Source organism: Idiomarina sp. ST10R2A5, from assembly GCF_051842325.1.
Classification (GTDB): domain Bacteria; phylum Pseudomonadota; class Gammaproteobacteria; order Enterobacterales; family Alteromonadaceae; genus Idiomarina; species Idiomarina abyssalis.
In genome coordinates, this window is record NZ_JBNIEX010000011.1 from 1 (window position 1) to 57,671 (window position 57,671).

General features: G+C 47.7%; 55 protein-coding genes and 1 riboswitch (1 of these 56 running past the window's edge). Of the genes, 37 read left to right on the plus strand and 18 right to left on the minus strand.

Features of this window, described 5'->3' with window-relative positions; genetic code table 11:
- Positions 1 to 325: 325 nt before the first annotated feature.
- Positions 326 to 1,504, minus strand: coding sequence for an MFS transporter (locus ACP7FG_RS11825; protein ID WP_439226487.1), 1,179 nt, complete (start codon positions 1,502 to 1,504; stop codon positions 326 to 328).
- Between the two features lie 91 nt (positions 1,505 to 1,595).
- Here ACP7FG_RS11825 and ACP7FG_RS11830 point away from each other — a divergent pair, with 91 nt between their 5' ends.
- Both ACP7FG_RS11830 and ACP7FG_RS11835 read left to right on the plus strand, forming a co-directional pair.
- Entirely contained in the window at positions 1,596 to 2,084 is a 489-nt protein-coding gene (locus ACP7FG_RS11830) for a GNAT family N-acetyltransferase (RefSeq protein ID WP_439226488.1), read from the plus strand.
- A 77-nt stretch (positions 2,085 to 2,161) separates the two neighbouring features.
- Positions 2,162 to 3,052 (plus strand): TIGR00730 family Rossman fold protein, encoded by an 891-nt coding sequence (locus tag ACP7FG_RS11835; RefSeq protein ID WP_439226489.1) that lies wholly within the window; start codon positions 2,162 to 2,164, stop codon positions 3,050 to 3,052.
- A 17-nt stretch (positions 3,053 to 3,069) separates the two neighbouring features.
- On the opposite strand, the gene pgsW is transcribed toward ACP7FG_RS11835, so the two are convergent.
- From pgsW to pgsB, 3 genes are read right to left on the minus strand one after another with little or no spacing between them, the layout of a single operon-like run.
- On the minus strand, positions 3,070 to 4,221 hold the full coding sequence (gene pgsW, locus ACP7FG_RS11840; RefSeq protein WP_439226490.1) for a poly-gamma-glutamate system protein: 1,152 nt from the start codon (positions 4,219 to 4,221) through the stop codon (positions 3,070 to 3,072).
- Positions 4,222 to 4,235: 14 nt separating this feature from the next.
- Positions 4,236 to 4,811 (minus strand): poly-gamma-glutamate biosynthesis protein PgsC, encoded by a 576-nt coding sequence (gene pgsC / locus ACP7FG_RS11845; protein WP_439226491.1) that lies wholly within the window; start codon positions 4,809 to 4,811, stop codon positions 4,236 to 4,238.
- The gene (gene pgsB, locus ACP7FG_RS11850) at positions 4,808 to 6,013 is read right to left on the minus strand and encodes a poly-gamma-glutamate synthase PgsB (RefSeq protein WP_439226492.1); all 1,206 of its coding nucleotides are present in this window, start codon (positions 6,011 to 6,013) and stop codon (positions 4,808 to 4,810) included. Before pgsB ends, pgsC begins: the two co-directional genes overlap by 4 nt.
- A gap of 103 nt (positions 6,014 to 6,116) precedes the next feature.
- Between pgsB and ACP7FG_RS11855 the strand changes: the two genes are divergently transcribed.
- The gene (locus ACP7FG_RS11855) at positions 6,117 to 6,611 is read left to right on the plus strand and encodes a DUF4199 domain-containing protein (RefSeq protein WP_439226493.1); all 495 of its coding nucleotides are present in this window, start codon (positions 6,117 to 6,119) and stop codon (positions 6,609 to 6,611) included.
- Here ACP7FG_RS11855 and ACP7FG_RS11860 read toward each other — a convergent pair.
- From ACP7FG_RS11860 to ACP7FG_RS11870, 3 genes are read right to left on the minus strand one after another with little or no spacing between them, the layout of a single operon-like run.
- A complete protein-coding gene (locus tag ACP7FG_RS11860) occupies positions 6,608 to 7,816 on the minus strand; it encodes an ectonucleotide pyrophosphatase/phosphodiesterase (protein ID WP_439226494.1) in 1,209 nt (402 codons plus the stop codon). The two genes, ACP7FG_RS11855 and ACP7FG_RS11860, sit on opposite strands and share 4 nt — an antisense overlap.
- Before the next feature lie 21 nt (positions 7,817 to 7,837).
- On the minus strand, positions 7,838 to 8,176 hold the full coding sequence (locus ACP7FG_RS11865) for a zinc ribbon domain-containing protein YjdM (RefSeq protein ID WP_054490064.1): 339 nt from the start codon (positions 8,174 to 8,176) through the stop codon (positions 7,838 to 7,840).
- A gap of 60 nt (positions 8,177 to 8,236) precedes the next feature.
- Positions 8,237 to 9,601, minus strand: a complete 1,365-nt coding sequence (locus tag ACP7FG_RS11870; RefSeq protein WP_439226495.1) for an SLC13 family permease — start codon at positions 9,599 to 9,601, stop codon at positions 8,237 to 8,239.
- Between the two features lie 88 nt (positions 9,602 to 9,689).
- Between ACP7FG_RS11870 and ACP7FG_RS11875 the strand changes: the two genes are divergently transcribed.
- Together ACP7FG_RS11875 and ACP7FG_RS11880 are read left to right on the plus strand one after the other, a co-directional pair.
- Positions 9,690 to 10,913, plus strand: coding sequence for an APC family permease (locus ACP7FG_RS11875; RefSeq protein WP_439226496.1), 1,224 nt, complete (start codon positions 9,690 to 9,692; stop codon positions 10,911 to 10,913).
- A gap of 9 nt (positions 10,914 to 10,922) precedes the next feature.
- Positions 10,923 to 11,870 (plus strand): ATP-grasp domain-containing protein, encoded by a 948-nt coding sequence (locus ACP7FG_RS11880; protein ID WP_439226497.1) that lies wholly within the window; start codon positions 10,923 to 10,925, stop codon positions 11,868 to 11,870.
- Positions 11,871 to 11,933: 63 nt separating this feature from the next.
- On the opposite strand, the gene ACP7FG_RS11885 is transcribed toward ACP7FG_RS11880, so the two are convergent.
- Positions 11,934 to 14,066, minus strand: a complete 2,133-nt coding sequence (locus ACP7FG_RS11885; RefSeq protein ID WP_439226498.1) for a TonB-dependent receptor family protein — start codon at positions 14,064 to 14,066, stop codon at positions 11,934 to 11,936.
- A 185-nt stretch (positions 14,067 to 14,251) separates the two neighbouring features.
- On the opposite strand from ACP7FG_RS11885, the gene ACP7FG_RS11890 reads away from it, so the two are divergent.
- From ACP7FG_RS11890 to ACP7FG_RS11905, 4 genes are all read left to right on the plus strand, one after another.
- A complete protein-coding gene (locus ACP7FG_RS11890; RefSeq protein ID WP_439226499.1) occupies positions 14,252 to 16,015 on the plus strand; it encodes a putative bifunctional diguanylate cyclase/phosphodiesterase in 1,764 nt (587 codons plus the stop codon).
- Positions 16,016 to 16,034: 19 nt separating this feature from the next.
- The gene (locus ACP7FG_RS11895; RefSeq protein WP_278356241.1) at positions 16,035 to 16,976 is read left to right on the plus strand and encodes an META domain-containing protein; all 942 of its coding nucleotides are present in this window, start codon (positions 16,035 to 16,037) and stop codon (positions 16,974 to 16,976) included.
- Between the two features lie 10 nt (positions 16,977 to 16,986).
- A complete protein-coding gene (locus ACP7FG_RS11900) occupies positions 16,987 to 17,439 on the plus strand; it encodes an RrF2 family transcriptional regulator (RefSeq protein WP_054490078.1) in 453 nt (150 codons plus the stop codon).
- A gap of 92 nt (positions 17,440 to 17,531) precedes the next feature.
- On the plus strand, positions 17,532 to 18,806 hold the full coding sequence (locus ACP7FG_RS11905) for an amidohydrolase family protein (protein ID WP_439226500.1): 1,275 nt from the start codon (positions 17,532 to 17,534) through the stop codon (positions 18,804 to 18,806).
- A 13-nt stretch (positions 18,807 to 18,819) separates the two neighbouring features.
- Here ACP7FG_RS11905 and ACP7FG_RS11910 read toward each other — a convergent pair whose 3' ends face one another.
- Together ACP7FG_RS11910 and ACP7FG_RS11915 are read right to left on the minus strand one after the other, a co-directional pair.
- Positions 18,820 to 19,719, minus strand: coding sequence for a MaoC family dehydratase (locus ACP7FG_RS11910; protein WP_234972492.1), 900 nt, complete (start codon positions 19,717 to 19,719; stop codon positions 18,820 to 18,822).
- Between the two features lie 102 nt (positions 19,720 to 19,821).
- On the minus strand, positions 19,822 to 21,864 hold the full coding sequence (locus tag ACP7FG_RS11915) for a BCCT family transporter (protein WP_439226501.1): 2,043 nt from the start codon (positions 21,862 to 21,864) through the stop codon (positions 19,822 to 19,824).
- A gap of 152 nt (positions 21,865 to 22,016) precedes the next feature.
- Between ACP7FG_RS11915 and ACP7FG_RS11920 the strand changes: the two genes are divergently transcribed.
- Positions 22,017 to 23,183: a PAS domain-containing protein gene (locus tag ACP7FG_RS11920; protein WP_439226502.1), complete on the plus strand. Its 1,167-nt coding sequence runs from the start codon at positions 22,017 to 22,019 to the stop codon at positions 23,181 to 23,183.
- 9 nt (positions 23,184 to 23,192) lie between these two features.
- On the opposite strand, the gene ACP7FG_RS11925 is transcribed toward ACP7FG_RS11920, so the two are convergent.
- Together ACP7FG_RS11925 and pyp are read right to left on the minus strand one after the other, a co-directional pair.
- Positions 23,193 to 24,440: an AMP-binding protein gene (locus ACP7FG_RS11925; RefSeq protein ID WP_439226503.1), complete on the minus strand. Its 1,248-nt coding sequence runs from the start codon at positions 24,438 to 24,440 to the stop codon at positions 23,193 to 23,195.
- 1 nt (position 24,441) lies between these two features.
- Entirely contained in the window at positions 24,442 to 24,819 is a 378-nt protein-coding gene (gene pyp, locus ACP7FG_RS11930) for a photoactive yellow protein (RefSeq protein WP_054490088.1), read from the minus strand.
- A 140-nt stretch (positions 24,820 to 24,959) separates the two neighbouring features.
- On the opposite strand from pyp, the gene ACP7FG_RS11935 reads away from it, so the two are divergent.
- Positions 24,960 to 25,550, plus strand: coding sequence for a TetR/AcrR family transcriptional regulator (locus ACP7FG_RS11935; RefSeq protein WP_439226504.1), 591 nt, complete (start codon positions 24,960 to 24,962; stop codon positions 25,548 to 25,550).
- Here ACP7FG_RS11935 and ACP7FG_RS11940 read toward each other — a convergent pair.
- On the minus strand, positions 25,534 to 26,721 hold the full coding sequence (locus tag ACP7FG_RS11940; protein WP_244994786.1) for a cyanate transporter: 1,188 nt from the start codon (positions 26,719 to 26,721) through the stop codon (positions 25,534 to 25,536). The genes ACP7FG_RS11935 and ACP7FG_RS11940 overlap by 17 nt on opposite strands.
- A gap of 136 nt (positions 26,722 to 26,857) precedes the next feature.
- On the opposite strand from ACP7FG_RS11940, the gene gmk reads away from it, so the two are divergent.
- The 4 genes from gmk to ACP7FG_RS11960 all read left to right on the plus strand — a co-directional run bounded on the left by gmk (position 26,858) and on the right by ACP7FG_RS11960 (position 30,432).
- Positions 26,858 to 27,493 (plus strand): guanylate kinase, encoded by a 636-nt coding sequence (gene gmk / locus ACP7FG_RS11945; protein ID WP_199493787.1) that lies wholly within the window; start codon positions 26,858 to 26,860, stop codon positions 27,491 to 27,493.
- Positions 27,494 to 27,559: 66 nt separating this feature from the next.
- Positions 27,560 to 27,829: a DNA-directed RNA polymerase subunit omega gene (gene rpoZ, locus ACP7FG_RS11950; protein ID WP_011235607.1), complete on the plus strand. Its 270-nt coding sequence runs from the start codon at positions 27,560 to 27,562 to the stop codon at positions 27,827 to 27,829.
- A gap of 103 nt (positions 27,830 to 27,932) precedes the next feature.
- Positions 27,933 to 30,038, plus strand: coding sequence for a bifunctional GTP diphosphokinase/guanosine-3',5'-bis pyrophosphate 3'-pyrophosphohydrolase (gene spoT / locus ACP7FG_RS11955; RefSeq protein ID WP_199493788.1), 2,106 nt, complete (start codon positions 27,933 to 27,935; stop codon positions 30,036 to 30,038).
- 1 nt (position 30,039) lies between these two features.
- Entirely contained in the window at positions 30,040 to 30,432 is a 393-nt protein-coding gene (locus tag ACP7FG_RS11960) for a RidA family protein (protein ID WP_222235901.1), read from the plus strand.
- 1 nt (position 30,433) lies between these two features.
- On the opposite strand, the gene ACP7FG_RS11965 is transcribed toward ACP7FG_RS11960, so the two are convergent.
- Positions 30,434 to 31,774, minus strand: coding sequence for a Na+/H+ antiporter NhaC family protein (locus ACP7FG_RS11965; RefSeq protein ID WP_439226505.1), 1,341 nt, complete (start codon positions 31,772 to 31,774; stop codon positions 30,434 to 30,436).
- Between the two features lie 121 nt (positions 31,775 to 31,895).
- On the opposite strand from ACP7FG_RS11965, the gene ACP7FG_RS11970 reads away from it, so the two are divergent.
- Positions 31,896 to 33,425 carry a bifunctional GNAT family N-acetyltransferase/carbon-nitrogen hydrolase family protein gene (locus tag ACP7FG_RS11970; protein WP_054490101.1) on the plus strand — a complete coding sequence of 510 codons (1,530 nt, stop codon included), beginning with the start codon at positions 31,896 to 31,898 and terminating at the stop codon, positions 33,423 to 33,425.
- A gap of 3 nt (positions 33,426 to 33,428) precedes the next feature.
- On the opposite strand, the gene ACP7FG_RS11975 is transcribed toward ACP7FG_RS11970, so the two are convergent.
- Positions 33,429 to 34,637, minus strand: coding sequence for an EAL and HDOD domain-containing protein (locus ACP7FG_RS11975; RefSeq protein WP_439226506.1), 1,209 nt, complete (start codon positions 34,635 to 34,637; stop codon positions 33,429 to 33,431).
- A 96-nt stretch (positions 34,638 to 34,733) separates the two neighbouring features.
- On the opposite strand from ACP7FG_RS11975, the gene trmH reads away from it, so the two are divergent.
- Genes trmH through hemB form a run of 11 tightly spaced genes read left to right on the plus strand, consistent with a single transcriptional unit; the run spans position 34,734 to position 45,475 of the window.
- A complete protein-coding gene (trmH, locus tag ACP7FG_RS11980; protein WP_439226507.1) occupies positions 34,734 to 35,414 on the plus strand; it encodes a tRNA (guanosine(18)-2'-O)-methyltransferase TrmH in 681 nt (226 codons plus the stop codon).
- 9 nt (positions 35,415 to 35,423) lie between these two features.
- Positions 35,424 to 37,505 (plus strand): ATP-dependent DNA helicase RecG, encoded by a 2,082-nt coding sequence (gene recG / locus ACP7FG_RS11985; protein WP_439226508.1) that lies wholly within the window; start codon positions 35,424 to 35,426, stop codon positions 37,503 to 37,505.
- 41 nt (positions 37,506 to 37,546) lie between these two features.
- Positions 37,547 to 38,302, plus strand: a complete 756-nt coding sequence (gene ubiE, locus ACP7FG_RS11990; protein WP_439226509.1) for a bifunctional demethylmenaquinone methyltransferase/2-methoxy-6-polyprenyl-1,4-benzoquinol methylase UbiE — start codon at positions 37,547 to 37,549, stop codon at positions 38,300 to 38,302.
- Positions 38,302 to 38,907: a ubiquinone biosynthesis accessory factor UbiJ gene (locus ACP7FG_RS11995; RefSeq protein WP_054490112.1), complete on the plus strand. Its 606-nt coding sequence runs from the start codon at positions 38,302 to 38,304 to the stop codon at positions 38,905 to 38,907. Before ubiE ends, ACP7FG_RS11995 begins: the two co-directional genes overlap by 1 nt.
- Positions 38,908 to 38,909: 2 nt before the next feature.
- Complete coding sequence (ubiB, locus tag ACP7FG_RS12000; RefSeq protein WP_439226538.1) at positions 38,910 to 40,571, plus strand: ubiquinone biosynthesis regulatory protein kinase UbiB; 1,662 nt, start codon at positions 38,910 to 38,912, stop codon at positions 40,569 to 40,571.
- A 20-nt stretch (positions 40,572 to 40,591) separates the two neighbouring features.
- Positions 40,592 to 40,816, plus strand: a complete 225-nt coding sequence (gene tatA / locus ACP7FG_RS12005; protein WP_199493794.1) for a twin-arginine translocase TatA/TatE family subunit — start codon at positions 40,592 to 40,594, stop codon at positions 40,814 to 40,816.
- Positions 40,817 to 41,167 (plus strand): Sec-independent protein translocase protein TatB, encoded by a 351-nt coding sequence (gene tatB / locus ACP7FG_RS12010; RefSeq protein ID WP_054490119.1) that lies wholly within the window; start codon positions 40,817 to 40,819, stop codon positions 41,165 to 41,167. It abuts the gene before it with no gap.
- The gene (tatC, locus tag ACP7FG_RS12015; protein ID WP_054490121.1) at positions 41,164 to 41,898 is read left to right on the plus strand and encodes a twin-arginine translocase subunit TatC; all 735 of its coding nucleotides are present in this window, start codon (positions 41,164 to 41,166) and stop codon (positions 41,896 to 41,898) included. The genes tatB and tatC overlap by 4 nt, the downstream gene beginning before the upstream one ends.
- Positions 41,888 to 42,679 (plus strand): TatD family hydrolase, encoded by a 792-nt coding sequence (locus ACP7FG_RS12020; protein WP_439226510.1) that lies wholly within the window; start codon positions 41,888 to 41,890, stop codon positions 42,677 to 42,679. Before tatC ends, ACP7FG_RS12020 begins: the two co-directional genes overlap by 11 nt.
- On the plus strand, positions 42,672 to 44,450 hold the full coding sequence (locus ACP7FG_RS12025; protein WP_439226511.1) for a sensor domain-containing diguanylate cyclase: 1,779 nt from the start codon (positions 42,672 to 42,674) through the stop codon (positions 44,448 to 44,450). The genes ACP7FG_RS12020 and ACP7FG_RS12025 overlap by 8 nt, the downstream gene beginning before the upstream one ends.
- Positions 44,451 to 44,467: 17 nt before the next feature.
- Positions 44,468 to 45,475 (plus strand): porphobilinogen synthase, encoded by a 1,008-nt coding sequence (gene hemB / locus ACP7FG_RS12030; protein WP_439226512.1) that lies wholly within the window; start codon positions 44,468 to 44,470, stop codon positions 45,473 to 45,475.
- Here hemB and ACP7FG_RS12035 read toward each other — a convergent pair.
- A complete protein-coding gene (locus ACP7FG_RS12035) occupies positions 45,472 to 46,437 on the minus strand; it encodes a Ppx/GppA phosphatase family protein (protein ID WP_439226513.1) in 966 nt (321 codons plus the stop codon). The two genes, hemB and ACP7FG_RS12035, sit on opposite strands and share 4 nt — an antisense overlap.
- Complete coding sequence (rhlB, locus tag ACP7FG_RS12040) at positions 46,400 to 47,680, minus strand: ATP-dependent RNA helicase RhlB (RefSeq protein ID WP_439226514.1); 1,281 nt, start codon at positions 47,678 to 47,680, stop codon at positions 46,400 to 46,402. The genes ACP7FG_RS12035 and rhlB overlap by 38 nt, the downstream gene beginning before the upstream one ends.
- Before the next feature lie 91 nt (positions 47,681 to 47,771).
- Here rhlB and trxA point away from each other — a divergent pair, with 91 nt between their 5' ends.
- The 9 genes from trxA (at position 47,772) to ACP7FG_RS12085 (ending at position 57,086) form a co-directional block, all read left to right on the plus strand.
- Positions 47,772 to 48,098 carry a thioredoxin TrxA gene (gene trxA, locus ACP7FG_RS12045; protein WP_054490132.1) on the plus strand — a complete coding sequence of 109 codons (327 nt, stop codon included), beginning with the start codon at positions 47,772 to 47,774 and terminating at the stop codon, positions 48,096 to 48,098.
- A gap of 249 nt (positions 48,099 to 48,347) precedes the next feature.
- Positions 48,348 to 49,616 (plus strand): transcription termination factor Rho, encoded by a 1,269-nt coding sequence (gene rho / locus ACP7FG_RS12050; RefSeq protein WP_011235587.1) that lies wholly within the window; start codon positions 48,348 to 48,350, stop codon positions 49,614 to 49,616.
- Positions 49,617 to 49,623: 7 nt separating this feature from the next.
- Entirely contained in the window at positions 49,624 to 51,096 is a 1,473-nt protein-coding gene (ubiD, locus tag ACP7FG_RS12055; RefSeq protein WP_439226516.1) for a 4-hydroxy-3-polyprenylbenzoate decarboxylase, read from the plus strand.
- The gene (gene fre, locus ACP7FG_RS12060) at positions 51,097 to 51,798 is read left to right on the plus strand and encodes an NAD(P)H-flavin reductase (protein WP_439226517.1); all 702 of its coding nucleotides are present in this window, start codon (positions 51,097 to 51,099) and stop codon (positions 51,796 to 51,798) included. It abuts the gene before it with no gap.
- A gap of 50 nt (positions 51,799 to 51,848) precedes the next feature.
- Positions 51,849 to 51,947: riboswitch (TPP riboswitch) on the plus strand.
- Positions 51,948 to 51,999: 52 nt separating this feature from the next.
- Positions 52,000 to 54,129 (plus strand): TonB-dependent receptor, encoded by a 2,130-nt coding sequence (locus tag ACP7FG_RS12065; protein ID WP_439226518.1) that lies wholly within the window; start codon positions 52,000 to 52,002, stop codon positions 54,127 to 54,129.
- An 11-nt stretch (positions 54,130 to 54,140) separates the two neighbouring features.
- Positions 54,141 to 54,398 (plus strand): YkoF family thiamine/hydroxymethylpyrimidine-binding protein, encoded by a 258-nt coding sequence (locus ACP7FG_RS12070; RefSeq protein ID WP_054490141.1) that lies wholly within the window; start codon positions 54,141 to 54,143, stop codon positions 54,396 to 54,398.
- Entirely contained in the window at positions 54,391 to 55,017 is a 627-nt protein-coding gene (pnuC, locus tag ACP7FG_RS12075; protein ID WP_054490142.1) for a nicotinamide riboside transporter PnuC, read from the plus strand. The genes ACP7FG_RS12070 and pnuC overlap by 8 nt, the downstream gene beginning before the upstream one ends.
- Entirely contained in the window at positions 55,014 to 55,757 is a 744-nt protein-coding gene (locus tag ACP7FG_RS12080) for a phosphotransferase (protein ID WP_439226519.1), read from the plus strand. The genes pnuC and ACP7FG_RS12080 overlap by 4 nt, the downstream gene beginning before the upstream one ends.
- Before the next feature lie 15 nt (positions 55,758 to 55,772).
- Entirely contained in the window at positions 55,773 to 57,086 is a 1,314-nt protein-coding gene (locus ACP7FG_RS12085; protein ID WP_439226520.1) for an MFS transporter, read from the plus strand.
- Between the two features lie 22 nt (positions 57,087 to 57,108).
- Here the strand turns inward: ACP7FG_RS12085 and ACP7FG_RS12090 are convergent, their stop codons facing one another.
- Complete coding sequence (locus tag ACP7FG_RS12090) at positions 57,109 to 57,306, minus strand: DUF3185 family protein (RefSeq protein WP_054490148.1); 198 nt, start codon at positions 57,304 to 57,306, stop codon at positions 57,109 to 57,111.
- A 179-nt stretch (positions 57,307 to 57,485) separates the two neighbouring features.
- On the opposite strand from ACP7FG_RS12090, the gene ACP7FG_RS12095 reads away from it, so the two are divergent.
- Positions 57,486 to 57,671: the 5' end (the start) of a TonB-dependent receptor plug domain-containing protein gene (locus tag ACP7FG_RS12095; protein ID WP_439226521.1), read on the plus strand. 2,271 nt of this gene lie beyond the right edge of the window; only the first 186 of its 2,457 coding nucleotides appear in the window; its start codon is at positions 57,486 to 57,488; its stop codon lies off the right edge, out of view.

Consider the following 57,671-nt stretch of genomic DNA (forward strand, 5'->3'; position numbering starts at 1 on the left):
AAGCGTTTATTTCCAGTTTCAACTGTAAATATTTGTAACATGTGTTAACGGTGTGCTTAGGGTTTTCCTGGTGTGTTCTTTAATTCTGGAGGAGCATACTTCTATTGCCATCATCCTTTTGATGAACCTAGTGTACTGACGATATGTGTGGAGAACGCACCCTGATTCTTACGCTTCATGGGGAGTAGGAAGTTGGTGGGTACTAACTTTACCCGAAGCGTCCAAGAACAAAAATAAGTGCCAGAGCGGCAGCAACACAAACGATAGCGATAAAGCCGTACTTATAAATACGCTGGTCTTTAATTTTAGTGGTCATGATTTTTCTCTATGTTGATAGCTTGCGCATTGCCCATAAACCAATGATTGGTCCGGGCAGCAAAAGCCAGGTAACCCACTCGTTATGTATAGACCACAAATTACTGGTTAGCCATATAGCCGGTAGTGTTAATGAAAACCCAATAGCATTCATTATGGCCAGTGCAGAACCAACATTTTCTTTGGGTGCAAAATGAGCGGCCAGCGCTGAAAATTGCGGAGAGTCAGCAATAACCGTAAGACCCCAAAACAGCAATAAAGCGAAAAGTATCCAGGCGGGAAGTTGTGTCATTAAAGGGTACAGCAAACAAATGCTGCCGGAGCTGAATAATGCCAGTCTGGCAACGGTTAGCCCTGCCAGGCGTTTGGTCAGTAAGCCGCCGCCAATACAGCCCAGGCTGCCAATAGCAATAATGAAAAAGGCCAGCCAGGGTACTGTGGTTAAAGGAAGGTTAAGGGCGGTTAGAGGTTGCAACACTAGCAACGGTGTTAACATCCAGAACGCGTATAACTCCCAGCAGTGACCAAAGTAACCGACAGCAACGGCTCTGAATTTGGGGCGTGTTAATGCGCGTAAGCCAGAGCGCAACGTATGAGCTGACGCGGTAGCCGGCAGATGAGGACCGCTGCCAAGCCATCCTACTAACAGGCCACCAAGCAATGCCAGTAGCGAAGATACCAGTAGCGGGATCTGCCAGGAAAAGTCCAGGGTTATGCCACGCATGAGGTGGGGCAAAGCCGTACCCAGAGTCAGCATGGCTAGTAGCCAGGCAAGTGCGCTGCCTGCATAGCGGGGCACCCAGGATATCACCAGTTTCATTCCCATTGGGTAAATTCCGGCTAAACAAAGCCCGGTTAAAAAGCGCAGCAACCAGGCGATGCTGGCAATATCAACGGTAAGGATAAACAGTGCATTAACAGCTGCACCAACCATGCTTGAGAACAGGAAAATCTGGCTGGCCCGGTAGCGATCCGCCAGCCCGGTTAGTGCCAGTGTCAGAGTGCCGATAATAAAACCCAGCTGCACGGCCAGAGTTAGAGCGCCTAAGTCTGACTCAGTGAGTTGCTGTTCTGCCGACAAGGGAAGCCAGACACCGTTAATGCTGAACCACAAGGACGTGCCCAGTAACTGAGAGAGAATAATTAAGGACAAGGCGAGTTTCTGGTGCAGTTTGGTATTGCTTAACATGGTGCCGTTAATTGCATCTTATAGAGGGCTATTTTTTATAGTCCTTACATTACCTTAGTTAACGAACTAACGCGACGTTAGGTTTTCTTCTGTGATAATTTACGTTGAAAACCCATTGTTAAGACAAAGAGCGATGTTAAAGAAAGCTGAAATTAACGAGTTAAAAGTGGCGTTGACCTGGCCTGAAAATGCTGCAGAGTTCCGGCTATGGTTTGGCGATAAAGTTCGGTATAGCAGCCCTGCGGACGCTATCTGGCAACAAATTAAAGGCAATGAACGCGGCACTTTTGCGTTTTATCAGAATGAAGAGCTGATTGGTTTTGCTCAGGCTTATGAAAAAGTCGAGAACGGTATTCACATAGCCTGCCTTATTGTTAACCCGAAAGTGAGAGGCAAAGGGCTGGGTCGGTTATTTGTAAAAGCATTAATGGAAAATGCCTGGGCGCAGGAGCAAGTCAGGTTTATTACATTGAATGTATACCCTGAAAATACACCGGCACGGTCACTTTATAAAGACCTGGGGTTTCACGAGGTAGGTGAGAATAATGGTATGGTCTCTATGCAATTGGAGAGAGACTAATTAAAAAGGCTTTGCTCTGTATTTAAGATAAACTAGCCGTTATTGGTTACCATTAACCCCATGCATACGGACTTCCCATGAAAGAAAATGAGTTGCATCGACGTCGTCTAATTTCGGCGAAACAGTCTGAAGAATCTATTGCCAAAATAGAAGGGCAAGGCTCGTATAAGCTGGCATTTGCTGACCCTGATTTTTTACTGCAGGACGACTTGCGCGCGGTACGCCTGCAACTGGAGTATTTAAAGCCTCAGTTAACGCTCGAAAAGCATCAGATAGACGCAACCATTGTTGTGTTTGGCAGCGCCCGTTTTTTATCGCCTGAGCAGGCGCAGCATGATGCCCGTATGGCTGAGCAAGCGTTAGCAGAAGAGCCAGATAATGACAGCTTAAAAGGTAACTTAAAGCGCGCCCAGCGGGCATTAAAAAATAGTGCTTACTATCAGCAGGCAATGGACTTTTCACGTATTGCGACTGAACACAACCTTAAGCACGATGAAGAAAACCTGATGATTGTCAGTGGTGGTGGCCCCGGCATCATGGAAGCTGCGAACCGAGGTGCGATGGAAGCCGGAGGAGAAAGTATTGGTCTGAATATTGTACTGCCTCACGAGCAACGCCCAAACCCATATATAACACCCGAATACTGCTTCCAGTTTCACTATTTTGCCATTCGAAAAATGCACTTTCTACAGCGAGCTAGAGCGTTGGTTGCTTTTCCCGGCGGCTTTGGAACACTGGACGAGTTATTCGAAACCTTAACTTTGGTACAAACCAAAAAGTCTGAGCCAGTGCCTATTGTTTTGGTGGGATCTGAATTTTGGCGTCGTGCAGTCGATTTCGATTTGCTGGTAGAAGAAGGCACTATTGCAGAATACGACTTAGACTTGTTCCAGATTGTGGATAGTGCGGAAGAAGCATGGCAGGCAATTTGCCATTGTTATGACTTAAAAAATGGGAGCAAAGGTTAATTTGCTCCCATTCAGAATTAAACCATCGGCTTCGTGCTTTTACCGCTTTCGCCAGTTCTGCGCCACAAGCTGGTAATGCGAGCAGAGCGAACAATAAGCCAGGTCATGGCAAATAACCCAACACCTAACCCTAACGCTAACCAGCGGTTATAAATAGTGGCTGAATAAACTCCGCCATTACCAACCGGAACAACTTCAGGTGGCATTAACGGAAGGCCGTGTCGTTCAGCCATGGTTTTGATACCAATGAAGTGAATGCCGGGAATGTCTTCCTGCAGGAAGTAACCCATTACGGTATCTACTGCAAAAGCTCGTGGTGGCGCATCTTTTTGCAGGCCGGACTTGAACATGTCATCAATACCCGGAGGACCGACAATGGTTGCGCCTCCCCCCACGTTGACGAACGCTTTGTATTGGCGGTCGGCTGAATACTCTCGAAATATCGCAATACGATCAGCAACTGCTTCCTGGTAGTTCGCGGGCTCAATTAAGTTAATATCTGCGTTTTCAATACTGTTGCGTATTGAACGGATCCCCTCTTCAGGTATCCCAATGCCACGGTCTTCAATACCGCCGATAGACGCATAAACAGGCTTTAAAGAGAGCACACCGGCTTCTCTAAGCTCGCGCTCCATATCAAGCCACAAGAAGTTAGGAACGTTGGCACCCCATTGCGACGATGATGCGGATGCAATGATAACCGCTTCGGCTCCGATAGCTTCAATGGCTGAATAAACAGCGAGGTTTAATGCGGGGAAGGAACCCGATACGGTGACTGCAACTAAATCCCCTTCTTTCACACCGGCATCGGCCATTAATTTAACTGCAACGGCAGCCCAGTTAGGGTTCACTGTTGTTTGTTTCGATTCACGGCCACCATGGTTGGTCGTTACAATGCTATTTTCTAAACCAACGAATCCTGAGCGTTGGGGATCAAACTCAGGGTTAATTGGTGCTAATTGAGCGCGCAGTGGTTTCAGTACCTGCATGCCTTCACGCATTATCTTCGATGCGTTAACCATAGTAGCGTAGTTGTCGTCAACAATAGGATCACGCTGCTTCACGTTTTCCGCCGCCACCATCACAATAACGGATAATACGATAAGAAAAATTAATCCCCAGGTTGGTACGCCCGAAGAACGCCAATAAATCTTTGTAAAACTACTCATGATTCGTCCTCCTGTTACCAGCCGGGCATCTGAAATGCTTGGCTTGCTTCGTACATTTGTAGTGATTCCGGCATAATCACAATCAGTGCTAGCCTGACCAGCACAGCTGTTACTGCCAGCCCGCACAGGGTTTGAAGTACGCCCTGCCGGTCAAACCAAATGGCGATAAGTCCGGGAATAATGTAGCCGATAATGCTGCTTTCCATAATGGACATCATAAAACTGGACTCAAGTGTTGCGATTTGAGCCTGAGCGTCGCCCCCCCCGCCGATCATTTGCAGGTCGACCCAGTTAACCAGGTTACCAAGAAATAAGTCCATTAAGCCGGCAATTAAATAGCCGGTAAGAATCATGATAATAGTCTGGCGACGACCATAGATAATGGCGAAGCTGGCAATAATTCGGACAATCAAATAAGTGATAAGAGCGGCGATAAGCGTAATGGCCAGGCTTAAAGGATCGGTCAACTGCAGTGCGACATACCCAGGTACAACCAAACCGCCAGCGGCAAGGCCTAAAGTTTGAGTGAGTAATAAGGTAAAAAATAAGCCGACCCCAATGGCAACGGCCAGAATGTTTAATGCAATCATAGATCTTCCTCCTTGATTGCCCTGTTCTGGAAGAAGCGAGCGACTTCTTCGCCACCGCCGTGAATATTGCACATTCCAACAACTAATGCGCTGCTGCCGGACTCTTCTAAAATTGTTTCGGTTATTTCGGTCATATGGGCATTTTCCATGACTAATAATTTTTCTGGGTCGAGGCCGTATTTCACCGCATTCCGGACGAAAATAAAGGTGCCTGAACCCATCAGTAGATATTTATCCGCTTCGCTCCACTTAACCGCATCTTCGGCCATTTGTTGAGAGCGGTGTGGGCGGTCCGCCCGGCAATTAATTAACACGATTTTGCGCCGGTCTTTACCATATTTTTCAAGCATGCTTTCCCAAATCCGACCGGTAGACTCAGGGTCGTTGGCTGCAAAGGCGTTGACGAAAACAATCTCTCGCTTGAAGTAATTAACATGAAGAACCTGCATAGCACCGGCTTCCGGCTCAAGGGCAACCATGCCGTCCAGAGCTTTCTCTCTGTCGACGCCCAGGTGTTCGCAGACATTGAGTGCCAGCGCAACATTCTCCGCGTGCTCTGCATAACGAAAGCGTTTCATAGTTTCTTCAGTAATAGCGTTGACTTCGTCCTCTGTTACGCCATGCAGCTCGCTTTTGCGGTCTTGGCACGAGTGCTTGAAAACATCAAGTAAGTCGCGTTCCGCAGTAAACAAGTTACCTTTAACTGGAGTACTACCAGCCAAAGCAAGTGCTACATCGTTTTCTCCCGGCCCCATCACATCTAAATGATCGGCTCGGGCATTGGTAATAACGCCTACTGTTGAACGTACCATCCGCAGTTCGCTTAAGGACTGGTACTGTGGTTGTAGAGCCATACATTCCATAACCACAATCTCGGGCTTTAACGCGGCCATTCTTTTAAGAGTGCGCATTTGTTCGATAATATTCGCGCCGCTAATGCGGTAAATAGGGAATTCTCGCCCCTCTGGGTCAGTAATGGCCGCGGCTGAGCCTGTTGTTTTTGCACAAATACGCTTCCCGCCGCTACGCAGCCCTGCAGCAATTAAACGGGTAACGCTGGTTTTACCGCGAGTGCCGTTAACATGAACCCGAACGGGGATTCTACGCACAAGCGCCCAGTGCCGCACAGCCTCGAAAACGCCGGCGATGACAAGAACAACCCATAGTGCAGCGACAATGGCGAGCATGCTGGGTATTTCCACGGGAACCCTCCTGAAGGAAATTGTTTAAAACGTGACTATAATTACAGATAGTCTACTAATGACGCTATTGTTTTTAGGGATCTTTACAAAAGGTTAGTACAAAATGCTTAAACAACGAAAAACAGAAATAAAGTGGGGCATTATCTTCACCATTGCAGGTTTGTTGTGGATGTTAATGGAAAGATTAGTCGGTCTGCATGACAACTATATTGCTTACCACGCAACCTACACCAACTTCTTTGCTCTCATTGCTATTGCTATTTACGTACTGGCACTGAGAGAAAAACGCGAAAAGGATCTAAATGGATCGATGACTTGGAAGCAGGGTTTTGTGAGCGGTTTGATAATTGCCGTTGTGGTGGCTATTTTGACGCCAATTAGCCAGTGGATCACCCATGTCATTATTTCGCCTGATTACTTTGAAAATGTGAGCAATTTTGCGGTAACTCAAGGCGAAATGAGTGCAGAACAAGCTGAGGTTTATTTTCAGCTTAGTAGTTATATTGTTCAGTCAATGATTTTTGCTTTAGTTATTGGGGCTATTACGGCGGCAATCGTCGCGGTGTTCATGAAAACACCGCAACCTGATGCTGATTAATGAGTTTCGAGAATTGGCCGGAGCACTTCCGGCCGGCCATCAATTTCCGTGAGAGTCTCTAACCCCAGTAATTCTGCCAGCATTGGGTAAATATGAATGTTTTCAAAACGCTCAATGCTTTGTCCCTTATTAAAGGCGTTGCCGGTGGCAACAAATAACCCATCCATATCGCGAGTGCCGTAATACCCGTGAGTACCTCCATCAGAGCGTTCCTCAGCTGGTCGGGTAGCAAAGCTGTTTGGTGCGTCGGTTGCAAGCACGATAGCCGGCACACGAGGGCTATTAACAAAGTGTCGCTGTGCAAGTGCGTTTTCTGTTTCTATATAAAATGGCTGTTCCGTTGTTTGTTTTAAACGTTGACGGAGCGACTCAATGTGTTGATCTGACGTATTTTCTTTGGCATAAATCAGCAAACGGGTTTGTGCGTTAATGACGATAAACCGATCAGAATCAATGTTCAGATCATCAACTTCTATCATTTTGTCGGCTAGTATCGGAGTCATGCCATGATCAGAAACCAGCACTAAATTCACGGAAGCATCCACTTCTGTCTGTAATTTGCGCCACAATTCTCCAATAAGCTCGTCTATGTGCTGAACGGCCCCTTTTACTTGTTTCGAGTCTGGTCCGAAACGATGCCCCATGGTGTCAACAACGGGAAAGTAGCCGGTAACCAGTCGTGGACGAGCTTTTTCCGGTAGCTTGAGCCAGTCGATGATTTGTTCGACCCGCTGGCGGTTAGGAACCGGGTGACTGTAATGATAAAAATAACTGGGTGTCCGGCCATTTATGCGGGCATCGGATTCAGGCCAGAAGAAAGTGGCTGCTTTTACTCCCTGAAACTCGGCAAGGTTCCACAAAGGCAACGCGGTTATCCAACTGCTGTCTTCTAAGCCATCGGCCATACTGTACTTTTGCTGGCGCTCGGTATCGTAAAAGTTATTATCGACCAAACCATGCTTGGTCGGATAACGGCCGGTAATAATAGACAGGTGATTAGGAAAGGTTTTGGACGGATAAACCGGTATTAACCCCTTGCTGCGCACGCCTTCCTGAGCAAGCTTGGCAATATTTTTCGCATCGTGCTTTTCAATATAGTCATGACGAAAGCCGTCTATTGAAATGAGCACCAGGGTTTGTTCGTTACTTTTGCCAAATGTAAATGACGAAAAAAGAACGAGGCAGACAATCAATAGGGTTTTCATAATAAGTTCCGGTATCCGGTTTCAGACCTTTTTAACAAATTCAGATTTCAGTTTCATTGCACCAATGCCGTCAATTTTGCAGTCAATGTCATGATCGCCGTCAATAAGACGAATATTTTTAACTTTGGTGCCTACTTTAACCACCGAAGATGACCCTTTAATTTTAAGATCTTTAATCACTGTGACGGTGTCGCCGTCTTCCAGTGGTGTGCCGTTAGAGTCACGAAAGGATGGCGCATCGTCAGCCGCTTCAGGTTCGTTTTCGGACCATTCGTGTCCGCATTCAGGGCAAATGAGTAAAGTTCCGTCGTGGTAGGTAAAGCTGGAATTACACTCCGGGCAGGCTGGGAAGTCGCTCATATCAAGTCCTTTCTAGGGGATGAAAGCGGGTGATTATAGCCTGTCACCGACTCGGGCGCACTAGACAAAAATTAGTACCACCAGTGTCGTGACAATGGCGAGCAAAATATTAAGCACCACACCCTCTCTGGCCATGGCTTTTATGGTGACCCGATTAGAAGCAAAAACAATGGAGTTTGGTGGTGTGGCTACCGGCATGCAAAACGCGCAACTGCAGGCAATAACCGCAGGTATCATGAGTAACTCAATGGGTAATTCAAGTGCTGTTGCCGTGGCTGCAAGAATGGGCATCAGTAAGGTGGCAGTTGCTGTATTGGAGGTGACTTCTGTTACGAAGGACACGGTCAGCGCTAACACAAAAATAAGTAACCATAACGGCAGCACGCCTAATGCGGTAAGTGACTGGCCAATAATTTCGCCCAAACCACTTTCCATAACGCCACGGGCTAAGCAAATACCGCCGGCAAACAGCAATAAAATGCCCCAGGGAATATCTTTTGCCAGTGGCCAGTTTAATAGCTTCTCGCGTTTAACTTTTCCGGTTGGAATAACGAACATGGCAACTACACCGGCCAGTGCAACGGTCGCGTCATTGAGGCTGCCAATGCCCAGTAAGCCGGTCCAGCCGCCAAAGGGTGCGGTACGTGTTATCCACAAAACGACGACGGTACCGAACACCATGAGCACACGCTTCTCATAGGTTGTCATTTCACTGGTGGTTGGTAACTCAAGTGGCTTTGATAATTTGACGTTGCGGGTTAACCAAAGTGCGATAACTGGCAACCCGAGCAGAACCATGGGTAAGCCAATGCCCAGCCAACGGGTAAAGCTGAATTCAGTGCCAGTAATATTCTGGTAAATAGACGCAAAAATCAGGTTAGGTGGTGTTCCTACTAAAGTAGCGATACCGCCAAGTGAGCCGGCGTAGGCCAGGCCTAACAGCAGAGCCCGTTGGAAGTTTTCATCGTCGCTGGCATCGGCCAATGCTAACGCGACAGGCAAAAGTGCCAGCACACCTGCCGTGTTCGATATCCACATGGACAGAAAGGCGGTCGCCGCCATAAAGGAAATAACCACTTTGCGGCCATTGTCAGCACCAATGCGTGCAACCAAAGAAAGAGCCATGCGCTTATGAACACCACTGGCTTCAACGGCTTTGGCCAACATAAAGGCGCCCATGAACAAGAGGATAATATTGTCGCCTAAAGCGCCTGCGGCTGTTTGTGTGTCGATAACCCCGAAGGCCGGAAGCAAGACGAAAGGGAGTAATGAGGTGACAGGTAAGGGGATGCACTCGGTTACCCACCACCAGGCTACCCAGACCACAGTGCTTAAAGTAAGCGCGGCAGGTAATGGCATGTTCGCCAATTGCGTCGTGAGCAATACGATAAGTGCTGTAATCGGGCCCAGTGCTAAATGTTTCATTAATAGGTTGTCACATCCATTTCATCTTTTACCCTGTAAGATAATAGAGAAGTGACTGAATCAGCAACGAAAGATTAAAGGGGATAGCATGAATCAGCAGTTGGTTCGCTCTACCTCGCTCGCGGGTGCCATTGTTTTGGGGCTTGGTTCCATTTTAGGTACCGGTGCGTTCGTGAGTGTGGGTATTGGTGCGGATATTGCCGGTGGTGCCGTTTTATGGGCAATTCTCATTGCGGCGGTGACGGCCTTATGTAATGGCTTGTCTTCCGCGCAGTTGGCTTCCGCACACTCGGTAAGCGGCGGTACTTATGAATACGGTTACCGTTTCCTGACACCAGCTTATGGCGTAACGGCCGGTAGTTTATTTGTGGTAGCAAAAAGTGCATCAGCGGCGACCGCTGCTCTGGCGGTAGGCTGGTATGTGACCAATGCCACGGCAATACCGGAATATTTAGCCCAGAGGATAGCGGCTGCGGTATTGGTGCTGTTTACGTTATTAGTACTGGGGGGCGTTAAGCGCACAAATTGGGTTAACGCCGCCATTGTCACACTGAGCATAATTGCTCTGCTGGCCTTTATTGTTACAGGCCATCAGCAAACGGCCGTAATGCTAGAGCGGCCATCTGTTAAGTGGTGGCAGGTATTACAAGCTTCAGCTTTACTCTTTGTTGCCTACACCGGCTACGGACGTATTGCCACCATGGGGGAAGAGGTACAAAACCCGCGTCGGGTTATTCCTCTGGCTGTCGTTTTAACTCTGGCGGTTGTGACGCTTCTGTATCTGGGAGTGGGGAATGCTCTGCTGCGTTTCCCCAGTATAACGAACTTTCAGGCGGAGCATTTCTCTCTGGCAAGTTTGCTGCCGAGCGGACCTGTACAATGGTTAGTGACCGTTGGTGCAGTGGTTGCTATGGGCGGAGTTATTCTGAACTTAATTTTAGGGGTGTCGCGGGTGATTCTGGCCATGGGCCGCCGCGCTGATTTACCCATGCGCTTTGCCAATTTAAACGGGCAACAAACATCGGCACCACCGGCAACCTGGCTAACTTGTATTGTCATGCTGGTGTTGGTCGCAATTGGTGATATAAAGACCGCATGGTCGTTCAGTGCCTTCACGGTTTTAGTGTATTATGGCATTACGAATTTGGCCGCATTGAAAGTCACAAAGAGTGATCGTTTTGTGCCAAAGTGGGTATCCATAATAGGTTTGGCCAGCTGTCTTGGACTGGCTGTTTTTGTGCCGTGGCAGGTGCTGTTGTCGGGCATCATTTTTATTGTCGTAGTTCTGCTGATACATCAGCTGAGACGCTAAGAGGTATACATGCGAGATATTGTTATTCTGCACGAAAATGAAGAGTGGCTGGTGCCGCTAAGAGCAGAGTTTAAAAAGCGTGGCGTAGAAGCCAAAGAATGGTTCCTGGATACGGGAGTGATACCTTTTTCCGAACTTCCGGAAGATGCGGTTTACTATAACCGTATGAGTGCCTCATCGCACACAAGGGGTCATCGGTTTGCACCTGAGCTGACTCGCATGGCATTAACCTGGCTGGAAAACAGTAACCGAACCGTGGTTAATGGCACCCGGGTGCTGGCGCTGGAAGTGTGTAAGCTGTCGCAATATGCGGCGTTGCAAAAAGCAGGCCTTAACGTACCTAAAACGCAGGCAGTGGTCGGAAAAGATCTGCTGACAGAAGCGGCTGAAAAGTTTGCCGAGTGGCCGCTGATTTTAAAGCCTAATCGCGGTGGTAAGGGTTTAGGCGTTATTAAGTTTGACGATGTCGCTGGCTTAAAGAATTATATCGACAGCGATGATTATGAAGAGCCGTTAGATGGCATCTGGCTGTTACAGGAATACATTAAGCCAAAGCAGCCGCATATTACCCGCAGTGAGTTTGTCGGACAGAAATTTGTTTATGCGGTTAATGTTAATACTGAGCAAGGCTTTGAGTTATGCCCGGCCGATGTGTGCAGTGTGGATGATGCGTTTTGCCCAACCAGTGAAGCGCCTGCTGATGACAATCAGCCTAATAAATTCACTATTACGCAGCGCTTTAATGACCATGAAATTATTTTTGCGCTGGAAGCATTTTTGAAGGCCAATGATATTGATGTGGCCGGTATTGAATTTATTGAGGACGCAAAAGGCGAGCTGTACGTTTACGATGTAAACACCAACACCAATTATAATCAAAGCGCAGAACGCGAAGCGGGTGTTAAAAAAACGGGTATGGGTGCGTTAGCGGATTACCTGATCAGCTTAGCTCAATAAGCTAAACCAAAAAAATGGCCCCATAAGAATGGGGCCATAACAAATCCAGGGAGGGATTGGTTTTTAGAAAGTGTATTCCACACCTAAAGAGGCTGTTTGAGGTTTGTTCGGACGCGCACCATGTGGTGAGCGAGCAACAATCTTCTGTTGATCAAACAAGTTCTCAACTTTGAAATAAACCGCCATGTTGTTGTCGACTTCATAACGACTGACAAAGTCGGTCACAAACAGTGATTCGGTTTTGTTAAAACGGCTGTTGTCGCGGTTACAGCCAACAGAGACGCACATTTCGTCAATGTATTTGCCGACCACATAGTTTACCCAGCCTTTGTTGTTATCTAGCGCAACGCGAACACTGAAGGTATTCTGCGGAATGTCATTCAGTTCATCGCCGTCCATTAAACCTGTCACCGCGTTGTCCTGACTGATTTCACCTTTGGTGTAGGTGTAAGCCAAATCAACTGGCATAAGGAACTGACCCAATTCAAAGGTATTGCTTGCCTGTAATTCCAGACCGGCTACCGTTGATTCACCCAGCACATAAGAGCCTGATTCAGAGCCATTGTCACAAGGGTTAGCAATTGAACACTGCTGTGTGGTGTCGCTAAAGTCGCTGTAGAAACCAATGGCTTCTGCAAAGAAGGAACCTTGATTAAAACGAACACCGGCTTCGTAGTTGTTACTGGTTTCTGGTTCCTGGAAGTCCTTCGCACCACCGCCTAAAGGCGAAAAGCCTTTATGAGCGCCTGCCAGTACCTGCCAGTTATCATTCACGTCATAAGTGAAGGATACGCCCGGTAACCATTCGTCGCTGTCGTTTGAACGTGTGCTGTCCAGTTGCTCGCGAGCCGTGTCAGCAAACTGGTAACGATAAGACTCAACGTCTTCATAACGCAGTGCAAAGTGGACGTTAAGGTCTTCGGTTGCCTGCCACTGGTCTGTCAGCCAGAAGCTGACTGCATCAGCGCCTTCCAGACGGTTGTTACCGCCAGTAGGCATAACTTCAGCCTGGTATACAAGGCTGCCGTTAACCTGATCATAAATTTCAACCGGCTGGAAACGGTCCATTTCGTCGCTGTGGTCACGAACACCCACTTCAAGGTTATGAGTCCCTAAAGCAAACTGAGCATTAGCTTCAATGCCTTTAGATTCATAAGCTCGATTGTTGTTTTTGTAGTTCAGACCGGCTTCATCCTGAGTGCCTTGCAAAATAGCTAATGCATCGGCGTCACCGCTGTTAGCTGCACTGACGTATGCATTACCGCCATCCAGTTTGAACCAGTTGCGAGCATAGTCGTTGTAGTAGCCTAAAATATTAAAAGTCAGATTATCAGTCGCTTCAAACGCATAGTTTAAGCTGTAGCCTTTGTGGGAGTTATCCATCTGATCAATTTCAGAAAGGCCATAACGGCGGTTTTCATCCTGAGCGAAATCGGCATCGGTCAAACCGAGATAAGTTTCGTTCGAGACTTCTTCTGAATATTGAACTTTGGCCAACAGGCTCTGGCGCTCGCCAGTCCACTGAAGTTTTGCAACATAGTCTTCAATATCAAAACCGGCGTCGCGGCTGCTGCGGTCAATTTCTTTGAAGCCGTCGCTGCTGCGTTGAACGGTTTCTAATAAAAAGCCCCATTGACCTTCAGTGCCACCAACATGAGCATGAATATCACGGCTGCTGTTTTCGCCAAACTGAGTCAGAACTTGTCCGCCAAAGTCTTCAGGAATAGGTGTTGTTACCAGGTTTAAAACGCCGCCGGTTGTCTGTGGGCCGTAACGCAGTAAAGGAGCACCTTTTAATACTTCAACGGATGACATACGGAAGGTAGTCGGGAAGTAGTAGGCCGCTGGGTTTGAATAAGGCGCCGGAGCCATCATAACGCCGTCTTCCAGCAAAGTGACCTTACTGACACGACCAGCTGTTGCGGCACGGATGCCAATGTTAGGACGCAGGCCCTGGCCGTCTTCTTCACGGACATAAATGCCCGGAATGGTTTTCATCAGTTGGTTGATGTCGCTCGGAACTTCAATGCGCATCTGCTCTTCGTCAATAACGGCGCTTGAGCCGGCAACATTGCGGGCTTCTGTTTTACTGCCAATAATTTTAATTTGCTCGATATCTGTATCGACAGCGGTATTTGCTAAAGCCGGAGCTGCCAGAGCTGTGAGTATGGTGCTAGCTAAGATCGTTTTTTTCATAACGGACTCGATTGACCTTTTTTGAAAAGTAATTTCAGTTTCAATGAATTAAGCGGCGAGAATGATAATTAAAATAAGAATGATTCGCAATAATAGTTTTAGTGTTTTTTTGATCCAACTCATCGGTTTTTAGAAAAGTTACGTAAGGAATTAGTTAATAGAATCGAAAGATAGAAGGATATGCTTTGTCAGCGAAGGATATTGCTAATGCCAGAGTACTGATTGTTGATGATAATCACACCAACATTGAGCTTCTCATCGCATTATTAGAAGAGGCTGGGTACCAGTATATTGAAGGGGTACAAACTCCCAGGCTCATTGATGAAAAAATGGCCTCATTTAAACCGGATCTTATTCTGTTAGATTACAGAATGCCGGAGTTGAATGGTGCTGAAGTACTTAAACATATGAAACAAACTTATGGCGATGATGCTCCGCCAATGGTTATGTTGACAGCTCAGGGCGATAAAGAAACGCGGCTCCGGTCACTTGAACTGGGTGCTACCGACTTTTTAACCAAGCCCTTTGATAACGAAGAAATTTTACAGCGACTGCGTAACATTTTGCAGGTCCATTATCGTTCGCAGGCGAGACGAGATGCGTCGTTATTTTACGAAGCCATTGCAAGTAAACGCTCTGCGGAGCTTGAAGAGCTCGTTCTTGAGGACATGCTAACCGGGTTACCTAACCGACGGGCAATTCTGCAGGAAGTTAATGCAATGGTGCGCTCCGATAAAGGCTGTAGCGTTGTTTTTCTGGTTATTGATGAACTTGAAGAAGTTGCTCAGTTGCATGGTTACCCTTTGGCCGAAGCTTTTACGCGTGAACTGGCGCTGTTATTACAAAGTAAAGCACCAGCCCGCAGCTTCATTGGTAGCTGGGGGCAACAGGAATATGTTGTCGTGTTTGAAGCGCAGTTAGATGCCGAACTCATGCGTAAGGGACATAGACTGGTTGATGTTGCCAGCGGCGATCACGATTACGAAACCTTACTTATCACTATCGCTGCCCGGGCCGGAATAAGCTCTACTCTGGACAGTAATATAGAGCCGGATGAACTGATACGTCAGGCTTCCCTGGCTTTACCAAAGAAAGGAACACCCCCTGTCGGGCTGTTTTCTGACGAGCTGCATCGTGATTTGGCTGATCGTATTAGTTTACGTAACGACTTGAGAGCAGCCTTAGAAGCCGATGATCTTCAGTTGTTTTTCCAGCCTAAGTACGACTTAGTTACCGGTAAGATAACCAGCGCAGAGGCATTACTTCGTTGGCAACACATAGAAAAGGGGTTCATATCGCCCGCGCTGTTTATCCCATTGGCGGAGCAAACCGGTGATATCAGAGCGATAGGAGACTGGGTTGCTGAACATGCGATAAAACAGCTGGCGAAATGGCGTCAACAGAACATTGTTGATGGCAGTTTTGTGTTGGCAATAAATGTGTCCCCTCAACAGATGGTAACCGGAACTTTTGCTTCGGATCTTCTGGAGTGTTGCCAACGTCACAAGGTCGAGCCCAAACAGGTACAGGTGGAAATCACGGAATCTGCGGTCATGCAGAACCTGAAGAAAGTCCAGCATGAACTGGAGATATTGACGCGAGCGGGAGTTACCGTAGCGATGGATGATTTTGGTACGGGCTATTCATCATTGTCTTATTTGCGGAATTTACCAATTAGCGTGATTAAAATTGACCGTAGTTTTGTCATGAACTTAGTGAGCAATTCATCGGACCAACAGCTGGTAGGTACTATCGTGTTAATGGCTCACAATTTTAAATGCTCAATTGTTGCAGAAGGCATTGAAACAGTTGAGCAAGCTAAGCTTTTAGTGCAAATGGCATGTAACGAAGGTCAGGGCTTTTTATTTTCCAGGCCTATTACTCAAAATGAGTTTGAGGAGTTAGTGCAATCACCAGCACATACTATAGAATCTTATCTTAACAGTTAAAAATAACAGGATGGCAAGTATGCCCAGTATCACCGTAAAAGGAAGTCTCTCTCTTTTCGCTGCAACACTGCTGTCAGGCTGTGCGCTTGTATCGCCAGCAGAGAAGGCACCCGTTGCTTACCAATGTGGTGCGAGTGAATTGAGTGTATTGCAGCAAGAGCAAGGTTTGCTGTTAAGTTATGGATCTGAGCAAGAACTGCTGACACAAGCGGTGAGCGGTTCAGGAGCCCGCTATTCAAATGATAACGAACCTGTCACTGAGTTCTGGAGTAAGGGTAACGAAGCAGATATTACCTGGCGTGGCCAGGACATGCCGCTGTGTGTGGAACAGGGGGCCTTGCCCAAACACTTTACTGCTAAAGGTAATGAACCCTTCTGGCAAGTGGCAGTAAACCCTCAGCATATGGCCTTAACAACCCCGGAAAGCGAAGCCATTATCGATTTAAAACCTGCGCAAGTGGTATCAACCCAGCCTTACGAATGGCGTATAGAGTCGACCACAGATAAACACCTGATTGTTATTGACCGGTTATGTCGCGATTCAATGAGTGGCCGTTTATATCCTTATCAGGTGGACTTACAGGAGTCTGACCGGATGTATTCTGGATGTGGCGGAGACAGCGAATGGTTGCTTCAGGGCGTCAGCTGGGAATTATCAGAGTTTGAGGGGCATGCAATTCAGTCCAAACCTGCCACCATTCAGTTTTTAGAGGACAATCAACTGGCGGGCTTTAATGGGTGCAATCGCTACTTTGGACATTACAACATGGGGGGCGAGCTTGCGCAGATCCGCTTAACAGGCAGCACGAAAATGGCCTGTAGTGATACAGCCAACGCTTTGTCGCGTGAGTTTAGCGATGTACTCGAGCGTGTTTATCAAGTGAATATTGATGATAAGGAGCGCCTGATATTGAGCACTCGTGGCGGTCGTCAACTGGTCTTTAAACAAGAACCCCGATAAAGGTGCACGCGTGCAATTAAAAAAGTATACAGACTACGGCTTGCGAGTGCTGATGTATCTGGCAGCGAAAGAAGACAATGAAAGAGTCACCATCGATGAGTTAAGTGGCATATTTAACGTGCCAAGAAATCATTTAAACAAGGTGGTTCATCAACTTGGTAAAGAGGGGCTGATAGAAACCCGCCGTGGTAAGAACGGAGGCTTTTTACTTGCGGTTGACCCTGCCGATGTACGTCTTGATCAAGTGATTAGGCGGCTGGAAGGTGATGAATACTGGATAGACTGCCATAAGCCCGAGTGCGCAATATTTCCTGTCTGTGAGTTGAAAAGCTTAATCAACCAAGGCAAGGAAACCTTCTACAATTTCCTGTCGAATTACACCTTAGCTTCGTTGTTGAAACATGAGTCTGAAATTAGAGAGCTTTGGGGAACCCCAATTCAGGTAACTGTCGATAAAGATTAACCTTTGGTCGCAATAGTGACCGCTGGCGTTGCAATTCGTAACGGTTCGGAGTATCACAGACCATAAAGATTAAAATAAAATCAGGGGGAAGTATGTTGAAGAAAATAGCTATAGGTTTAACCGTAGCGTTAGCAGGACACACCGCTCAGGCTGGTGAATGGCTGCATTGCGGAAATGTGTTTGACAGTGAAAGCGGTCGTCTTGCAGGTGAGCGCTATATTGAAGTCACTGACAACAAAATTACTGCCGTTAAAGTGAATGCCCCCGGCGGTGATGCTTCGGTTACGGATTTAAGCGCACATACCTGTCTGCCTGGCTTGATTGATTTACACGTTCACCTTGACGGCCAGTCCGGGCCTGACTCTTACATAAAACAGTTTACTGAGAACCCTGCTGATCTTGCTTTGAAAGCTCAACACTATGGCATGAAAACCTTGGAAGCTGGCTTTACGACCGTAAGAAACCCGGGTGACTCCGACAACGTCACTATTGCCTTACGTAATGCGGTAAATGCAGGTGTGGTTGACGGGCCAAGAATTTATTCCGCAGGGAAATCTTTGGCAACGACCGGTGGACATGCCGACCCGACAAACGGCTGGAAAGAAGAACTGATGGGGCGTCCGACGCCTAAAGATGGCGTTATTAATAGTGCCGAAGATGCTCGCGAAGCCGTACGTCAGCACTACAAAGACGGTGCCGACTTTATCAAAATTACCGCAACCGGCGGTGTTTTGAGTATGGCCAGCAGCGGCGACAACCCTCAGTTTACTGACGAAGAGCTAAAAGGCCTGGTTGATATTGCCAATGACTATAACTTTCATGTTGCAGCACATGCCCATGGTAAAGCAGGTATGCTGCGGGCAGTGAAAGCCGGCATTACTTCGGTAGAGCATGGTACTTACATGGATGACGAAGTAATAGCGGCTATGAAAGAGCACGGAACCTACCTGGTACCAACCATTCTGGCCGGTAAGTTTGTTGCCGAAAAAGCGGAAATTGATGGTTATTTTCCGGAAGTAGTCAGACCGAAAGCGCGCGAAATAGGTCCTAAAATTCAGGACACTTTTGCAAAAGCTTATAAAGCAGGGGTTAACTTCGCATTTGGTACCGATAGTGGCGTATCCGCTCACGGTGATAACGCGTTAGAATTCCAATACATGGTAGAAGCAGGTGTCCCCGAAGCTGAAGCGATTCAGTCAGCAACTTCCATAGCTGCCAAGCTGCTTAAAAATGATGATATTGGTCACATTGAAGAAGGTAAACTAGCGGATATCGTGGCTGTAAAAGGAAACCCGTTGGACGATGTTACCTTATTGCAAAATGTCAGTTTTGTGATGAAAGACGGTAAGGTTTATAAACACCAATAAGTCTTTTTAAGGGTCAGTCGAAACGGACTGACCCTTCTAGTTTTAAGGAAACATGATCGCTGCTTCTTACTTCGTATTTGGTTTTATCCTCTTCTTCTGATGCCCAGAGCTGTACCCGAGCCGGTAAAATAACGGGTCGTTTGAACGTAACGTCAATATAAGTAACGGCTTTTTGCTGGCGCTTTTCAAGTTCAGCCTGAGCTCTTGCCATCATGTACATGCCATGGATAATCGGCTTCTCAAACCCAAACCAGCGCGATACCAGAGGATGCAGATGAATCGGGTTAAAGTCACCGGAAATTCTCGCGTAACGCCTGCCCATACCGCTGCCCAACTGCCAATGGCTGATGTTTTCCCAGCCCGCTTCAGGTTCAAATGGCTTTATAGGGGTTGCTGCTTTTTTCGAGGGAGCCTGGCTTTGGCCACTCATGACCTGATAGACACTCGAACAGGTGGCTACTTTTTCGTTGTTTTGCCAAAACTCTACCACAAACTGCGGACGCAAACGGCGTGGAGAAACATCAGGACCACGTTTAGGGACTTTGACTTTTGAAATCAGTTGAAAAGGAGCTTGTGCAGAAATAACCTGATGTCGTTCGATTTTGTTGCTGACATGAACGAGACCGGGTGCGGGCCAGGGAAAACTGTCATCCAGCATTTGAGAAAGATGTGCTCTTTGGGCTATACAGTAAAGCATAGCTAAAGGGACATCGCTGACAAAACCATTAAACGCTTGATGATAACGACTCAGGTGTTTTTCCGTAGGCGCAGGAATAGAGTAACTTTTGCATAAAGTCTCTGATTCGGCCTCAGACTCGTCACTTCGCTGCAAGGTTAGCAGTGAGCGCAACAGCATGCTTGGCATAGGTGCCAGCTTCTGAGTAGGTGTATCAACACGTTCCATAGTGACCATTAAACTCCATACTGATAATACGGCTATTCTCGCACATGTCTCGTACTATCAACAGTCCGACCACTGAAAGGCCGCTCCGTAGAGCGACCTTTTACACTCCTTTTACTTCTTTGTCTCAAGGTCGTCGTTCAAGTCCTCGTCATGTTTCTCAAGATCCCAGGGTAAGACACCTGGACTATGATGACGAAAATGAAGGTAGTTCTCAAATTGATTGATCACGTCGTTGATAATATCTGTTGTCTCATAACCATAGAGATCGTACGACTGACCACCTTGTCTAAGGAAAACCTCTGCCCGATAGTAAATTTCTCTATTTTTGTCATTAGTTAAGGCAAACTCTGGTAACAGATAGTCTCTTAAACGAATCTCATAAGCAAAATCGAGATCATCTTTTCGTTCAACACTAAGGATAATTCGGTTGTGTTCGTCATCAGCCCTGAATTCAGCAGGCCAGTCCTGGCCTTTCAGTTCGTCACGAACATTTTTAAGACTCTCTGTGGCAGGCCCGCTAATAAAGTCCAGTACCGGCTCCTTCTTCGGGAAATCTACCAGCCCGGCCAGACGTTTTTTCCAATAATCCGGGCCTTCGTTAACACCACGGCGGTGAGAATGACGGTGACTCTGGAGACTATTGGACTGGTACCCTTCAATGACCAGAGCACGCCACATGCCCACTGCTGATATCAATATAATGACGGCAAAGGGTAAGGCGCTGGTAATGGCTGCCGTTTGTAGAGCCCCAAGGCCGCCTGCTACGAGCAGTACTGCGGCGACAATACCTTCCGTACTGGCCCAGAAAACACGCTGCCATGTAGGCGTTTCCATCATGCCGCCGGAGGATAAGGAGTCAATGACGAGTGAACCGGAATCTGACGACGTTACGAAGAAGGTAATAATTAAAAGTACCGTCAGAAAGCTCAATATGCTGGTCATTGGCAGGTTTTCGTAAAGCTTAAACAGTGCGACTGCCTGGTTGTCCTGAACTTCTGAGATTAAGGTTGTATAACCTTCGTTCATTATCATGTTGAGTGCGGTGTCGCCAAACACTGCGAACCAGAAGAAAGTAAATATCGTAGGCACCAGCATGACCCCGAAAACAAACTGGCGAATGGTACGGCCGCGGCTTATTTTAGCAATAAACAACCCGACAAAAGGCGCCCAGGCAATGGTCCAGCCAAATATAAATAAGGTCCAGTTACCAATCCAGTCGCTGCGTTCATAGGCTTGCAGGTTAAAGGTCCGTTCGACAATGCCACTTAAATAAGCCCCGGTGTTTTGCAGGAAGGTTTCCAGGATGTGTATTGTTGGCCCTACCGCGAAAACGAACAGAAGCAAGAAGACAACCAGAGTCATGTTAATCAGTGATAACCGTTTTATCCCTTTGTCCATACCGGCCACCACTGAAGCAATAGCGGCTAGAGTAATGAGTCCAATGGAAATAACCTGAACCATGGTTCCGACGGGAATATCTTCCCATAAATAATTGAGCCCTGCGTTAATTTGAATAACGGACAGCCCCAGAGTCGTTGCAATACCAAACATGGTGCTGAGAATGGCGAAAGTATCTATGGTATGCCCAATGGGTCCATTTATTCTGTCGCCAATAAGCGGGTAAAGGGTTGAGCGCATGGTAAGTGGTAACCCGTGGCGAAAAGAAAAGTAAGCCAACACCAGGCCTACCAGGCCATAAATTGCCCAAATATGGAAACCCCAATGGAAATACGCAATTTGCATGGCCTGCTTGGCAGAACCGACGGTTTCAGCCGCTCCTGCAGGAGGCTCTGCATAATGTAATATGGGTTCGGACACGCCGAAAAAGAGCAATGCAATACCGTAGCCGGCAGAGAACAACATGGCAAACCAGGACGTAAAGCTGTATTCCGGCTCGCAATGGTCAGGACCCAGTTTAATCTTGCCCCAATTGGAAACAGCCACACCAATAATGAATATAAGAAACAGTGCGACTGCCAGCATATAAAACCAACCGAAATTGTCAGTAATGCCTGCTAATGTCCAGTCGAATATCTCCCCGGCTTTGTCAGGCGCACTCAAAGTGCCTATAACCAGCAGTGCAATAACGATTACTGCAGGGAGAAATACTGGCACTAAAATCGCAGAATGCCATTTGCTCTTTTCGGCCGACATAAAAGCTCCTGTTTTTTCTAAGATTTATTTATATATAGACTACTCAGAAAGATTTGTAATGGGTCACTTTGTATTAATTTGCTGTTTAGTTTCTGGCCACTGCGGTATTATTAGCACTGTTGTTGCAGTAGATAAAAAGTGACTTAGTCGTTATGAATACTGATAAAAGCCGCGTGAATTTAGAGCTCTTAGCAAATGCTGTTCCAGGCGCTCTTTACCAACTTGAACGTTCGCCAGACGGGGAATTAAAATTTAACTATGTGAGCCAGGGCGTGGAAGCTATTTTCGGATGTTCCGCCGAGGCATTGAGTCACGATATTAATTTGCTCAGCAACATTATCCACCCCGATGACTTACAGTCGGTACTGAAAAGTATGCACGACTCCGCCCGTTACAAATACCGCTGGATAAAAGAATACCGTGTGATTAGAAACGGTAAAGAAGCCTGGATATACGGACACGCGGTAACGATTCAACAAGACGACGGCAGCACCTTGTGGAATGGGCAAATGCTCGACATTACCGAACGAAAAATGCTGGAACTGAAAGCCGAAGAGAACCAACGGAATTTAATGTTAGCCGAGCGAGTCGGGGGGCTGGGTCATTGGCAGCTGGATTTAAAAACCGGGTTGTCTAAATGGTCCGATACTATGTACGACTTACATGGTCTGAATAAAGCAAAAACCAAACCGTCTTTAGCATTGGTTATGGATAAGACCCACCCGGAAGACAGACAAGCGCTGACTGAAGCTATTGAAGCGGTTAAGCAGTCGGGTGCGCGGGACGTGGAGCATCGCATCATGTTAGCGGACGGCGAAATTCGATGGTTACGGGAATCTGGTATTTACCGGACGAATGACAATGGTCAGGAAATTATTTTTGGCACCACTCAGGATATTACCGACTACAAAGAACTTGAATTGAAGTTACGACAAACGGGGGGCAGCGATGAGAACACGGGGTTTTACAATCGGCGCCTTATGCTGCAGTCATTGCAACGCCGCTTTAGTCTATTTCAGGCGCATTCCGAATACCAATATTACGTTCTTGTTGTAAAAGTGGCTGATGATGTTGCGACGTTAAAAGCGACAAGCCATATATTGCGTAATAGCATTCGTGATTACGACATTCCGGGTAGCTTAGGGAATGGCCTTATTGTTGTGCTTATGTCGACTCTTTCTGCTGATCGTAATAATGAGTGTCTGAACTCTGTTCGGGAGCAGTTAACACAACAGAATGTAAAGCATAAAATTGCTTTGGAATGTGCCCAGGTAACGGATCTACGCTTTGACGATGTACTCGTCAGAGCGCTGCATTAATTGAGTCGCTTAAGGTTTATCGATAGCCCAGTCACAGGCCTTGCCCATGGTATTAAGCGGTAACTGCTTACCAAAGCTGATGTGCTGAGGGACTTCGGCCGCAAGTAAACGTTCACTTAGCCAGTTTTTTAGACTTTGCTCAGTCATGGCGTTTTCAGAATGCCTTTGTAAAACAATAAACGCCTTTAAGCCTGTTCCTTCGTCCGCTACGAGTGGCCTGACAGTGGCATCAGCAATATCAGGGTGCTGGCGTAGACAATCAGCAACATGGTCGGGAAATACATTGGTTCCCCGTATTGAAATAGCTTTATCAACACGCCCTTTAATCTGAAATTCACTGTCGTTTTTCCAAGCTGCGCTATCCGGTAAATCAAAGGTTAATAGCGTCTGCCTGTCAACGATACACTGAGGATTGCTGTCGTGGCTGCGCCAGCGGGGAAGTAAGCGATAATTGTCTTCTGGCTCGCTGCGATAACCCACACCTGCAGTTTCTGAACTACCGTAAACCTCGACAGTTCTTGCAGCACCCATAGAGTAGAGCTGGTGCAATGTGCCTGGTGGGCAGTGACCCGTTGAACTCATAAAAAGCACTCCCGGCGGTAATGGCGGGATCTCTGTAGAAAGCTGAGTCAATAACTCGGGAAAGCCAACAACGATGTCGCCTGCACGCAAGCCGCCGTTACGAACATGGCTATAGGCTTTGAACCCTCTTATAACGGGAATATCGACGAGATTAGGTAATAACACAGTAAACAGGAAGCCATAAATGTGATGGCTGGGAACTAAGGAGACCACTCTGTTAGGCGATATGTCGTATTCACTATTAAAAATACGTATAAACGCATTAGCTTCCTCAACCAAAGTGCTCCATGAGTGTTCACAAGCCTTAGGTTGTCCTGTACTGCCAGAAGTCGTTACGGTTAAATTTTGAGAGTGAACTTGTCGTGACTTAAGCACCACTTCAGCCCATTCGGACAGACTGTGGCGACGTAAGAGATAGTCCTCGACTCCGCTGTCTCCCATGTGGAAAAACTGGACAACCCGCCCGGCCAGAGCAAGCCTTTCTAGGGAGTCTACCGCAACAGCTTCGTCGCCATCGTCTTTTGTGACCTGGTTTTTCGATATCAAATAATCGTCTTCGTGCCACTGACGGCGCTTCCAGTGCTCGCTTTCAGCCGGACGCATTCTGGAGAGCTCATCGGCGATAAGATCGCCGATGACAGTTACAATGAAGTGGTGATTAAGTGAGTTTGCCACGTTATAGCCGCTTAACAAACACCCAGTAGGTATCCCCTGTCAGGGCTTTTTTCATGTGAACTTTGACCTTAGTCGGCTTCATTTCATAGTCAAAAACGTATTCGAACATGGTGTTCAAGTCGCCATTTTTTACGCCCTCATCGAAGCGGCCTTTAAACTCAGGGCTGTTGGTACAAGGAGCCACTTCTTTAAAAAAGTTTTTACCAACAACAGCACCCGGATCGCGACCTGTAATATCGCCTTCAGCGGCATTGTACTGGATGATTTTGCCACTGCCGTCGAGCTGAATCGCGCCAAACGCAATGTCGTTTAATTTGTCATCTGACATTTTCGCCAGAGTATTTTCAATATCATCGGAACCGAACTGAACAATTTCCATAGTGTTACCCTTATTTGTAATGTTCCTTCTAATAGTCGTTCCCGAAACCTTTGGATCATAATTCTTAACACTTCTTAAAGTGAAATTAGGGACAAGCAGGTCTATACTTACTTTTAGGTCAATAATTAAGGATGAAGAAAATGCCCAGAACGCCTAAATTTCACCGGGAAACAGCGCTTAACAATGCGCTCAAGCTTTTCTGGCGCAAGGGATATCATGCGACCTCGATGAAAGACATCGAAGAAGAAATGGACATGAGGCCAGGAAGTATTTACGCCGCCTTTGGTAACAAGGAAGCGCTATTTAAAGAAACTCTGGAAAAGTTCGCTGTGCTTGCAACGGAAGAGTTTGAACAGACATTGGCTCAAAGTTCGTCTATTTTGCAGGGTATCAGTTTGTACCTTCGCAATATAGCGGTAATGACATCTAATGAGTCGCCGACGAAAGCCTGCATGTTAGTGAAAACTTTGCTTGAGTTCACTCCGGAAGACAAGGCGTTTAGTGAACCTGCCAAAGCTTATCTGGACGAGTTTGAGCGCGGCTTCACCGATGCTTTCAAGTTGGCGCAGCAGCGTGGAGAAATTGGTCGGGTTCAGTCTCCCGAACGTCTTGGTCGCTTGTTGCAAACGAATGTTATTGGGTTGCGCACCATGGCGGGACGAGGTTTACCTCAGCAACAGCTAGAGAGTTTGGCCGACGACATTATTGCGAGAATTATTCCCGCAAGTTAAATAAGCCTTTGTAACTCTTGGGGTTAAAGCGCCAGGTTATAAGCAAAATTAATAAGCCAACAATGATGTGTAGTTGCCAGCCTAAACTGTAGTTGCCTGAAACATCTCTGAACCATCCGGTTAAAAGCGGCATGAGGCTGGCAAACATAAAGCCTATACCCTGCATAAAGGAAACCAGACGCCCGGCCTGCACTGGGTTATCGATATGGTCCAGTGCCATAACAATGCACAGCGGAAAAGCGCCACCTAAACCAAAACCGCACAGAGCGGACCATAACCACGGAGCCGCTGTCGGAAACCAACTGAGTCCGGCAAACCCCACCATTTGGGTGATAACCGCTAGCATTAGCCAAAAGCGTCGGTCTTGTGTTCGAGATAAAGCCGGCAACAATAAAGCGCCAATAACCTGAACTAAAGAAAACAGTGCCAGTAAATTTCCGGCTTTTTGTGCTGGCCAGTCAAACTCCGCGTAAAAAGGTGCTATCCAGGCAATGAACCCTGCATAGCCTGCATTAACCAGGGCAAAGTAAATACCGAGCAGCCAGGCCCTTGGATAACGATGAGCACGCAAAAGTAGGTGTCTTGGAGGGATGCTGGCTACCGGAACCCGGTTAAAAGGGAGATACCAAATGACGAGCACCAGTAAGGCCAACAGGGACCAGCTCCCCAGAGCCTGGAACCGTTCAGGTAGTAAGTTTGCGGCCCAGGGGGTGGCAACGGCGCCGAGTGCAGCACCGCCCATCAGTGCAGCAGACCAAAGACCGGTGACCATGCCTAAGCGATTCAGATACTTTTGCTTGGTCAGCTCAGGGATCACAATATGAAGCAGTGCAATACCAACCCCTCCAACCAGGGCACTACTGATTAAGCTTATATTTGTCGGTTCAAATAAGCGTACTAGCAGGCCTGCGCAAAGTACAAGCAGGCCAAGACCTATGCCCTGCTTATAACCTAATGCTGTTGTTACCCGGCCAGCGAATAACGCCATTAAACCAATCATTAAAATGGGCAGTGTGGTCAGTAGCGAAACTTCACTAAAAGACAGTTTGGTAATGGTTTGCAGTTCGTCGGCAAGAGGTCCTACCGAGGTTAGCAGCGGGCGTAGATTGAGCCCCAGCAACACCAGAACCAACAGGCCGAAAAAGAGGGGAAGTTTTGATGGTTTCGCCACTGGCGCTGATGAAGTCTGCAAATTAGTACCGCTGCTGCGTAAAAGCCATACTCTACTCAATTTTCATCGCGGTGTGAAACCGTGTTATTATTTCGCGCCAACAGTGATCGTCCGTTTCTTAAAAAGAGAACCCGTTATGACCGCGTCTCCGGTGTTAGGGAATTTGTTTATCATTGCGGCCCCCAGTGGCGCAGGCAAGTCGAGCCTGATACGGGCTTTGTTGGAAAAACACCCCGATCAATCCATGCAGGTATCTGTATCGTCTACTACGCGTGCTCCGCGCCCGGGTGAAGTGCAGGGCGTCCACTACCATTTTCTCAATACCGACGAGTTTGAACAGCGTATTGATGCGGGTGAGTTTTATGAATGGGCACGAGTGTTCGGCAATTATTATGGAACCTCTCGTAAAGTCGTCGAGTCTTTACTGGCTGAAGGCAAAGATGTTTTCCTCGATATTGACTGGCAGGGCGCTCAACAAGTTCGTGAGCACCACCCTGAAGTGCGATCGGTTTTTATTGTCCCCCCAAGCCTGGATATTCTGGAAGAAAGGTTGCGATTTCGAGGTCAGGATTCCGATGAAGTTATTGCTGAGCGCATGGCAAAAGCTCAGGCAGAAATGTCGCATTATCATGAGTTTGACTACTTACTGGTAAACGATGATTTTGATAGTACTCTGGCATCGCTGGAGCATATTGTCTTTGCCCAACGGCATAAAATGCCGCACCAACAAGTAAGATATTCAAAGGTATTGAAGGAATTGCTTGGATCATAGGGCTTAATTCCGTATAATTCTTAGCCTTTCGAAAAATACGACTCACGCTTTATTTGGAGTAAAACCATGGCTCGCGTAACTGTAGAAGATGCTGTAGACCGTGTTGGTAACCGTTTTGATTTAATTTTGTTAGCTTCACGCCGCGCGCGTCAGTTGGCTAATGGTAAAGAGCCATTAGTTGAAACAAAGAACGAAAAGCCAACTGTTATTGCTTTGCGTGAAATAGAGCAAGGTCTTATCGACAACGAACGTCTGGACATCGAAGATCAAGCCGCTCAAAAACAGCAAGACGCTGAAGAACTGCGCGCCGTAGATGCGTTGCGCGGTATCGAATAAAAATTTCTATTCGCCAACGGCATCAATGCCGTTGGCAATTCTATCAAATCCCCTTATTCTGAAAGTATATTCATAAGTCCGGTGTGACCCGGGGAGTTATCTGGTGTACTTATTTGAAGGCTTAAAGGCTCAAGTTAGTGAGTATCTTCCATCTGAGCAGGTGGAGCGTATTCGTGATGCCTTTGTTGTAGCAAATGAAGCCCATAGTTCGCAAAAACGTAGCAGTGGTGAACCCTATATTACTCACCCGGTTGCGGTAGCCAGTTTGCTTGCGGATATGAAGCTGGATTGTGAAACACTCATGGCTGCCTTACTGCATGACGTGATTGAAGATACCGAAACCAGCCGGGAAGACCTGGCCGAGCGCTTTGGCGCAACGGTTGCCAGTCTGGTCGAAGGGGTTTCTAAACTGGATAAACTTCAGTTTAACTCTAAAGAAGAAGCTCAGGCGGAAAACTATCGCAAGATGATTATGGCGATGGTGCAGGATATTCGGGTTATTCTGATTAAACTGGCTGACCGCACCCATAACATGCGCACTATTCAGCACCTCCGCCCCGACAAACGCCGCCGCATTGCCCGCGAAACCTTAGAAATTTATGCGCCGTTAGCGCACCGTCTGGGTATGCACGATATTAAAAACGAGCTGGAGCAACTGGGCTTTTGGGCGTTGTATCCCTGGCGCGGGAAGTTGCTGGAATCGGAAGTTAAACGGGCACGTGGTAATCGACGCGAGTTTACTGAGCGTGTACAGAGTGAAATCAACTCCCGGCTTGAAGGCAATAATATTAAAGCGCGGGTATCCGGCCGTGAAAAGCATTTGCACAGTATTTACCGCAAAATGCAGGCTAAAGAAGTTAAGTTTGAACAGGTTATGGATATCTATGCTTTCCGCGTCATTGTGGACAGTGTGGATACCTGCTACCGGGTTCTTGGCGCGCTGCACAATTTGTATAAACCCATTGAAACGCGGTTTAAAGATTACATTGCAATTCCTAAGTCAAATGGCTATCAGTCGCTGCATACCTCTTTAAAAGGCCCACACGGGGTACCGGTAGAAATTCAGATACGCACTGAAGAGATGGATCTTATGGCCGACAGAGGTGTCGCGGCACATTGGATGTACAAAAAATCTGATGACTCCAGTACTACCGCTCAGGTGCGCGCCCGTAAGTGGATGCAGAGTCTGTTAGAGCTGCAGCAAAGTGCCGGTAACTCTTTTGAGTTTATTGAAAGCGTCAAATCTGACCTGTTCCCCGATGAAATTTACGTATTTAGCCCGGACGGACGTATCACCGAATTACCTCAGGGCGCTACGGCAGTAGACTTTGCTTATGCGGTACACACCGATATTGGTAATACGTGCATTGGCGCCAGGGTTAATCATCGCACTTATTCATTGAGTAAGCCGTTAGAGACAGGGCAGACGGTTGAGATAAAAACAGCACCGAACTCGCGTCCTAATATTGCCTGGCTGAACTTTGTCGTAACCGGTAAAGCACGAGCGAAAATCCGTCAGTACCTGAAAAGCCAGGAAGCTGATGAAGCGCAGCAACTGGGTGAACGTTTACTTCGCTCAGCGCTTGGGCAAGTCAGTTATGACGAAATTCCGGAATCGGAATTTAACCGAGTGTTGCAGGAAACCAAAATTGATACCCGTGAGAACCTGTTAAAGCAAATTGGCCTGGGAAATATGATGTCGATAGCTATTGCGAAGCGGTTATTAGGCGATTTACAGCCAATAAAAGACGACAACGCATCGCAAAAAAGCCTCTCAATTAAAGGAGCTGAAGGTCTTCTGGTAAGCTTCGCAAAGTGCTGCCGGCCTATTCCGGGCGATGATATTATTGCCCATGTCAGTCCGGGTAAAGGTTTGGTTATTCATCGCCGTGAGTGTAAAAATGTTCGCGGACATGAAGATGATCCCGGTCGTTACTTCCCGGTTGAGTGGGATAACAAACCCGACGCCGAGTTTATTTCTGAGATTCGCATTGAAATTGTTAACAATCAGGGTGTACTGGCCAAGTTAACCTCGTCAATTGCCACCACGGGTTGTAATATTGACGGTCTGCAGACCGAAGAAATTGACGCCAACATTTATTTCATTGATGTGGCTTTAACCATAAAAAACCGTAAGCACTTAGCGGACGTGATACGTCACATTCGTAAAATGCCGGATGTTCAGCGCGTGACGCGCTTAAGGAAGTAATATGTCTAAAGTAATTATTTCAACGGATAAAGCGCCTGCTGCTATCGGCACTTATTCGCAAGCAGTCAAAATTGGCACGACCGTTTATCTTTCCGGGCAGATTCCGCTGGTTCCTGAAACTATGGAGCTTGTTAGTGAAGACTTCACAGCTCAGGCGGAGCAGGTGTTTAAAAACCTGACTGCAGTTTGTGAAGCATCCGGTGGTGAATTACAGGATATGGTCAAGGTTCAGATTTATCTGACCGACCTGGGTCAGTTCGCTATTGTGAACGAAGTGATGGCAAAACATTTCAGACAGCCGTATCCGGCTCGCGCGGCTATCGGCGTAAAACAATTACCGAAAGGCGCGCAGATTGAAATTGACGGCATTATGGAACTGCCCAGTACCAACTAATTTAGGCTGACTCTGGTGTCGGCTCTCTGTCCTCCAGAGGTCGACGCCAGATGATAATGGCAATAGCCACTGCTGCCAGAATAAAGCAATAGCCCGTATGCAAACTGACTGACAATGGGGATATTTTAAAGCTAGCCCCCATTAGCAACGCTTGCGCTCCATACGGCAACGCGCCTTGTACAACACAAGCAAAAATATCTAATAAGCTGGCGCTTTGTCGTGGTGCTAAGTTACCCACTTTTGCCAAACGCTTGCTGACCTCACCGGCTAACAGAATACTGACGGTGTTGTTGGCAACACAGAAATTAGTCAGTGCGGTCAGTGCGGCAACGCCAATGGCGGAGGCTCGTTGCTTATGTTTACTCACCTTGTTGGCTGCACTTTCGACAAAAGCGGCTAAGAAAGCCAGTCCGCCCTGCTGACGGATTAGCGCTGATAAGCCACCAATGAGTAACGACAGCAGGAAAATTTCCTGCATGCTGCCAAAGCCTTCGTAAATATCCTGACTGAAAGCAACCCATTCATAGTCGACCGTGAACATGCCAAAAGCAGCGGCTAACACAATACCAAGACCTAATACGGCAAAAACGTTAAGCCCCATTACCGCCAGTAAAATAATGGCGAAGTAAGGCAGTGACAGCCAGAGGTTAGCTTCCGGGATCTCCAGAGGCACCTGACTGGTATCGTAAGTGATCAGCCAAATAACGGTGAAAATAGCCGCTGGTATTGCAATTTTAAGGTTCGCACGGAATTTATCGCGCATGGTACAGCCCTGTGTACGAGTTGCAGCAATGGTGGTGTCAGAGATGATGGATAAGTTGTCACCAAACATCGCGCCGCTAACCAGCACTCCGGCCAGCAATGGCAGGCTGATATCGGTTGCTTCACCAATACCCAGAACGACCGGGGCCAGTGCCGCCAAGGTACCCATTGATGTGCCCATAGCTGTGGAGATAACGCCCGCTATGATGAATAGCCCGGGTAGCAGAAATGATGGAGGGATAATGTTTAAACCTAAAGCCACCATGGCATCTACACCGCCGGTTGCTTCTGCGACCGTGGAAAAGGCACCGGCCAATAAGTAGATTAAACACATGGTAATGATGTTGTTGTCGCCGACACCACCGACGAAGGTTTCAATACGTTCTTCAAAAGCCTGTTTGCTGAGCAGTATACCCAGCACTATTGCCGGTAAAATAGCCACCGGGCTGGGCAGTTGATAAAACGCGTACTCTACGCCTTCGCTTTGAAAATACAGCCCTGTTCCTAAGAACAAAACTAAGAATAACGCTAGAGGTAACAGCGCCTTAGCGCTAGCCGGTTGTGGCGAAGCATCTGTCATGTGTCAGCCTTTTATTTTTATTTGGACGTCCAGAAGTTTATACAGCTAATTATCCTGATGCAACCTTATTCCAATTACGTGTAGACTGTCGGTAAAGTTGTTTTAGATCAGGATAGAGATAATGAGCCCGGATGAACTGCATTTGCAAATACGAAATTTGCGCCTGGAAGATTACGAACAGTTGAAAGCGTTAATGGATGCGGTCTATAAAGATATAGGCGGCTCCTGGAGTCAGTTTACGATAGAAAAGCTGATAAAAGATTTCTCGGAAGGCCAGTTTTGTCTGGAGGACAATGGACGCATTGTCGGGGTCGCCTTGACCGTAAAAGTTGAGTACACCAAGTTCTCTAACCCCCACACCTACGACGACTTAATTGGTCACAGAGAAGCCATTCTTAATAATAAGAAAGGCGATGCGCTCTATGGCCTGGATGTTTTAATTCACCCTGAATACCGGGGCTACAGACTGGGCCGTCGCTTGTACGATGCGCGCAAAGAGCTTTGTCGACAGGCGAACCTGAGGGCTATTCTGGCAGGCGGTCGTATCGTCAATTACTATAAGTACTCTAACGAACTGACGCCAAGCCAATATTTGGATAAGGTGCAGCGCCGTGAAATTTATGATCCCATTCTGACTTTTCAGCTGGCCAACGACTTTAGCGTAAAACGCCTACTGGGTAAGTATTTACCCGAGGACGAGAAGTCGCGCGGCTTTGCGACTTTGCTGGAATGGAATAACTTTCTGTACGAGCCATCGGATAACATTCTCACCACCCGTATTCAAAACGTACGCGTGGGGGCCGTGCAGTGGCAAATGCGCTCGGTTGAGTCGGTAGAAGAGCTGCTGAAGCAGGTGGAATACTTTGTTGATGCTTTGTCGGGTTATCAAAGTGACTTTGCTGTCTTTCCGGAGTTTTTCAACGCACCGTTAATGGGGCTGACTGACCAGAGCCAGCAAATGGATGCGATTCGTTTTCTGGCTGGGTACACCGATCTGTTTAAGCGTGAAATGTCGCAAATGGCGGTCAGTTACAACGTCAATATCATTACTGGCTCTATGCCGCTTCAGGATGGCGATACAATTTATAACGTGTCGTATTTATGCCGTCGCGATGGCTCGGTGGAAGAGCAGTATAAGTTACATATTACGCCACACGAAAAACGCGACTGGGTTATTGAAGGCGGCAACGAAGTCAAAGTTTTTGATACCGACGCCGGACGCATTGGCATTTTGATTTGCTATGACGTCGAGTTTCCTGAGCTTGGCCGCATAATGGCCGATGAGGGACTGGAAATTCTGTTTGTGCCGTTCTGGACGGACACCCGTAACGCCTATTTGCGCGTACGCCATTGCGCTCAGGCTCGTGCGGTAGAAAATGAATGCTATGTGGTTATTTGTGGCAGTGTGGGTAACTTACCTGAAGTAGAAAGTCTGGACGTGCAATATGCGCAGTCGGCTGTATTCTCACCGTCTGACTTTGCTTTCCCGCATGACGCAATTATGTCGGAAACGACACCGAACACCGAAATGTTGATGTTTTCTGACTTAAACCTGGATGAGCTTCGTTATTTGCATCACGAAGGGTCGGTAACGAATAAAAAAGACCGTCGGACGGACATCTATGAGGTATCGCGTAAGCTTATAGGTTAAGGTTCAAAATAGCGCTAAACGGCACCATTGGCTGGCATCGATATAGAGCTGCCCAATATCGGTGCCGTTTAATTTTTGTTTTAAAGGGTGCTTATCCAGAGCATCCCACTCGCCGCGCTCGTAAATTTCGGTCATTTGCAGTAGATAGCCCCAGACACCTTCGCGGCTTTTCAGCCCCTTTGTGATTTCTGAAGAAAGTGGCAGTTGTTTGAGAACATCGTCCATCGGTACCCCCAGTATAATATCCAGTAACGAAAGCATACCGGCTAGAAAAGCGCTGGAGCGATGTTTTTCATTGAGAATTTCGACCGTGACTAACTCCATAAAACGCGCCCGGGTCACTGATTTAATGGTCAGCTCTTCAGGTTGCCCTGCCGAGACATTGGCTAACACCACCAAGGTAACAAAGCGGCGAATTTCGGCATCGCCTAAATAGACTAAAGCGTGCTGAATGTTTTCTATTTTCTTACGGCCGCCGTAAAGTGCGCTGTTCACCAGTTTCAGTAAACTGTATGTCAGCGACAAGTCCTGCTCGATGATCTGCCTTATGGTATTTAAGTCGAGCTCTTTTTTATGAACCTCAGATAATAATGTCAGCTTACTAATACGGTTTGGCGAGAGCGATTTTTGTTGTACGACCTGAGGTTTCTCAAAGAAAAAGCCCTGAAAATAATCGAAGCCCAATTCAAGACAACGTTCAAACTCGTCGTAAGTCTCAACCCGTTCGGCTAAAAGAGGAATTCCCTTTTCTTTGAAGAACCGAATTTTACTTTCGAGGTTTAAGCCCTGCTCCTGAATATCAACTTTCACCATGTTGATCATCGGAATAACCGGATCCCACTGCCCGTCAAAGTCGTGATCGTCCAATGCAATGCGATAACCTTTGGCGGTCGTCGTATTGCAGGCTTCGAGTAAAGGGGCATCAACTCCAACGGTCTCAAGCAGTTCAACCCAAACCGTTCGGGCATTTAAAAAAGAAGGGAAGTCGTTTAACAACGTGCGGGCATGGAAATTGATAAAGGCCTGCTTACCCATGCACAGTGTCTGAATGTCACCCAGTAGGTGCTGCTCCAAAAGCAGTTTGGAAGTTGCTTCATTCGGGTCAATATTCGGAAAGCTATTAGCTGTGCTGTCGCGGAAAAGCAGCTCATAACCATAGACTTTTTGATCTCTGGTTAGTATCGGTTGCCGAGCAATATAGGAATACGACATTGTTATTATTGTCTTCCTTGAAGAAGCATAGGGTTAGTTCTGACCGATTCTCTCGGGTATACTGCTTATATCTAGTCCTATTTTTATAAAAAAGCAATGAGTCCTGAACGATATCAACGAATTAACCAGATGCTGGACAAACGCCAGCCAGACCTCACTGTTGTCATGGAGAACGTGCATAAAAACCATAATTTGTCTGCGGTGGTTCGCTCGGCAGATGCGATAGGCGTCCATGAAATGCACGCGATATGGCTGACCAAAAAGGCGAGGTTGTCCGGCGGAACTGCATTAGGAAGCCAGAACTGGGTAAAAATTCACAATCACAAAACCATTGGTGAAGCGCTGGAGGCAACTCAGGGAAAAGGTATGCAGGTGGTGGTGACTCACTTGTCAGAACACTCTGTAGATTTCCGTGAGGTCGATTACACCAAGCCGACCGCTATTTTACTGGGTCAGGAAAAATATGGCGTAACCGATGAGGCGCTGGATATTGCTGATCATCATGTGATGATTCCTATGGTGGGCATGGTACAGTCACTGAATGTTTCTGTAGCTGGCGCTGTGATGTTGTATGAAGCGCAACGCCAGCGTGAACTGGCGGGACTTTACGATAAAACGCACGTGAGTGCCGAAGAACGACACCGAGTGCTGTTTGAAGGCGGTCATCCGATTTATGCCAAGGCATGCAAGCGTAAGAATATGCCTTATCCGGAGTTGGATGAAAATGGACAAATTGTCGCGGACGAAGCCTGGTGGCTGGCGATGCGTGCAAGATAAGGAGCAAAGGTGGCGGTAAAAGGACTGCAGCACATTCCACTGACGGTACTTAAAGGTGTGGGCGAAAAGGTTGCGGTTAAGCTGCGCAAGCTGGGCTTAGCCTCTGTCAGCGATGCACTGTTGCACCTGCCGCTGCGATACGAAGATCGTACCCAAGTGACCGACGTTGCAAATTTGCGTGCCGGTGTGGCAACCAATGTTTTGGTCACGGTGCGGCATGCCGATATTAAGTACGGCCGTAAGCGCATGCTGATTTGTCAGGCCAGCGATGAAACCGGCAGTATCAGTCTGCGTTTTTTTCAGTTCAGTGCTGCTCAGTTAAAACAATTTGCTCAAGGCACGCATTTATTAGCCTTTGGTGAAGTGCGCCGCGGCATGACCGGCTGGGAGATGATCCACCCGGAGTACCGCGTGGTCAAAGCCGGTGAGCCATTGAATATGCAGGAGACTCTGACACCAGTCTACCCAATGACAGAAGGTGTAACTCAAGGGCTATTGCGTAAGATCATTGAGCAGGCACTGACGTATCTTCAGCCTGGTTCTTTGCCCGAGCTTCTGCCGGAAAAATTAAGGCCCCATCAACTTTCTCTCGAACAAGCGATTTTAACTCTGCACAGACCGCCGGTAGATGTTCCTTTGCATCAGTTGGAGCAAGGCGAGCATCCGGCGCAGCAGCGATTGGCGTCGGAAGAACTTATTGCGCATCAATTAAGTTTGCTGCAGTTACGCCAGTCCCGACAGGCTCAGGCGGGCTTTACCATAAAAGGCAATGGCGCGTTACAAGAGGCATTTTTAAAGCAGTTACCGTTTTCACCCACTGGCGCGCAGGCAAGAGTGGTGAAAGAAATTACCAGCGATATGGCCCGAGGCCAACCAATGATGCGGCTCGTGCAGGGCGATGTTGGCTCGGGCAAGACTCTGGTTGCTGCGCTCAGTGCCCTGGCCGCGATTGAAGCCGGATACCAGGTGGCTTTAATGGCACCAACCGAGCTTTTGTCTGAACAGCATGCTATTACCTTTAGTCAGTGGTTAATGCCGCTGGGCATTAGTGTCGCCTGGTTGAGCGGCAAATCAAAAGGTAAGTCCCGTCAGGAGTTACTGGCACAGTTAAAGCAAGGTGAGATCCAGTTACTGGTTGGAACCCATGCGCTGTTTCAGGCGGATGTTGAATATCAGCGCCTGGCATTGGTTATTATTGACGAGCAGCACCGTTTTGGTGTGCATCAACGGTTACAATTACGAGAAAAAGGCGTTCAGGCCGGTGTGCACCCTCATCAATTGATTATGACCGCAACGCCTATTCCGAGAACCTTAGCTATGACGGCCTATGCCGATCTGGCCACTTCAGTAATTGATGAACTACCACCAGGCCGGACACCGGTCACAACGGTTGCCATTCCGGATACCCGGCGGGAACAGGTGGTGGAACGAGTGCGGGAGGTCTGCACCACTGAGGGTCGGCAAGCTTATTGGGTGTGTACGCTTATTGAAGAGTCCGATGTACTTGAATGTCAGGCCGCAGAAGACACCGCCAATGACTTGCAGGAACAGCTGCCAGGTTTAAGTATTGGGCTGGTGCATGGCAGGCTTAAGCACGAGCAGAAAGAACAGGTGATGCAGGCGTTTAAAGCGGGTGACATTGACCTATTGGTCGCAACGACTGTCATAGAGGTTGGGGTGGATGTTCCTAATGCGTCGCTGATGATCATTGAGAACCCGGAGCGGCTGGGCCTGGCTCAGTTGCACCAGTTGCGCGGACGGGTTGGTCGTGGTTCGGTAGCCAGTCACTGCGTGCTGCTGTATCACAGCCCATTGTCGAAAACGGCGCAGCAGCGACTGGGCGTTTTACGGGAAAGTAACGATGGTTTCGTGATTGCACAGCGAGACTTAGAAATTCGCGGACCGGGTGAATTGCTGGGGCACCGGCAGACCGGCCTGGCCGAATTGAAAGTGGCTGACTTAGAGCGCGATGAAGCGTTAATACCAGAAGCCCAAAATATTGCTCAGCACGTATTAGAGCACTACCCACAAAGCGCTGAAGCGTTAATTGAGCGCTGGTTACCACGTCGTGACCACTATGCTCAGGTGTGATCATCAAGTACACTAGTACAAAATCAGTTCGGGATAGTTAAATGAACGATAAAAACGAAGAATCCATTGACTTTGGGTACCAAAAAGTTGCCCGCAGTCAGAAGAAAAGCCTGGTCGCTGATGTCTTTCAATCGGTAGCGGCAAAATACGATGTCATGAACGACTTAATGTCGTTTGGCATTCACCGTTTATGGAAACGTTACACCATTGACTGCAGTGGTGTTCGCCGCGGTATGAAAGTGTTGGATATTGCCGGAGGAACCGGCGACTTAACCGCGCAGTTTTCACGCCGTGTCGGGGCTGAGGGCGAAGTTGTACTGGCCGATATTAACGACGCTATGCTGAAAGTAGGCCGTGAAAAATTGCGCGACAGCGGCGTTATTGGCAATGTACGTTATGTGCAGGCTGACGCGGAAGAACTTCCGTTTGATGACAATACCTTTGACGTTATTACCATAGCTTTTGGCTTGCGTAATGTCACCGACAAAGACAGAGCTCTGCGCTCTATGCTGCGGGTACTCAAACCTGGCGGGCGTGTATTAATTCTTGAGTTTTCTAAACCGGTATCGGCTACGCTGAACCAGGTGTACGACTTCTATTCGTTCAACATTTTACCCAAAATGGGACAGGCTGTTGCTAACGACTCTGACAGCTACCAGTATTTGGCGGAATCTATCCGCATGCATCCGGACCAGGAAACGCTGAAGTCGATGATGAGCACTGCCGGGTACGAAAAAGTCGATTACCAGAATATGACTGGCGGCGTGGTTGCACTGCACCGAGGGTATAAATTCTGATGACGCTATTACCGCTTATTCCAACTTTGTTGGTTGAAAAGGTAGCGAATAATCTGTTGCACCGTGACCCGGAGTCGGTGGAGCGTTTGCAGCGTCTGGACGGAAAGCGTCTGCGCTTTCATCTGAAAGAACTGCCTTTTGAAATTACCGTGAGTGTGGACACCCACGGTGTGCAGCTCAGTACGTCGGATGAGAGCGATGTAGACTGCCGGATAGCAACAGAAATGGGTGTACTGCCCGAGCTGCAGGATACAGCCAACCTGACGCGACTGATCAAAGCGGATTTACTGGATATTGACGGTGACCCTATGCTGGCGCAACAGGTGGTGAGCTTGTTTAAGTCGTTAAACGTCGACTGGGAAGCGGAACTGGCGAAGACCATAGGCGACGTGCCTGCACACTGGTTGGGTAAGCTTTGGCGTCGCAGCCGCGAGCAAGTAAAAACACAATGGCAACAGCAGCAGCGCTGGGTCCATGGTGTGCTAACTGAAGAGAAAAAACTATTACCGGTAAGAGCTGAATTTGACCAGTTTAAAACCGATTTACAACAGCTGCGGGCTCAAATTGAGCGCCTTGAACGTCAGTGTCGTGAGAAGAAGGGTTAATGATGCGGACGCGTCGCTTTTATAAAATTACCAAAACACTACTGAGCTATGGGTTAGATGATCTTATCCCCGCACGCTGGTTGCCCTGGACCATTCGTCTAGGACGTCATGCGTTGTTTTGGTTACCCAATAAGCACAAAGACAAGCCTGCGGGTGTGCGGTTAAGGCTGGCGCTTGAAGAGCTTGGTCCGGTGTGGGTTAAGTTTGGTCAAATGCTATCTACCCGCCGCGATCTATTACCGCCTGATATTGCGATTGAACTGGCACGTCTGCAGGACAAAGTCCCTCCTTTCGATGGTCATGCAGCGCAGCGTATTATCGAAAAGTCCTTAGGTTTACAGAGTATTAGTGACTGCTTTGCTGATTTTGACACAACCCCTTTGGCGTCGGCGTCAATTGCTCAGGTGCATACCGGTAAACTGAAGAAAAGAGACGGCGAGTTAACGGATATTGTTATAAAGGTTATTCGTCCGGATATCCGCGAGACTATTAATGCCGATTTGGAGCTAATGGAAACTCTGGCATCGGTAGCTGCAAACCATTTACCGGATGGGCGGCGCTTAAAGCCGAAAGAGGTGGTTAAAGAATATCGGAAAACCTTGCTCGATGAGCTGGACTTAATGCGCGAAGCAGGTAATGCAATACAGTTAAAGCGCAACTTTGAAAACTCAGACATGCTTTATATTCCGGTGGTTTACAGTGACTACAGTCGCCATAACGTGATGGTTATGGAGCGCATTGACGGTATTCCGGTAAGCGATATTGCGACCCTGCAAGCTCGTGGTGTCGATATGAAAAAGCTCGCTGAACGGGGCGTTGAAGTCTTTTTCACCCAGGTATTCCGCGACAGCTTTTTTCATGCTGACATGCACCCGGGTAATATTTTTGTGGCGAAAGATGACCCCAGAAACCCGCGTTATATCGGTATTGATTTCGGTATTGTCGGAACCCTTAACCGCGACGATAAGCGCTATTTAGCCGAAAACTTTCTGGCCTTTTTTAACCGTGATTACCGCAAAGTTGCGGAGCTTCATGTTGACTCAGGCTGGGTACCCAAGCACACCAATATTGAAGAGTTTGAGTCTGCCATAAGAACGGTTTGTGAGCCTATTTTTGAGAAGCCACTGGCGGAAATATCCTTCGGACACGTGCTGATCAACTTATTTAATACGGCGCGACGTTTTGAGATGGAAGTGCAGCCGCAGCTGGTTTTACTGCAAAAAACCTTATTGTACATTGAAGGTTTGGGTCGCCAGCTATACCCGGAACTGGACTTATGGAAAACCGCTAAACCATTCCTCGAGCGTTGGATGAATGAGCAACTGGGCTGGCGTGCTGTTGTCCGTTCGGTGAAAGAGAACGCGCCGTACTGGGCTGAGAAATTGCCTGAAATGCCAATGATGCTGTATGAAAACTTACGCCAGCAACACAATATTGATGAACGAGAACGGCAGCTGCGCAGGCAACAGCTTTTAACTCAGAAGCAGGCTTCAACCTCTCTGTTCTGGACGGTATTAACCGGTAGCGGTTTAATTTGTACGACATTACTTTGGAACCAGTCCGAGTTATCTGAGGTTACTATTGGTTCCGGAGTCGTCACTGTTATTCTGGGAATTATGGCCTGGCGTACCCGGCCTAAAACGACAAATAGTGAACTTATTTAACGTAAACGATAGGAAATAAAATGGGTATATCACCTTGGCAGCTCCTCATACTGTTAGTCATTGTTGTCTTGCTGTTCGGCACCAAGCGTCTTCGCAATCTGGGTTCCGACCTGGGAAATGCGGTAAAGGGCTTTAAAAAGTCCATGGGCGATGAAGCGGATGACAAAGATAAAGACGATGACTCGCTGCAACACAAAGAAGAGCATGACGACAAGTCAGATTCGGATAAAACCGGGAAGTCGTAGATGTTCGATATTGGTTTTTGGGAGTTATTGCTTATAGCGATAGTCGGCTTGTTGGTGCTCGGTCCCGAGCGCCTGCCGTCAGCTATTCGCGGCTTTCAGAGAACCTTATCTGGTATCAGGCAATACTCCCAAAAAGTGCAAAGTGAGCTCGATAATGAGCTGCGCATAAAAGAGTTGCACGAGCATTTGAAACAAGCTGAAAGTCAGGACCTGGAAAATTTAAGCCCGGAGCTTCAGCGCTCACTGGTTGAGCTAAGGAACGCGGCAGCCGATGTTCAGCGACCTTATTCAAAAGACAAGCCGGAAACTGACAACAAGCCAAAAACGGACACGGATAAAGGTGCGGAATGAGTGACTCGCCTTTATTAGACCACTTACTTGAACTGAGAAACCGGTTACTGCGCTCTATACTGGTAATTTTGTTGGTGTTTGCTTCACTGGCTTACTTTGCCAATGACATTTACCACTTTGTTGCACAACCTTTGCTCAGTAATATGCCGCTCGGCACGCAAATGATAGCCACAGACGTCGCCGCCCCTTTTTTCACGCCCTTTAAATTAACTCTGGTGGTAGCCCTGGCGCTGGCGGTTCCTTATTTATTATGGCAAGTTTGGGGGTTTATTGCGCCGGGCTTGTATGGACGCGAGAAGCGCTTAGTGATTCCGCTTTTGGCCACCAGCACGTTACTTTTCTATGCTGGCATTGCTTTTGCTTACTTTGTGGTTTTACCTGTTGCTATGGCGTTTTTTACCGGCGCAGCACCGGAGGGTGTCACAGTAGCCACAGACATATCCCGTTACCTCGACTTTGTTTTAGCTATCTTCGTCGCGTTTGGTATTGCGTTTGAAACGCCAGTTGCCATTATGCTGCTTATTTGGACGGGAACCTGCAGTCGGGAGTCGCTGGCGAAAAAACGGCCTTATATTATTGTTGGTGCCTTCGCTATCGGAATGTTGTTAACACCTCCGGATGTTATTTCTCAAACTTTGCTGGCAATACCCATGTGGATGTTGTTCGAGTTGGGCTTACAAGTCAGCCGTTGGTATACGCCGGGTAAGAAGGAAGAGGACGATGTGGTTTGATGCGGGCGTAAACCTAACCAATAAACGACTGTTGAAGGACCTGGATGGCGTCATGCTGAGGGCTCAGCAAGCAGAGGTGCGGAAGCAACTGATCATATCAACCTCTATTGATGAGGCTGAACAGGCCATTAAATTGTGTCAGCAGTTTCCTGAGCAATTGGTGATGACTGTAGGTATTCACCCTCATGATGCCGGTGAAGCGCCTACGGACTACAAACAAAAGTTAAAAGAGTTAGCCCAGCACCCTGGCGTCGTTGCTATAGGAGAGTGCGGACTCGATTTTAATCGCAACTATTCTCCCAGGCCCGAGCAGGAAGCTGTATTTGTTGCGCAAATTGAACTGGCTAATGAGCTCAACCTACCGCTTTATTTGCATGAACGTGACGCCATTGACCGACAAATTGAGCTGCTTAACCAATACTGTGCTGATAACACCTTATGTTTAACGCATTGCTTTACAGGCGGTGCCGATGAACTGAAACGCTATGCCAAGCGCGGTCACTGGTTTGGTATTACCGGTTGGCTGTGTGATGACCGGCGTAATCAGGAGTTGGTAGCGGCGCTGCCGAATTTGCCACTCGACAGATTGGTTTTAGAAACGGATGCGCCGTTTTTATTGCCCAGAGGTATTAAACCGCGTCCTAAAATGAACGAGCCTGCATTGTTACCTGTTATCGGTGAAACGCTGGCAAAGCATCTGCAGATATCAACGCAAAAGTTAGCAGAGTTAACCTACGCAAACACTGAGCGTTTTTTTGGGCCGGGAGAACAAAGTGACTAAAGCATTCTCGCTGAATGTGTTGAAGTGGTTAGTGGCAGCTTTCGTTCTGCTGGTCCTACTGGTGCCCGCAGCTCAGGCGCAACTGTTACCGACAAGCCAGTCGGAACTTGCCATTGAATATACTCACAGCGAGCAAAAACTCGACCTGGAAACAGTCCGAAATTTGTCAGCCAGCCAATGGTCAAAACTGGAGACTGATCGGGCATCCTTTGGTTATACCAGTGACGAATATTGGTTTCGTTTTCAACTTGAAAATAAACCTTACGACCGAATTCTGCACATTGCCTACCCGTTACTCGACGAGCTGACCATTTATATCATTCAGCCTGAAGGAGTAAGAACTTACCAGATGGGTGACACGGTGCCTTTTGGTGAGAGGCCGATACCCACTTCAGAGTTTGCGGTTCCATTACCTGAAAATACCAACGGTGAGATTTACATAAAAACCAATACTCAAAGCTCTATGCGTCTGCCTATCGCAGTGCGAACTGAAATTGGTTTCTTTGAAACGCAAATGAACCGACGAATAGCTGAAGGTGTTTACTTTGGCGTTTTGCTTTGTATGGCGGTTTACAACTTGTTTGGTTTTATCGCTTCACGGGAACCAGAGTTCGGCGTTTATTCACTTTATACCTTATTTTTTGCCGGCCTTATGTTGTCGCTGGAGGGTCTGGGTTTCCATTATCTTTGGCCTAATTCCCTGTATTTGCAAGATAAAGGGATTCCCATATTCGGGAGTTTAACCTTTTTAACGGCTGCCTTATTTGCTTATCAGCTGCTTGAACTTAAGCGTTATCGGTACACATGGGGCCGGGGGCTGATGGTTATGGCGTTTCTGTCAGCTATCAGTCTGTTAATTGCAATTTTTGCCAGTTATCGAATCAGCATCCACGTGCTGCTGAGTCTGGCAGTGCCGGGCTGTCTATTCCTGTTACTTGTCGGCGCTTACATGTGGCGTAAAGGCTTTGTCTACGCCCGTATTTTCACGCTGGCCTGGTGCAGTTTACTGGTCTCGGTTGTTGCTAACTCGTTGGGATACCTTGGCGTTATTGACAGCATGTTCATTCAACGCCATGCCATTATGATAGGCTCCGGTATTGAGATCCTGCTGCTGTCCTGGGTGCTGGCTGTACGTTATAGCGAACAACGCAAAGAGCGGCTGCTGGCCGAGAAACGCTATAACCGTGAGCTTGCAGAAAGCGTCGATGAACGTACATTCGAGCTGCAAGTCGCTTTAAGAGAATTGCAGGATGTAAATACCGAGCTGGAGCAAAAGAACACTGAAGACCCATTAACAGGGCTTTATAATCGCCGTTACTTTCAGCAGCATCTTGATAGAGAACTAAGACGAACGTTACGCCGTGAGTTGCCACTGGCGTTATTAATGATTGACGTTGATCACTTTAAGCCCGTTAATGACACCCATGGGCATTTGGCAGGTGACCAAATCTTGCAGCAGCTGGCAAGTTTAATGCAGAAACATGCAAAGCGTGCTGCTGATATTGTGTGCCGTTACGGTGGCGAAGAGTTTGCCATCATTCTTCCTGAAACCGACTTACAGGAAGCTGAGATTTTTGCAAAGCAATTGCTTGAGCAAGTTCGTGAAACTGAGTTTGAAACCAATGCCGGCTTGCTTAAAATTACCTTGAGTGTTGGCGTTATCTCCACCAGTGCACGTATTTTTGATAACGTTGATGAACTCTTTAAAGCCGCAGATGACGCATTGTACGCCGCGAAACATGACGGCCGCGACCGAGTTGCGGTGCAGTAACTAATTAGGAGTCAAAGATGATAAACCAGGGTGCTTTTCCGGGCAGACGACTGCGACGCTTACGCCGCCATGACTTTAGCCGGCGTCTTGTGGCGGAAAATCAGTTAAGTGTTGATGATCTCATTTATCCGATGTTTGTACTGGAAGGTGACAATCAGCGCGAACAAGTCAGCTCCATGCCTGGTGTTGAACGCGTCAGTATCGACTTGCTGCTTCAGGAATGTGCAGAGCTGGTCGGCCTGGGTGTTCCTATGGTCGCATTATTCCCCGTTACGCAGACATTGGCAAAGTCGGAAATGGCAGAGGCTGCTTATGACGATAACGGATTAGCCCAGCGCGCGGTTAAAGCGATAAAAGCGCAGTTTCCTGAATTGGGTGTTATGACCGACGTTGCTCTGGATCCGTTCACGACTCATGGTCAGGACGGCATTATCGATGACAGCGGCTATGTACAGAACGATATTACCACCGATATTTTAGTCAAGCAGGCCTTGTCTCATGCGCGCGCCGGTGCTGACGTTGTGGCGCCGTCTGATATGATGGACGGCCGCATTGGTGCTATTCGAAACGCGCTGGAGTCTGAAGGCTTAATTAATACACAAATTATGGCGTACTCGGCTAAATATGCCAGTGCGTTCTACGGTCCGTTCCGCGATGCTGTCGGCTCTGCAGGTAACCTGAAGGGTGGCAATAAAAAGACCTATCAGATGGACCCTGCAAACTCAGATGAAGCCCTACAGGAAATAGCATTGGATATTCAGGAAGGCGCTGACATGGTTATGGTAAAACCGGGTATGCCTTATTTGGATATCGTGCGCCGGGTTAAAGACAACTTCGGGGTACCAACTTTCGCTTACCAGGTGAGCGGCGAATACGCCATGCTACAGGCTGCCATTACTAACGGTTGGTTAGGTCAGGATGTTATCGAAGAGAGTCTGTTAAGCTTTAAGCGTGCAGGCGCCGACGGCATTCTCACTTATTTTGCAAAAACGGTTGCACAACACTTAGCTGAGAAGAAACGTTAAGCTGTGATTTCATTGGCAAGCTGTGCGAGTAGCCCCTCGCGCAGTGCGCCTGTAGTAACCTCAAATTTATCGACATTGAGTGTTTTTAGCACGGCAAACAGTATGGTGATTCCACCAACTAGAACAGCCCGACGGTCATCCCTTAAGCCGGCAAAATTAAGGCGTTCCACTTGTCCCTGTTCAATACAGCGCTGAATCAGTTGACCTAACCAATCCCGGCTTAGTACCTGCAGGCCTTCTGCTGTCGCAATTTCACTGATTGCACGAAAAGTACCTGACGCTCCCAATACTCTTAACCAGCCATGCTTTTGGTAAGCATCAACATAAGGAACAAGTAACTGCTCGGCGGTTTTTGATGCTTGCTCAATGCTTTCGCTGTCAATGCGCCCCTGTTTAAAGAAGCGGTTTTGAAAAACCACACAGCCCATATCGAGACTGTTGAGAATATTGGCCCGGGAGCCGTTGCCTGCAATAATTTCCGTGCTGGCGCCGCCAATATCAATGACAAGGACCTTGTCTTTGCATTGAGAAGCACTGCAAACGCCGGCATAGATCAATTCGGCTTCGCGTTCACCGGTAATGATTTCAATGGGAGAGCCCAGCACAGCTTCAAATTTAGCAAGAAGCTGTGCTTGATTACTGGCTTTACGCAAAGCAGCAGTCGCCACTGCTTTAACGGCATGTGGCTGAAAACGTTCAAGCTCTTTCGCAAACAAATTCAGGCAATGTGCACCGCGTGAAATAGCCGGGTCGTCTATGCTGTCATTCTCATCGAGTCCGTCAGCTAAACGAACCTTTTGCTTATGGCGGGCCAAAATACGGGGTTTAGGGAAGAACCCGGTCATGGAAACTTCTGCCATCAACAAATGAAAACTGTTGGATCCCATGTCGATGGCAGCGAGTTTACGCTTTTTTGCAGGCATATTACGACGCGTTGCGCGGTGGTCCTGAGCGACGACCACGAGGCTTACCCTTGCCTCCGCCGCCGGAGTTGTGGCGACGGCGACGCTGTACAGGACGAGGGCGTCTTAAGTCTGACAGTAAAGCGTCAGGGTCGTATTTGGTTACCGGAATGGTGTGACCAATATAGTCTTCAATAGCCGGTAAGTTGTAGACGTACTCTTCGCACGCCAGGCTGATAGCTGCACCACTGGCTCCGGCACGTCCGGTACGGCCTATACGGTGTACATAGTCTTCGCAGTCGTCAGGCAGGTCGAAGTTATACACATGCGTCACTTCGGGAATATGCAGACCACGTGCCGCAACATCGGTTGCGACTAAAAAGTCGAGTTTACCTTCGGCAAAGTCTTCCAGAATGCGTAAGCGTTTTTTCTGCGGGACATCGCCGGTGAGCAGACCTGCGCGGTGTTCATTCGCAACCAGCCAGCCGTGTACTTTCTCACAACCATGCTTGGTATTTGCGAAAACAATAGCTTTATCTGGCCAGTCTTCTTCAATAAGCGTGAGTAATAACGGGAATTTTTCCGGCTTCGAAGGATAGAACAACTCTTCGGTTACCCGTGTCGCGGTTTTCTGTGACGGTTCGACCTCAAGCTTAGTTGGTGCGTTCATGTGCTCGTAGGCAAGCTCCTGCACGCGATAAGACAATGTCGCCGAAAACAGAAGATTTAAGCGCTTGGTCGGTTCCGGCATTTTCTGCAACAAATAACGAATGTCATCGATAAAGCCAAGGTCAAACATGCGATCAGCTTCATCCAGAACCACAACCTCAATGTCGTTGAGACTGAACAGACCTTGCTTATAAAAATCGATAAGCCGCCCTGTGGTACCAACCAGTATGTCGGGTTGTGAAGCTAGCTGCTCTTTTTGGCCTTCGTAACCTTCGCCGCCATAGATAACGCCCATTTTTAATTCACAGTGCTCAATAAGAGCATCGGCGTCGTGCGCTATCTGAATAGCCAGTTCGCGAGTAGGAGCCATAATGAGTGCACGTGGCCCCGATTCTGTTTTTTCGGACGATTCGTTCTGCATTAAGCGGTTGAAAGTAGCCAGCAGAAATGCCAAGGTCTTTCCTGTACCTGTCTGGGCTTGGCCGGCAACATCACGCTCAGAGAGAGCAACAGGCAGACTTAACGCCTGAATTGGAGTACAATACTCGAATCCGGCACTGGATATTGCTTGCTGGATTTTGGGGTGAAGCGCCAAATCAGCAAAGCGAGTTTCTGTAAGATGTGTTTTAGTCATAAGTTATAAGCATATCAGTTTGCGCTTGTATTCAAAAACAGAAATAATACTATTCTAATATTTCCACGCGAAGAAAGTAGCGGAGAGTACCATGAGTGACGCAATAGTTCAGCTAAGTGATGACAGTTTTGATGCTGATGTCATTAATTCCGATAAACCCGTATTAGTCGACTTTTGGGCTGAGTGGTGTGGACCATGTAAAATGGTAGCGCCTATTCTTGATGACATTGCCAGCGAATACGCTGACAAATTGGTTATCGGCAAGCTGAATGTCGACCATAATGAACAAACACCACCTAAGTACAACATTCGTGGCATTCCAACGTTATTGTTGTTTAAAGGCGGTGAAGTTGTTGGAACCAAAGTGGGCGCATTATCACGTGCTCAGTTAACCGAGTTCCTTGAGCAGCATATTTAATGATTGTCAAAAAGCGGCGCGTTATGCGCCGTTTTTGTTGAGAAAACTGGACGGATTGCTTTTTTGGTGATAACTTCTGCTCATTAACTGTTCATACGGGTTCACCAACTCCACCGGTTAGCCTGTTTTAAAATGAAACTTCTGTTTCTGGTTTCGCACTTCGCGAATTCCGAAAGTTCCAATTGTTTTACTTTCTAGAGTCAAATTAAAAAAGGCTTTGTGTTCAATCGATAACTCGAAAACCCTCCTATGAATCTAACAGAACTTAAAGACAAACCCGTAAACGAGCTGGTTCAGCTCGCGGACTCAATGGGCCTTGAGAATATGGCCCGCTTGCGCAAGCAAGACATCATTTTCGCTATTTTAAAAGCTCATGCTAAAAGTGGTGAAGACATTCACGGTGGCGGTGTGCTGGAAATTCTGCAGGATGGCTTCGGCTTCTTGCGTTCAGCCGACTCGTCTTACCTGGCTGGTCCGGACGATATTTACGTCTCACCAAGCCAGATTCGTCGCTTTAACCTGCGCACGGGTGACACTATCGGCGGGAAAATTCGCCCACCGAAAGACAGTGAACGTTATTTTGCCCTGCTGAAAATTCGCGAAGTTAACTTCGACAAGCCTGAAAACTCCCGCAATAAAATCTTATTTGAAAACTTAACACCGCTGCACGCGGAAGAGCGTTTTCATCTAGAGCGTGGTAACGGCAGTAAAGAAGATATCACTGCACGGGTACTGGACTTATCTGCTCCTATCGGTAAAGGTCAGCGCGGACTTATTGTCGCGCCGCCAAAAGCGGGTAAAACCTTACTATTGCAGAATATTGCGACTTCTATCGCGGCAAACCACCCGGATGCTGAACTGATCGTTCTATTGATTGATGAGCGTCCGGAAGAAGTTACCGAAATGCACCGCCTGGTGCATGGTGAAGTGGTTGCTTCAACCTTTGATGAGCCTGCCAGCCGTCACGTTCAGGTAGCTGAAATGGTTATCGAAAAAGCGAAACGCCTGGTTGAGCACAAAAAAGACGTGGTGATTCTGCTGGATTCAATTACTCGTTTAGCCCGTGCTTATAACACCGTTATTCCAAGTTCCGGTAAAGTGTTAACCGGTGGTGTGGACGCTAACGCATTGCATAAGCCGAAGCGTTTCTTCGGCGCTGCTCGTAATGTTGAAGAAGGTGGTAGCTTAACCATTATCGCAACTGCTCTAATTGATACCGGTTCGAAGATGGACGAAGTCATCTACGAAGAGTTTAAAGGTACCGGTAACATGGAGCTGCACTTGAATCGTAAGTTGGCTGAACGTCGTGTGTTCCCGGCAATTGACTTCAATCGTTCAGGTACACGTCGTGAAGAGTTGTTAACGACTCCGGACGAGCTGCAGAAAATGTGGATCCTGCGCAAAATCATGCATCCAATGGGTGAAGTTGAGGCCATGGAGTTCTTGATTGACCGTCTGCAGATGACCAAAACCAATGACGAATTCTTCGAGTCGATGAAACGTCAACGCAACAGCTAAGCGGCGTATGAAATATCAAGATTTGCGCGATTTCATCGCGCTCCTGGAGGAGCGCGGTGAACTTAAACGCATCCAACAAGAAATCGACCCCTACCTAGAAATTACCGAAATATCAGACCGCACCTTAAAAGCCGAAGGCCCTGCCTTATTGTTTGAAAACGTGAAAGGCCACGATATGCCGGTATTAGCTAACCTGTTTGGTACGCCAGAGCGGGTGGCTTTAGGTATGGGGCAGGAATCGGTGACCGCTTTACGGGATGTCGGTAAGTTGCTGGCGTTTTTAAAAGAGCCGGAGCCACCTAAAGGCTTTCGTGACGCACTGAATTTACTGCCCAAGTATAAAAAAGTGCTGAGTATGTCGCCAAAAAGCATTAAAAAGGCGCCGTGTCAGCAAGTGGTCATGAGTGGCGATGACGTTGACTTAACCAAGTTGCCGATTCAGCATTGTTGGCCGGGCGATGTTGCCCCTTTAGTGACCTGGGGTCTTACGGTAACTCGAGGTCCGCATAAAGAACGTCAGAACTTAGGCATTTATCGCCAGCAACTTTTAGGGCCGAATAAGCTCATTATGCGTTGGTTGTCGCACCGCGGTGGCGCGTTGGATTTCCAGGAGTGGTGTCAGCAGCATCCGGGTGAAAAATTCCCTGTGTCGGTAGCCTTAGGTGCTGATCCTGCGACCATTTTAGGTGCAGTAACACCGGTGCCGGACAGCTTGTCTGAATATGCTTTTGCCGGGCTGCTGCGCGACAGCAAAACCGAAGTGACGCAATGCATCAGCAATGAACTACAAGTACCGGCGCATGCAGAAATCATTCTTGAAGGTTACATCGAGCCGGGCGAAATGGCGCCGGAAGGGCCTTATGGCGACCATACCGGGTATTACAACGAAGTGGATGAGTTCCCGGTATTCACCGTGACTCACGTAACTCATCGTAAAGACCCAATTTACCACAGCACTTATACCGGACGTCCACCGGACGAACCTGCGGTGCTGGGCGTTGCTTTAAATGAAGTTTTTATTCCGTTGCTGCAAAAACAGTTTCCGGAAATTGTCGATTTTTATTTACCACCGGAAGGCTGTTCGTACCGTTTAGCCGTAGTCACTATGAAAAAGCAGTACCCGGGCCACGCCAAGCGCGTGATGATGGGGGTCTGGTCGTTCCTTCGTCAGTTTATGTACACCAAGTTTGTGATTGTGTGCGACGACGATGTGAATGCGCGAGACTGGAAGGATGTGATTTGGGCCATGACGACCCGAATGGATCCGGCACGCGACACTACCTTGGTTGAGAACACGCCAATTGATTACCTTGACTTTGCCTCTCCGGTGTCTGGTCTTGGATCAAAAATGGGAATGGATGCAACCAATAAGTGGCCAGGCGAAACTGACCGCGAATGGGGCGAGCCTATTGTCATGAGTGAAGATGTTAAACAGCGTGTCGACGAGCTGTGGGACGAACTGAACATTATGGAGTCGTGAATGAGTCAACAAATGACCTGTAAAGCCGAAATTTCGCGCCAGTTAGCGGACGCTGTTTGGGAAGTGCGTTTGCAACTGCCGCAACCGGTTGAATTTAAAGCAGGCCAATATCTGATGGTAGTCATGGGTGAAAGAGACAAACGGCCGTTTAGCATTGCTTCATGTCCTTCAGATAAAAGTGAGTGGTTACTTCATGTTGGCGCTACGCCGGATAACAGCTACGCAATGGAAGTTTTGGATAAAGTGCGCGCCGACGGGGAACTAGAGATTGATGCGCCGGATGGTAGCGCCTTTTATCGTCAGGAAAGTACCCAGCCTGCGGTTTTAATTGCCGGTGGTACAGGGTTTTCTTATGCTTACTCCATTTTGCAGCAGCATTTACGCTTGTCACCAGAGCGATCACTAAGCCTTTATTGGGGAGCAAAAAGCCTAAGCGACCTGTATTTGCATGACGAATTGGAACGCTTAGCAAGCCAGTACGAACATTTCGATTATCATCCGGTGGTCGAAGACGCGGATAACGACTGGTCTTATTCAATTGGCTTAGTACATCATGCGGTTATGGCGAGACAGAAAAACTTGCCGGACTGTGAGGTCTATATGGCTGGACGTTTTGAGATGGTGCGCGTTATCCGCGACGACTTTGTGGCTAAAGGCGTGCCGTTAGAGAATCTTTACGGCGATGCCCTGTCCTTCATTTAATTGTACTGAAAGTAAATTTGTTTAACGAATAAGCTGCGTTATACTGACGCCGCTTTACCAAGGGGTGCCGGCAACGGCTGAGATGCATTAGCGAACCCTTAAAACCTGATCCGGTTAATACTGGCGTAGGGATGGTAGAAAACCCGTCTAATACAGCCTTACCGGATCGTTTCTGACTCTGTTGTTTTGAGGAAATGATCCATGAAAATAATCCATTCATACCTGGCAGCCAGCATAACTATTGCGTTATTCACGTCACCTGTGTTTGCTGATGTTGCAGAAGACACTCAAGATACGCAAGACATAGAAATTATTGAAGTGAGTGGTGACTTTCACCGCCGTACCTTAAATGAAACCACCAGCAGTGTTTCTATTATCGATAAAGACGCCATGCAGCAGCGTCATTCTCAGCATTTGCAGGACACCCTGAATAGCTTTGCCAACGTAAACTTCTCAGGTGGTACCTCCACGGCTCGTTTCATTCAAATTCGTGGTATTGGCGAGCGTTCTCAGTTTGTTGATCCGGTGACACCGTCTGTCGGCTTATTGATTGATGGCATTGATTACAGCGGACTAGGCAGTGCCGCGTCGCTTTTCGATATTAATCAGGTCGAAGTTTTCCGTGGTCCGCAAAGTGGTCGCTTTGGGGTGAATGCGATGGCAGGCTTACTGTTGCTTGATAGCACGGCACCGAGCAGCGATTTTAACGGTGAGTTTCAGTTATCGGCGGGAAATTATTCTGAAGCCATGGGTGGTTTAGCCATGGGCGGTAGCCTGGGAGTATTGGGTAACGTGCGTTTCTCAGTCAGTCAGTTTCGACAAGACGGCTATATGGAAAATACATACCTGGATAGGGATGACACTGAACAGCGCGATGAGTTAAGTGCCCGCTTACTGCTCGATACTGAGCTTAGCAAAGACTGGTTACTGCAGACGGTTCTGCATTATAACGATGTCGATAATGGTTACGACGCTTTCAGTCTGGATAACACGCGCGAGACTCTGTCTGATGAGCCGGGTTTTGACCGTTTAGAAAGTCAGGCGCTGCGTTTGCAGTTGAGTTACCTGGGCTTTGATAACAGCAGACTGGAAATGTCCGTTAACCAGCTAGATGCAGACACGGGTTATGCCTACGATGAAGACTGGACTTACGAAGGTATCGCTCCGGGCTGGGAATATTCTTCTTTTGACGCGTACTTCCGTGAACGTGACGACAAAACTGCCGAAGTTCGCTGGCTTTCAGATGATCCTGAAGCTCTTTTTGGCATTGACAGTGAATGGGTCCTGGGCCTGTATTACTACGATAAGTCGGTACAGTTAACCCGCGATTACTTTAATTGGGATTTAGGCGTGCCGGCCATTTTTGAAAGCGATTATGACAGCAAGCACGGTGCGTTGTACGGCGAGTTGACTCAACACTGGACTGACCGTGTTAGCACCATTACCGGTTTGCGGGTTGAGCGTTATAACAATGACTATCTGGACAGTCGGGGCGTCACGGCAGAACCAGAAGACACTATGGTTGGCGGGAATTTCAGTCTGCGCTACCAAGCTTCCGATGAGAGTTACCTGTACGCAACAGTAGCTCGAGGTTATAAAGCCGGAGGTGTTAACGGGGAAGCCCTGGGTAAAGCTGAAGATCAGGGACTGGAAGAATTAGAAAACTATCTATTAGAACGAGCAACTTTCGCGCCTGAAATTCTCTGGAGTACTGAGTTAGGTGTTAAAGGTAGTAGCCCCGATGGCCGTTTAACTTCACGGGTTAGCGCGTTTTACCACTGGCGCGACGATGTTCAGCTAAAAGGTTGGGTGAATCGCGATCAGTCTTTTGTCGGTTATATCGAAAATGCAGCGGAAGGCACGGGTTATGGCCTGGAAGCAGAAATTCGAAATCAGTTTACTGACTGGCTGGCTGTTTTCGCTTCCGCCAGTTGGTTAAAAACCGAAATTGACGGTTTTGTCACGGAAGACGGTATGGACATGACGGGCCGTGAACAGGCGCAAGCACCTAACTACCAGTTTAATATTGGCCTTGAGGGCTGGGTCGGCGAGAACTTCCAGTGGGTGATTCAGGCCGACGGCAAAGATGAATTCTATTTCTCCGATTCGCATAACCAAAAAGCCGATAGCATGGCAGTATTGCACCTTGCGTTGAACTATCATTACCAAGACTGGCGTATCAGTTTCTGGGGTCGTAATTTAGCAGATGAAGACTATCAAATTCGTGGCTTCTATTTTGGTAATGACCCACGTAAAGAGTACATCCCCGAAACTTACGTGCAGTATGGTGAGCCTCGTCGCTTTGGGGTTACTGTCAGTAAGTCGTTTTAAAGGAGGGTAACATGCAAGTTTCAGTGGAAATGTCGTTGTATCCTTTAGCTGACAACTATCTGGATACCATAAAAGACTTTATTGAGCGCTTAAACCAGCATTCAGAGTTAACGGTTCTGACCAATACGATGAGCACCCAAGTCTTTGGTGAGATGCAGGACGTTATGCGTATTTTAGGTGAAGAAATGGAACTGCTTTTTCAAAATGTGCCTTCGAATGTTCTGGTTTGTAAGTTTATTAATAAGGATTTAAGGCCGGAGAATGCTTGAGTCTTCGCTCGAGTTCTGGCTTGAACAGCTAATGGTCAGCTCCCCCTGGGAACTGACCGCTTTAGTTCTGGCGCTTGGCTATCTCGTACTGGCCGCGCATCAACGACAATGGTGTTGGGCTGCTGCCGCGGTCAGCTGTACTATTTACGCCGTATTGTTTTGGCAGGGCCGGTTGTATATGGAGTCTTTGCTGCAGACTATATACATTGCTTTGGCCGGATATGGCTGGTGGCAATGGCAACGTCAGCAAAGCGCCGCAAAAGAGAGTCCTGACGGTGCAAAGTATCCGCTGCGATGGCACCTTATACAATGGGCGTGGTTAGTTCCCCTGGCCGCTTTAATTGCTTATTTGTTGTCGGTCTACACAGACGCGGACGCAGTGTGGCTAGACACTTATACAACGGTCTTCAGTTTGTTAGCTACTTGGTTGGTAACCAAGAAGGCGTATGAAACCTGGTGGTACTGGCTGGTCATAGACAGTGTTTACGTTTATTTGTACGCCAGCAAAGGCTTTGTTGCTACTGCTTTGCTTTTTGTTGTTTACCTTATTCTGGTTGTTTACGCCATGTGGCGCTGGCGCCATGACACTCAGTTAAAGTCCGTGGGCGAAATTGGGTGATAGATAAGCCAGAAGAAATACAGCTTTTAGCGTCCGGGCAGTCCAATCAGGCCTTACGCTTAATAACGGACACTGACGACTACGTATTGAAACGTTGGCGGAATGAAGAAGTATTTGCGGTTGACAGAGAGCGGGAAGTATCGCTTCAGCAGCAGCTGGCCAAGCTTTCTTTAGCGCCGGAAGTATTGGATTACCACACTGGGCAAGGTTGGCTATTGCAACCTTATTACAAAGCCCCTTCGCTAGAGCAGGTCACTTTATCTCCGTTAATTAAAGCCACAGTGCTGGCTGAGACACTGGCCAAAATTCACTCCGTGCGCGTTGATGTTCCAACCTGGTCAATGGCGGATCGGATTGAGCATTACTTGCAGCAACTGCAAGCTTTTGACGCACCCTCTGTAACCGTTATGCGGCAGCAGCTAAAACCTATTGCCTCAGTTATTGACGACTGGCTCAGTTTTCCTGTGTTGTGTCACAATGACTTATCGATGAACCATATTTTGATGACCGACCCAATGAGAATCATTGACTGGGAATATGCGGGCATAGGAAATCCGCTGTTTGATATTGCCAGTACCATAAAAATTAACCGGCTAAATAGTGAAATGGTCGAGCGTTTAATTTCTGATTATGAAAAACGAACTCACTACCAGGTTGATCGACAACGTTTGTCACAATGGTGTGAGTTTGTGGAATGGCTGAACAAAGTGTGGCAGCATTTGTTCCGACATACCTCTTAATGTGAACACACTGCCATGACGGATAGAAAACTGACGGAACGCGTGTACGGTTATTTAGCTGAAGACGAAGATGCCCGTGTATGTAAAGACATTCCTGAATCAGCCTGTAATGAGCAGCCTCGCTCGTTTGTTTTAATGTTGCTATCGTTAATGTTAACAAAGTTGGGCGATAGCTTGGTCAGCGCCCGTTTGGTACTGCCGTGGATGCTGAGTTCGCTCGGAGCCCCTGCTATATTCATTAGTGCGCTGGTACCACTACGTGAATCATTAGCTCTATTACCTCAGCTTTTTGTTGCTCAAAAGCTTCGTGAACAACCGGTACGCAAATGGTTCTGGGTTGCCGGTAGTATCGGTCAGGCACTGTCCCTGTTGGCCATGTTGTTTGCAGTAGCGACCTTAGATGGCGATATGCTGGGCTGGTCGGTTGTTATATTGCTGGCGCTGTTCAGTTTGTCACGAGGAATTTGTTCGGTAGCCAACAAAGATGTGACTGGAAAAACGGTGTCTAAAACCCGCAGAGGGCGCATGTCGGGTGTCGCGGCTTCGGCTGCCGGACTGCTGACCTTACTCACTGCACTCGTCATCATTTTTGCTCCGGAGATGGATGGTCAGCGACCTTTGTTTGTTGTTCTTCTAGGAGCGGGAGTTGTGTTATGGGTGGTTGCTGCACTGCTTTATGCAGGGATCCCTGAAGTTGCGGGGGCAACAGAAGGCGGCGGCAATGCGTTGACCGAAGCAGTAAAATCAATGTCGCTGCTTTGGGAGAATCGTCAGTTTGGTCATTTTGTGGTATCACGTGCGTTATTGGTAGCGGCTGCTTTCGCCATTCCTTACATTGTGGTTTTAATACAGCGAGAAGGCGAAGCCGAGTTAACAAGCTTAGGCAGCTTAATGCTGGCCAGTGGGCTTGCCGGTTTACTGGCAGGGCGTTTTTGGGGGCGTTGGTCTGACTCCGCCAGTCATCATGTTATGGCTGCCGCTTCCGTTATGTCGACCCTGGTTATGGGCATAGCTTTAGCCCTTTATTATTGGGCCCCTGATGCGCTAGGTATGCAATGGGTGGCAGCTGCTTTGTTGTTCAGTTCAGCGGTGGCTCACCACGGCGCCAGAGTTGGGCGAAAAACTTACTTAGTGGATATGGCAACTCAGGATAATAGAGCGCAATTGACCGCCGTATCTAACACAGTAATGGGTGTTGTGCTTTTAGCGGGTTTATTGTTGGGCTGGGTTGATGCTGCTTACGGCGTAGCTGCGGTACTGTGGGTGCTGGCTGCTATAGGTGTTATTGCAACCTTTACAGCATTGCGATTGCCAGACGTATCAGGTTGATACGCCCGGCTAACCGAATCCGTTATTTTCCGCGAATTACCGCGTAGAGGCCAACAATCACAGCGGCAACTCCACCAATTAAATACCAAATGGTGTTGTCAGTTGGCTCATTTGTCGCCATTTCAGACATTTCAGAAGCCAGAGACTGAGAAGCTTCATAAGAAAAATACAGTAAAATAGCACCAACAACTAATAGAACAATACCTACGATACGAGTCATAAAGTCTTCCTTTTGTTGTGTTAACAACTTATCAATATAAAGCAGTGAGCAAGATCTTCAAGTTTCCTTACGAAATTTTGATCTATGTCATCTGATATATTCCCAAACCAGAAAAATGTCGGTAATTGTTAAAGGGCTAATCGCGTTTAAAACGAAAATAACAAAAGTAAGGCGGAACTATGAGCAGAGCATCTTTCAAGCTGGGTTATTTAGCCCTTTCACTGTCTGCCGCGTTAGCAATTCCGAATACCGGTTTTGCACAGCAGGCAGACGTTAATGCAGAATCAGACGAATCGATGGAGCGCATTGTTACCCTGGGTTCTCGAGTGAACGGTCGTACAGCAACTGAGTCGGCATCGCCTATC

Coding starts and splice junctions, on each gene's coding strand:
- ACP7FG_RS11825 (WP_439226487.1), bottom strand. CDS start 1,504: ATGTTAAGCAATACCAAACTGCACCAGAAACTCGCCTTGTCCTTAATT.
- ACP7FG_RS11835 (WP_439226489.1), top strand. CDS start 2,162: ATGAAAGAAAATGAGTTGCATCGACGTCGTCTAATTTCGGCGAAACAG.
- pgsW (WP_439226490.1), bottom strand. CDS start 4,221: ATGAGTAGTTTTACAAAGATTTATTGGCGTTCTTCGGGCGTACCAACC.
- pgsC (WP_439226491.1), bottom strand. CDS start 4,811: ATGATTGCATTAAACATTCTGGCCGTTGCCATTGGGGTCGGCTTATTT.
- ACP7FG_RS11855 (WP_439226493.1), top strand. CDS start 6,117: ATGCTTAAACAACGAAAAACAGAAATAAAGTGGGGCATTATCTTCACC.
- ACP7FG_RS11860 (WP_439226494.1), bottom strand. CDS start 7,816: ATGAAAACCCTATTGATTGTCTGCCTCGTTCTTTTTTCGTCATTTACA.
- ACP7FG_RS11865 (WP_054490064.1), bottom strand. CDS start 8,176: ATGAGCGACTTCCCAGCCTGCCCGGAGTGTAATTCCAGCTTTACCTAC.
- ACP7FG_RS11870 (WP_439226495.1), bottom strand. CDS start 9,601: ATGAAACATTTAGCACTGGGCCCGATTACAGCACTTATCGTATTGCTC.
- ACP7FG_RS11875 (WP_439226496.1), top strand. CDS start 9,690: ATGAATCAGCAGTTGGTTCGCTCTACCTCGCTCGCGGGTGCCATTGTT.
- ACP7FG_RS11880 (WP_439226497.1), top strand. CDS start 10,923: ATGCGAGATATTGTTATTCTGCACGAAAATGAAGAGTGGCTGGTGCCG.
- ACP7FG_RS11885 (WP_439226498.1), bottom strand. CDS start 14,066: ATGAAAAAAACGATCTTAGCTAGCACCATACTCACAGCTCTGGCAGCT.
- ACP7FG_RS11895 (WP_278356241.1), top strand. CDS start 16,035: ATGCCCAGTATCACCGTAAAAGGAAGTCTCTCTCTTTTCGCTGCAACA.
- ACP7FG_RS11905 (WP_439226500.1), top strand. CDS start 17,532: ATGTTGAAGAAAATAGCTATAGGTTTAACCGTAGCGTTAGCAGGACAC.
- ACP7FG_RS11910 (WP_234972492.1), bottom strand. CDS start 19,719: ATGGTCACTATGGAACGTGTTGATACACCTACTCAGAAGCTGGCACCT.
- ACP7FG_RS11915 (WP_439226501.1), bottom strand. CDS start 21,864: ATGTCGGCCGAAAAGAGCAAATGGCATTCTGCGATTTTAGTGCCAGTA.
- ACP7FG_RS11920 (WP_439226502.1), top strand. CDS start 22,017: ATGAATACTGATAAAAGCCGCGTGAATTTAGAGCTCTTAGCAAATGCT.
- pyp (WP_054490088.1), bottom strand. CDS start 24,819: ATGGAAATTGTTCAGTTCGGTTCCGATGATATTGAAAATACTCTGGCG.
- ACP7FG_RS11935 (WP_439226504.1), top strand. CDS start 24,960: ATGCCCAGAACGCCTAAATTTCACCGGGAAACAGCGCTTAACAATGCG.
- gmk (WP_199493787.1), top strand. CDS start 26,858: ATGACCGCGTCTCCGGTGTTAGGGAATTTGTTTATCATTGCGGCCCCC.
- rpoZ (WP_011235607.1), top strand. CDS start 27,560: ATGGCTCGCGTAACTGTAGAAGATGCTGTAGACCGTGTTGGTAACCGT.
- ACP7FG_RS11960 (WP_222235901.1), top strand. CDS start 30,040: ATGTCTAAAGTAATTATTTCAACGGATAAAGCGCCTGCTGCTATCGGC.
- ACP7FG_RS11965 (WP_439226505.1), bottom strand. CDS start 31,774: ATGACAGATGCTTCGCCACAACCGGCTAGCGCTAAGGCGCTGTTACCT.
- ACP7FG_RS11970 (WP_054490101.1), top strand. CDS start 31,896: ATGAGCCCGGATGAACTGCATTTGCAAATACGAAATTTGCGCCTGGAA.
- ACP7FG_RS11975 (WP_439226506.1), bottom strand. CDS start 34,637: ATGTCGTATTCCTATATTGCTCGGCAACCGATACTAACCAGAGATCAA.
- trmH (WP_439226507.1), top strand. CDS start 34,734: ATGAGTCCTGAACGATATCAACGAATTAACCAGATGCTGGACAAACGC.
- ubiE (WP_439226509.1), top strand. CDS start 37,547: ATGAACGATAAAAACGAAGAATCCATTGACTTTGGGTACCAAAAAGTT.
- ACP7FG_RS11995 (WP_054490112.1), top strand. CDS start 38,302: ATGACGCTATTACCGCTTATTCCAACTTTGTTGGTTGAAAAGGTAGCG.
- ubiB (WP_439226538.1), top strand. CDS start 38,910: ATGCGGACGCGTCGCTTTTATAAAATTACCAAAACACTACTGAGCTAT.
- tatA (WP_199493794.1), top strand. CDS start 40,592: ATGGGTATATCACCTTGGCAGCTCCTCATACTGTTAGTCATTGTTGTC.
- tatB (WP_054490119.1), top strand. CDS start 40,817: ATGTTCGATATTGGTTTTTGGGAGTTATTGCTTATAGCGATAGTCGGC.
- tatC (WP_054490121.1), top strand. CDS start 41,164: ATGAGTGACTCGCCTTTATTAGACCACTTACTTGAACTGAGAAACCGG.
- ACP7FG_RS12020 (WP_439226510.1), top strand. CDS start 41,888: ATGTGGTTTGATGCGGGCGTAAACCTAACCAATAAACGACTGTTGAAG.
- hemB (WP_439226512.1), top strand. CDS start 44,468: ATGATAAACCAGGGTGCTTTTCCGGGCAGACGACTGCGACGCTTACGC.
- rhlB (WP_439226514.1), bottom strand. CDS start 47,680: ATGACTAAAACACATCTTACAGAAACTCGCTTTGCTGATTTGGCGCTT.
- trxA (WP_054490132.1), top strand. CDS start 47,772: ATGAGTGACGCAATAGTTCAGCTAAGTGATGACAGTTTTGATGCTGAT.
- rho (WP_011235587.1), top strand. CDS start 48,348: ATGAATCTAACAGAACTTAAAGACAAACCCGTAAACGAGCTGGTTCAG.
- ubiD (WP_439226516.1), top strand. CDS start 49,624: ATGAAATATCAAGATTTGCGCGATTTCATCGCGCTCCTGGAGGAGCGC.
- fre (WP_439226517.1), top strand. CDS start 51,097: ATGAGTCAACAAATGACCTGTAAAGCCGAAATTTCGCGCCAGTTAGCG.
- ACP7FG_RS12065 (WP_439226518.1), top strand. CDS start 52,000: ATGAAAATAATCCATTCATACCTGGCAGCCAGCATAACTATTGCGTTA.
- ACP7FG_RS12070 (WP_054490141.1), top strand. CDS start 54,141: ATGCAAGTTTCAGTGGAAATGTCGTTGTATCCTTTAGCTGACAACTAT.
- pnuC (WP_054490142.1), top strand. CDS start 54,391: ATGCTTGAGTCTTCGCTCGAGTTCTGGCTTGAACAGCTAATGGTCAGC.
- ACP7FG_RS12085 (WP_439226520.1), top strand. CDS start 55,773: ATGACGGATAGAAAACTGACGGAACGCGTGTACGGTTATTTAGCTGAA.
- ACP7FG_RS12090 (WP_054490148.1), bottom strand. CDS start 57,306: ATGACTCGTATCGTAGGTATTGTTCTATTAGTTGTTGGTGCTATTTTA.